Raw genomic sequence first — 55,085 nt, forward strand, 5'->3', positions numbered from 1 at the left:
TTGTTGCCATGCACCGCGTCAGCAGCGTAGCCCGCTTTCAGCAAAGAGCGCATCAGACGATCTGCACCGTGTTTGGTACGCACAAAAACAATGGCCGCTTCGTTGCGATGCTCATCCAAAAGCTCGATCAACAGGTTGGTTTTCTCAGCCTTGGCGATGAAATGGATCGACTGCGTGATCTTGTCAGCAGCCTTACCTGGAGGGTTCACCTGAATGCGAACAGGATTGGTCAGATAGGTCTGAGCGATCTCTGCCATCTGCTTTGGCATGGTCGCGGAGAAAAGCATCGTTTGGCGTTCTTCCGGAAGAACCGCAGATATCTGGCGCAGCGCATGGATAAAGCCCAAGTCCAGCATCTGGTCCGCTTCATCGAGTACAAGGAAGTCGGTGTCGTCAAACTCTAGCGCGTTGCGCTCCATCAGGTCGATCAGACGACCCGGGGTGGCAACAATGATATCCGTGCCACGTGCGACGCGCTTGATCTGAGGGTTGATGGCTACGCCACCAACAACAAGCCCAACTTTGAAATGGGTGCCGTCGGTGAGTTCTTTAAGAGATGTCGCAATCTGGTTGGCCAATTCACGGGTCGGTGCAAGGATCAATGCGCGCGCTGTTTTTGGTGCAGGTTTGGTGCCGTAGCTTTGCAGACGAGAGATCAGCGGCAGGCCAAAAGCAAGTGTCTTACCAGTCCCGGTTTGCGCCAGCCCCATCACGTCTTGACCATTCAAGGCATGTGGAATGGCGCGATTTTGGATTGGGGTCGCTTCTTTGAGCCCCATATCCTCCAGTCGTTTGACCAGAGTCTTGGGTAAACCCAACTCGCTAAATTCTGCCATGTCCTGTCCTTCTGGGGCTTTTTGGCCGCAGCACAGGCCAGTTGACTGTCAATCGCTGGCATGTGCGCCCTTTTCCGGGATTGGTCAAGCGTGAATTGGTCGTATTTAGACGGGGATAACTTTGCGAGAACGGTAGAATTTCTTCTACCTTATGATTACTAAAGTGGCCAAAGACGATTGAGGCCCGCATGTCCGACACCATTATTGCCCGTTGTGAAGCCAAAGGTCTGCGCATGACTGAACAGCGCCGGACCATTGCGGCCGTGCTGGAAGAAAGCAAAGATCACCCGGATGTCGAAGAGCTCTATGCCCGGGCCAGCGCGAGAGATTCAGCGATCTCATTGGCGACTGTGTATCGAACTGTGAAGCTCTTTGAAGAAGCCGGTATTCTCGACAAATTGGAATTTGGCGATGGCCGCGCGCGCTACGAAGATGCAGAGCGCGATCATCATGATCACCTGATCGACATCAACTCTGGCGAAGTGATTGAATTCATGGATCCAGAAATTGAAAAGTTGCAGGAGAAAATCGCGGAAAAGCTGGGATTTCGCTTAATGGGTCACAAACTCGAACTTTATGGCGTCCCTCTAAAGCGCGACAGGGGATGAGTTGGAAAATATCCGTGCCATGTGGCTGATGATCATTGCTATGGCCTGTTTTGCGACGGCTGACGGGATCATCAAGTTCATTGCACAGAGCATATCCAAAGGTCAGATCATGGCCTGTATGGGGGGCGTCGGGGCGATTATTTTTTATTTGCTTTGTCGTCGTGCCCGTACATCGGTTTGGTCTTCTCTGTTCTTCAAGCCGGTGCTGATCGCGAGAAACATTGCTGAAGTCATCGCAGCGCTCAGCATCTTTACTGCACTAACCCTAGCTCCGCTGTCGTCCGTGGCCGCCATCATTCAAGCGGTGCCTCTAGTGATCACCGTCGCTGCCGCAATATTGCTGAATGAGAAAGTCGGGCTAAGGCGTTGGGCTGCTGTTGCGATCGGCTTCATTGGTGTTCTGATCATCGTGCGACCCGATGCAGATGGGCTGGATTTCGCTTTGATCCTGGCGCTTCTGGGCATGTTGTCTCTCTCGATCCGGGATTTCGCCTCACGTCTTGCGCCGCCTGAGGCAACAACGCCCCTGCTCTCTTTCTATGCATTCCTCGGTTTGATCCCGGCGGGTCTGATACTGTCGATCACGAGCGAAGGCTTCCAACCCATTGGCGTTTCTACCGCCTTACATTTGCTGATTATGAATGTCTTTGCCTTGGGAGGCTATTTTTGCGTGACCAAAGCCATGAGGATTGGCGAGGTCTCTGCAGTATCCCCACTCAGGTACACGCGCCTGCCATTCGCTGCGCTTGTGGGATATGTTTTATTCGCTGAAATACCGGATATGGCGACCCTAACTGGTTCAGCACTGATTATTGGCGCGGGTCTATTTGTGATGCTGAGAGAATCTCAGATTAAGCGCAATGAGACGGCAATCTGACCCAGAAGGTTGCGCCGCCATCTTCGTTGTTGAAATACCCAATCTGACCACCCATGCCTTCAGTCATCTGCTTGCAGATCGAAAGACCAAGGCCTGTGGATTTGAACTTTCTCTTTTCACCAGACTTCGCTTGCGTGAACCGCTGGAACATACGACCCTGAAGCTCTTCCGGCACACCAGGGCCGTGATCGCGCACAGCAAACTGTAGCATGTCACCATCCTGCGTCAGCTCCAGTTCGATCTCAGATTCAGCTGGCGAGAATTTTGCCGCATTAGACAGAAGGTTCGCCAATATCTGTTGAAGTCGGTTCACATCCGCTTCGAGATGCAAAGGAGCTTCACCATCCGGTGCAGTAAGCTTGATCTTTTGACCGTCCTGCAAATAGCCTTCCATCGACATGGTCGCATCAGATGCCACTTCGCGCGCATCAAGCTCTGTCATCTCATAAGACAGCGTACCGCTTTCCAGAGATTTGAAATCCAAAAGCTCATTGACCAGATGCAGCAGGCGGTTGGAATTACGCTGAGCCAGTTGCAGAAGATTGCCAATCGGTCCGGGCAGCTCACCCAATGCACCGCTATTTGCCATTTTCAACGCACCGAGAACTGAGGTCAGAGGCGTGCGCAACTCGTGGCTGATCATAGCCACAAACTCATCTTTCGCGCGCTCTCGTTCCATCTCTTCTGAAACGTCAATGTGTACACCTGAAATTCTACGCGGCATGCCGCTGGCATCACGTTCGCTCACACCCGCATTGGATTGGATCCAAACGTAGTGGCCGTCTTCGTGCCGCATACGGAAAGTGGTTTTGCTGCGAGCCGTGGCACCTGTCAGCATCGCCTCATCAGCCGTTTGAACCTTCTTCAGATCATCTGGGTGAACACGATCAAGCCATTCGTCTTGAGCAAAAATAACAGCGTCAGGAGAGAAACCAAGCATCGACTTCCAGCCACTGGACACAGAAGAAAACCCGGTCTCCAGATCAAGTTCGAAGGCCCCAACATCAGCAGCTTCCAATACGGAAGCCATATCCAATTCTAAGTGGGCGGGTTCGGCCAGCTTATTCACCTGAGTCAAGCTGTCCTCCATTACTGCTCTTAACGTCATTGCTCGTTACAACCAATATTACAAAACCACGAAACAACGCCAGCAAAAGGCGCTTTTTAAGCCCTTTATCCGTGAATTCTGACAAAAATCGGCACCAAATGAGGTCTTTTAACAGCTCAGAAAAACCTAGGGTTGTAGCTAGTCTCACCTTGAGTTTTCAAAGAATCCCAACTGTTTGCCCTAACTGTGACGAAATATGCGTGTTAGCGCTAGCAGAACTGGTTTACTTTTCACATTGTATTGGTATTAAACGCGCAACCCGAACGCAGACTTAAGGACAGTCTCATGAGCACGATCATCGATATTCACGCACGCGAAATTCTCGACAGCCGGGGCAACCCAACGGTTGAGGTCGACGTGGTTCTGGAAGACGGCACAATGGGTCGCGCGGCCGTCCCGTCTGGCGCATCCACAGGTGCCTACGAAGCCGTTGAAAAACGCGATGGCGACAAAGGCCGTTACCTTGGCAAAGGTGTTCTGGAAGCCGTCGCAGCCGTAAACGGTGAAATCGCAGAAGCGCTTGTTGGCTTTGACGCGACAGAACAAGAAGCCATCGACGCGGCGATGATCGAACTCGACGGCACAGACAACAAAGGTCGTCTAGGTGCGAACGCAATTCTGGGTGTTTCTTTGGCCGTTGCAAAAGCAGCCGCTGATTTCACAGCGCAGCCGCTTTATCGCTACATCGGCGGCACACAGGCCCGCATCCTGCCAGTTCCAATGATGAACATCATCAATGGCGGTGAGCACGCGGACAACCCGATCGACATCCAAGAATTCATGATCATGCCGGTTTCCGCAGCGAACGTGAAAGAAGCGATCCGTATGGGTGCCGAAGTTTTCCACACCCTGAAAAAAGAACTGTCTGCCGCGGGCCACAACACAGGCATCGGTGACGAAGGCGGCTTCGCGCCAAACCTCGAAAGCACCCGCGTTGCGCTGGACTTCGTCATGGCCGCGATTGAAAAGGCTGGCTACAAGCCGGGCGAAGACATCTACCTGGCGCTCGATTGTGCGTCCACCGAGTACTACAAAGACGGCAAATACGAGATGAAGGGCGAAGGTATCTCCCTGACATCCGAAGAAAATGTCGCGTACCTGGCGAAACTGGTCGAAGACTACCCAATCATCTCCATCGAAGATGGCTGCGACGAAGACGACTGGGATGGCTGGAAGCTGCTGACAGAAACCATTGGCGGCAAAGTCCAGCTGGTTGGCGACGATCTCTTCGTAACCAACCCTGCCCGACTGGCGCAGGGCATCGAAAAGGGCTCTGCGAACTCCATGCTGGTGAAAGTGAACCAGATCGGTTCCCTGTCTGAGACATTGAAAGCTGTCGACATGGCGCACCGCGCAGGCTTCACCAACGTAATGTCTCACCGCTCCGGCGAAACCGAAGACAGCACCATTGCTGACCTCGCAGTTGCCACCAACTGTGGTCAGATCAAAACCGGTTCCCTGTCCCGCTCTGACCGTCTGGCGAAATACAACCAGCTGATCCGCATCGAAGAGATGCTGGGCGAGACTGCAGAATACGCGGGTCGTTCGATCCTGAAAAAATAAATCAGGTCAAAGATTTGAAAAGCCCTGCTTTCGGCGGGGCTTTTTTCGTTTTAGGAAGACTGCATGGACAGACCTTCAGATAAAAACGCCTATCAAGCCGAGCACGCAAAACTTCTGTTGCGCAGCTACCAAGAACGTATTGGTAAGCCGCTCATTGCTTCCACTGATCCCAGAGAGGTCTATGAAGCGCCATTTGCAATCCTTTCACATGATACGTCTGAAGACCCGATTCTGACCTATGGCAATCTCGCAGCTCAGCGGCTCTGGAATATCTCCTGGGAAGAGCTCACGCAGATGCCGTCGCGCCTGACCGCGGAGCCAGGGCATCGCAATCAACGTGCGGCGATGTTTGAAGAAATGCGCGAATCCGGTGCGATCAGGAACTATGAAGGCGTGCGCATCGCCAAATCCGGCCAAAGGTTTCGCATCCGTAACGCCACAATTTGGAACCTGACCGATCTGAATGGCGAAAAGGTCGGAGAAGCCGCCACTTTCAAAGAGTACACCCTACTATGAACGCTGAGCAACTGATTGAAAAACTCGGCCTCCTACCGCATCCCGAAGGCGGTCATTATCGTGAGACTTGGGTTGCAGACAACGATGGGCGGCCTGTTGGCACCGCCATATATTTTTTGCTGAAAGCAGGCGAACGCAGCCATTGGCACAAGGTCGACGCGGTAGAGATCTGGCACTACTACGCTGGTGCGCCTCTCATATTGTCGCTGTCGGAAACGGAAACAGGCCCCGCAAAAGACCACATTCTTGGTCCTGATATTTTCCAGGAACAAACCCCTCAGGTCATCGTACCAACTGACCACTGGCAAGCTGCCCGCACCACCGGAGATTTCACTCTTGTAGGGTGTACTGTCTCACCGGGTTTTCAATTCGACGGTTTCACACTCGCAGCACCAGGCTTTGATATCCCAAGGACCTAGCCTTCTTCTTTGCTAAAATACTCTGGGGGAATTTGCCAAAGGCAAAGGGGGGCAAAGCCCCACTCAGGCCGGAGAACTCAAAACCCCGCCCCCTACTAAAGCCTTTACCCCAGTGGTGCTTGGCCCTGAGGTCGGCAACCCGCGTGCAACCCGCGCGGCTAAAAACGCAAAAGCCTGTGCTTCAAGCATATCACCATCAAGTCCGACGGCCTCCACCGGCTGAACGTCGCAATCCAACGAGACCCGTAGCATCTCCATCATCACCGGATTCTTGCGCCCGCCTCCCGTGACCAGAAGCGTTGCCGGCAACGATGGGCAATGCTCAATGCCGTGCGCAACAGCGGCAGCAGCCATGCCGGTCAAAGTCGCGGCAGCATCTGCATCAGAAAGCTCCCGCACCAAATCAATCATCTCAGCAAAGTCGTTTCGATCAAGCGACTTAGGTGGCATCCTTGAGAAATAGGCCTCTGCCAAAAAGAGCTCTAAGGCCCCGGTTTCCACCGCGCCTTTCATGGCCAGCGCCCCGTCTTCATCAAATCCTTTGCCAAGTCGTTCGCGCATCAGATCATCAATAGGTGCATTTGCTGGCCCGGTATCAAAGGCCAGCAATGCCCCCGCGTCTTCGGGAGCAGATTTTCGGGGGTCAACCCAAGTCAGATTACCAACGCCTCCCAGATTGAGAAATGCAACCGGTGCATCCGCCTTAATCCATTTCGCACAGGCAAAGTGAAAGAATGGCGCCAGCGGAGCGCCTTCTCCGCCCATTTGCACATCAGCCGAGCGGAAATCCCAAGCGACAGGAACTTTAAGTTCCTGAGCAAGCCCCTGACCATCACCAACCTGCAATGTCCGCCCACCACGCGGGTCATGCGACAGGGTCTGCCCATGAAATCCAATCAGATCGAGGCCTTCAAAGCTTTTCAAGACCTGCTGATGCGCCACCTGAACCGTCACGGCAGCGCGATCCACATCCGGCCCGCTCCACTGCCCCATCGCGCGCGAAATCACCCGCTGTTCAGCCTCGCTATAAGCCCGATAGTCGGTCTCCCCAAAGCCGTAGATCCGTTCGCCGTCGGTTTCCAACACCGCCACATCGACTCCATCCATAGAGGTGCCTGACATGGTGCCTGCGATCCGCAGCGGTCCCTTGCTCAATTTGGCCTTCAACATGGCCTTTTCCTTTGCGCTCTGCCTGCTATACAGCTTTCAACATCATATGAGACGGATACCATGACCTACCACCCCAAATCTGACTTTATGCAGGTGATGATCGAGCGCGGCTTCCTGGCGGATTGCACCGATTATCAAGCGCTTGATGACGCTTTGATTGCAGGCGTGGTACCGGGCTATATCGGTTTCGACGCCACGGCGAAGTCATTGCACGTCGGCTCGCTGATCCAAATCATGATGCTGCGCTGGTTGCAAAAGACTGGCCACAAACCAATTACCCTGATGGGCGGCGGCACAACAAAGGTGGGTGACCCATCGTTCCGTGCAGACGAACGACCACTTCTGACCGAAGAGCAGATCAACGACAATATCAGCGGAATTAAACAGGTCTTTGCGAAGTACATTCAGTACGGTGACGGTGAAACCGACGCGCTGATGCTGAACAACGCGGAATGGCTCGATGATTTGAACTACCTTGAGTTTCTGCGAGACATTGGACGTCATTTCTCAGTGAACCGCATGCTGTCTTTTGAAAGCGTGAAATCCCGTCTGGATCGAGAGCAGTCTCTGAGCTTTCTAGAGTTCAACTATATGATTCTGCAGGCTTATGACTTCCTTGAGCTGAACCGTCGCTACGGCTGTCTGGTGCAGTTCGGCGGCTCTGACCAATGGGGCAATATCGTCAACGGCATCGATCTGACACGTCGCGTAATTGACCAGCAGATCTTTGGGATGACCTCTCCGTTGCTGACTACGTCAGATGGCAAGAAGATGGGTAAGTCAGCCGATGGCGCTGTTTGGCTGAACGCGGACATGCGCAGCCCGTATGAGTTCTGGCAGTTCTGGCGTAACACTACGGATGCGGACGTTGGTCGCTTCCTCAAGCTCTATACAGAGTTGCCATTGGAAGAATGCGAGCGTCTCGGCGCGCTTGCGGGTCAGGAGATCAACGACGCGAAGATCATTCTCGCCAACGAAGTCACCACGCTTTGTCACGGTGCGGACGCCGCAGCGACCGCGGAAGCGACCGCGCGTGAAGTCTTTGAAAAAGGTGGCGTAGGTGCTGACCTACCAACGCTTTCATTGACGAAAGAAGACATTGGCGACGGAATTTCCGTTGTGCAGCTGATCGTGAAATCTGGCCTTGCGAAGTCAGGCAAAGAAGCCAAACGCCTCATTGCTGAAAACGGCGCAAAACTGGATGATCAACCGCTGACTGAAGTGAAGATATTTGATGCGGCAGCGCTGGCCTCTCCGATCAAGTTGAGCGCGGGTAAGAAGCGCCACGCTTTGGTACAGCTGTCAGACTAAATTGATCTGAATATTCAGATGAAAGAGCGCCCAATTTGGGCGCTCTTTTCGTTTGGACGCGCCGTCATTGTGGACAGTGGGTATGCGCTTTCTCTATTTGAACACATGTTCATTAACTCGCCCTTTGCGCTCGGAGATAGCCCATGAAAATGTCTGAAACAGCTGCCGTCATCACCGGTGCCGCCTCTGGTCTTGGCGAGGCCACAGCCCGGCAATTCGCAAGCCAAGGGGCGAAGGTCACCATTCTGGATCGCGATGTTGAAAAAGGCCAAGTTATTGCAGCGGAAATCGGCGGTACCTTTGTTGAAACCGATGTAACCAGCGAAGAGTCGGTTAAGGCGGCGATTGAAGCAGCGAAATCCGCGATGGGTAAAATCACTGCCGCCGTGAACTGTGCAGGCATTGCGCCTGCTTCCAAAACTGTTGGCCGTGATGGCGCGCACCCTCTCGGCCTGTTTCAAAAGACCATTGATATCAACCTTGTAGGCTCTTTCAACGTTGCGCGTCTGGCGGCGGAAGCCATGTCAGAGAATGAGGCGGACGAAGATGGCGCGCGCGGTGTGATCATCAACACCGCGTCTATCGCAGCCATGGATGGTCAGAAGGGCCAGGTAGCTTATGCAGCCTCCAAAGGTGGCATTGTGGGGCTTTCTTTGCCAATGGCGCGTGATCTGGGGCGGTCTGGTATCCGCGTCATGGCCATCGCGCCGGGGATTTTCAAAACCCCGATGTTGATCGGCCTGGGTCAGGAGATCATGGACGGTCTCGCGAAAGACGTCACTTGTCCGCCGCGTTTGGGTGAGCCAAATGAATACGCGCGACTGGCGCAGTTCATTGTTGAATGCGGCTATCTGAACGGCGAAGTGATCCGCCTCGATGGCGCGTTGCGCATGCAATAAGGATCAGGCGGTTTCCGCCTTTTCCTCCAGCATTAACCATTCCTCTTCAGCCTCGGCGAGCGCATTCTGGCGCTCGACCAGAGCTTCCGTTGCCTTTTGGAATTTTACCGGTTCTTTGGTGAATAGCTCTGGGTCAGACATGAACTCTTCGAGCTTTGCAATCTCGGCCTGAAGTCGATCCATCACAGCAGGCAAGGCATCCAGGCGTTTTTGTTCCGCAAAGGACAGGCCCAAAGGAGCTGTTTTCTCAGCCTTCGGCTTTTCCTTCTTAGCCTTTGGCTTTGCGGCATTTTCCAGTTTTACATCAGGCTGACGCTGGGCGCGATAGTCGCTCCAGCCGCCCGCATAAACCACAGCCTCCCCATTGCCTTCCATGGCAATGGTCGTAGTCGCCACACGATCCAGAAAGTCGCGATCGTGGCTTACAAGCAGCACAGTGCCGTCGTAGTCATCGAGCAGCTCTTGCAGCAGATCAAGTGTTTCTACGTCCAAGTCGTTGGTCGGTTCGTCAAGCACCAGAAGGTTGCTTTCTTTAGCCATCAGTTTAGCCAGCAACAGGCGGGCTTTCTCGCCACCAGATAGGCTGCGCACCGGTGCGCGGGCTTGGCGTTCATCAAAGAGGAACTCTTTGAGGTACCCCACAACGTGTTTTGGGTTGCCGCGCACCATGACCTGATCAGCTTTGCCTGAGACCCGCATATCGGGATCACCTGTAAGACTGTCCCAAAGGGACATCTCTGGATCAAGCTGCGCGCGGGTTTGGTCAAAGATTGCGGGGATAAGATTGGTCCCAAGCGTGACAGAGCCACTATCAGGCGCCTCCTGCCCCATCAGCATTTTGATCAGCGTGGTTTTGCCAACCCCATTTGGTCCGACAAACGCGATGCGGTCGCCGCGTTGCACAAGGATATCCAGCTTGCGCACGATGGTCTTGTCACCAAAGGCTTTGGCAAGTTCTTTGGCTTCAATGACCTTCTTGCCTGACTTGGGACCGGCCTGAAAATCCATCGCGGCCGCGCCTTGGCGTTTGATTTGGCTCGCGCGTTCCTTGCGCAGCTCTCCAAGCGCGCGCACGCGACCTTGGTTGCGCTTACGACGGGCAGAGATGCCTTCGACGGCCCAACGCGCCTCAGCTTTGATCTTACGATCCAGCTTGTGTCTCGCGACGTCTTCTTCTTCCCAGACCTTGTCGCGCCAGGATTCAAAAGCCTCAAAGCCCTTTTCCTGCCGACGCACCATTCCCCTGTCAATCCAAAGGGTTGCGCGTGTTAATTCACGCAGAAAGGCCCTGTCGTGACTGATCAACACATAGCCAGCGCGGGTTTGTTTAAGTTCATTCTCAAGCCAAGCAATGGCTTCAATATCCAGGTGGTTGGTCGGCTCGTCCAAAAGCATCAGTTCTGGTGCTTCGGCCATAAGTTTCGCCAGAGCGGCGCGACGACGTTCCCCACCAGATGCGGTTTCTACAGTGCGCGCAGGATCGAACTTCAGACCCTCACCAGCGCGCTCCACTTTATACAGTTCACCCGCATCCAGTCCTGACGAAGCGAAATCCCCAAGCGTGGCATGGCCTGCCATATCCGGGTCCTGCTCCATGTATCCAACGGAAATACCCGGCGGCACAACGATGTCGCCTTTATCAGCCTCAACAAGCCCCGCCATGACCTTCATTAGCGTGGATTTGCCAGAACCATTACGCCCCACCAACGCCACCCGGTCGCCCGGTTGCACAACGAGATCAAGGTTATCAAAGACAGGATCGCCCCCGAAGGTCAGCGAGATGTCGTTCATCTGCAATAAAGGTACACGTGCCATGGGGTTGGGCTACTGCGCCCACCCCGGACCGTCAAGCAGGGAATGCGTCAGGAGGACATCGCCCGCAACAGACGTTTCCTTGCAGGAGGAATCGCCTTGATTTCCAGACCTGTAAAGACATGCAAAGTGTTCATGTCGTGATCAACCACAGCATGGTCAGAAACCCAGCCCCCCATCATCAAATAGGTGCGCAATAGAGGTGGCATTTTGGTTTGTGCCTGTTTCAGATCAGGTTTGCGCCGCAAACGAGCAGCGAATTGAAAAACCTTGGGCGCTTTCATACGCGGCACCCAGCGTTTTGGGGCAAGGTGCTTGTCGCGCAATACCGCAAAACTATCCAGATATGGATCGGTGCTCGTGCCCTTGAAGGATGAACAACCAAAGAGCATTTCAACATTGTTATCATCGACATAGCCGGTCATGGCCGCCCATGCGACGCGCAAAATATCTGGGTCATGCCAGTCAGGGTGAATACAGAAACGCCCCATTTCAACCATAGAGCCCTCAAAGGCTTCCAAAGCGCTGAGTTCATAGAATTGCGCAGAATAGCTGCGAGATATTTCATTGCCTGTTGCGAGCGGCAACATGCGGAAACAGCAGACCAGATCACCTGATTTCCGCTCTTCCACCAAAATATGGTTGCAGATGACATCGTATTCATCGGCGTCCAGGCCATCTAAGCCATGAAATGCCAGATGGCGCAGTGCTTGCGCCGCACGTATATCTGCATCAGATTTCGCCAAGCGGGCGACATAGCGCCCTTTTTTCAAGCCAACCATTGGTCACCTCGTCCTGCTGTTGCTGCACCCGATATAGTGCAGCATGCATGACATTTCAGTGACAGGTCTATTGCAAGATCGCGCTTGGATCGAAATTACCCAAGTTTCCAAGCAGTTGGCGAATGAAGGAAATGTTATTCAAACCGTTGTCAGTCACACGACGCGACAGTGTCACAACCTGACCATCCTCAAGACCAAAACGCTCAATATTGGCCACGGTGCCGTTGGCATTAAACGTTACAGCCAGAAGCTCTCGTGTGGTTTCCTGTGGGCGAAATGGTCCAACTGTTTTGAATTGGCTGCGCACATAGTAGAAACCGCCATCGGTCAACACACCGCCTGCAGTTGGTGTTCCCAGCGTCTCTGAAACGCTTTCACGCGTGTCGACCCCGACAATCACATTGGCGATGTCTTCTTCGGGTGGCATATAGCCATGATTGCGATATTGAGCAGTACAGGCGGCCGCCAAAAGGCACAGAGCCAGCGCACTTGCTTTGAGTGGTTTCAGTTTAAGTTCCATCCCTGCCCTCTTGCCTTCGCATCTTTTGGCTTTTAACGGCTTACAGAAGGAACGACCCATATTCAAGAATGGGTTCTGCTAAGGTCACGAGATTGGAGGGATTATCCCATTATGTCCGATAGAACATCTTCTAAACGTGTGTTTCGCGTGGCTGACTTATCGCAGAATCAGCAGACCAAGTTTCTGATCACCCCTGAATCGGAAGAACTCGCGGAGCTGGCGAAAGCCGTCAAAGTCACTTCACTGAAAAAGCTCCGGTTTGAGGGGCGGATATCTGGTCTTGCGAAACGTGATTGGGGATTGAAAGCAGATCTGGGTTTTACAGTGGTCCAGCCCTGCGTCGTGTCGCTGGAGCCTGTCACGACGCGTGTTGATATTTCTGTCGAACGGCAGTTTGTCGCCGGATATGAAGCGCCTGAAGAAGAAGAATTCGAGCTGACGGATGATGAAAACACCGAAGCATTGGGGTCTGAGATCAATGTCGAGGAAGTGATGCTCGAAGCTTTGGCATTGGCTTTGCCGCTTTATCCGCGCAAAGACAGTGCAGAATTGTCGGAAACCAACTTTACGGAACCCGGCAAAAAGGCCATGACAGACGAAGATACGCGACCTTTTGCTGGCTTGGAAAGCCTACGTGACAAACTGGCTGGAAAAGGTGAAAAATAGGGCTTGCGAAATAGGAATTTCTCACTATTTTCGCGCGCTCATCGGAATTTAGCGTTGGACTTGGCAGCGAGATACGCGTAAAGCCTCGGAACGCTCTGTAAATCGGGCCCCTAGCCCCCTAAAATATTGAAGGTTGCGACATGGCTGTCCAGCAGAACAAAGTATCCAAATCGCGCCGCAACAACCGCCGCGCACATGACGCACTGGTTGCGGGCAACCCAAACGAATGCCCAAACTGCGGTGAACTGAAGCGTCCACACCACGTATGCGCATCTTGCGGCCACTATGACGACCGTGAAGTCGTTGCGATGGCTGACGAAGTCGATCTGGACGAAGACGCAGCATAAGACGGTTCGGATCGCGCCCGAATGTCCGTAGTAAGCGATATCGCCAACACGGGTGCTGGGCGCACCATTATTTCCGTTGACGCCATGGGTGGCGATCGAGGGCCGGCAACCGTTGTTGCCGGCATTGCTCGTTCGGCCAAGAAGAATCCTGATATTGGATTTATCCTGCATGGCCCCCGCGAAGAATTAGAGCGTCTGGTCGCCCGCAAGAAACATCTCGCGGGACGTTGTGAGATTCGCAACGCCGAAAGTGTCGTCTCGATGGATGACAAACCTAGTCAGGTGATGCGCTCTGGCAAGTCGACCTCCATGTGGTCGGCTGTCGAATCCGTGCGTAATAAAGAAGCCGATGTCTGCGTATCTTGTGGCAACACCGGCGCATTGATGATGATGTCCGTGGTGCGCCTACGGAAACTTCCAGGCGTTAACCGACCTGCGATCGCAATTCTCTGGCCAAGCCGGAACCCGCAAGGGTTCAACATTATGTTGGACGTAGGCGCTGACATTCGCGCTGATGAGCATGACCTTCTGCAATATGCATTGATGGGTGCCTCCTATGCGCGCAACGGCATGGGAATCGAGCGCCCACGTATCGGTCTACTGAACGTTGGCACTGAAGAACACAAAGGCCGCGCTGAGCTAAAAGCCGCGCATGAGATGATGGCGAACAACGCGGACATCTCTAATTTTGAATTTGTGGGCTTTGTTGAAGGTGGCGATATACCCGGCGAAGTCGCCGACGTGATCGTCACTGATGGATTCACAGGCAACGTGGCTTTGAAGACAGGCGAAGGCACAGCCAGCCTGATCGGCGAGCTTTTGAGAGAAGCGTTTAAATTCACCCCACTGTCACGCCTGGCGGCCCTACTCGCGTACACATCCTTGCGCCGTCTGAGCAAACGCATCGATCCGCGCCGTGTGAACGGTGGCGTCTTCTTAGGCCTCAACGGAACTGTTGTGAAATCGCATGGGAGCTCTGACGCAACAGGCGTATCTGCGGCCGTGAAACTTGCCTTTACGCTCTCCCAATCAGGCTTCTCAGAAAAACTGGCCGCTCGGGTTGCATCCGCTGTGCAAGTGCAGCAGGATGCCGAGACCTCAGGCGACCAAAACGGACTATCCAAATGACTCTACGCGCCGTCGTCAAAGGCGTTGGGCACTATCTCCCAGACCGCATCGTTCCAAACGCGGAATTCGAAAAAACGCTGGATACCTCGGACGAATGGATTCGCACGCGTTCAGGCATTGAGCGCCGTCATTTCGCGGCAGAGGATCAAACCACTTCTGATTTGGCAGTCATTGCAGCAAAGCGCGCGCTTGAAAGCGCGGGACTTGAACCAGACGACATCGACGCCGTGATCGTCGCTACATCCACCCCAGATCTGACATTCCCATCTGTTGCCACCATGGTGCAGGACAAGTTGGGTATGACACGCGGGTTTGGATTTGACGTGCAGGCCGTTTGCGCTGGCTTCGTTTTTGCTTTGGCAAATGCGAACTCACAAATCCTGGGCGGCATGGCGAAACGTGTGCTGGTTATTGGCGCTGAGACTTTCAGCCGCATCATGGATTGGGAAGACCGCGCAACCTGCGTTCTTTTTGGAGACGGTGCAGGTGCTTTGATTCTTGAAGGCGAAGACGCTGGAGGCACCAATTCAGATCGTGGTGTTCTGTCTGCTGATTTAAACAGCGATGGTCGTTACCGTGACATGCTCTATGTCGATGGCGGCGTTTCCACCACAGGCACCAGCGGCAAACTGCGCATGCAGGGTAACGCTCTCTTCCGTCAAGCAGTTGGTAAACTGACATCCACTGCCGAAGCAGCCTTGGAAAAGGCGGGCCTTACTGACGATGATGTTGATTGGATTGTGCCTCATCAGGCCAATATTCGCATCATCCAAGGCACCGCGAAAAAGCTTGGCATCTCGATGGACAAGGTTGTTGTGACTCTTCAGGATCACGGCAATACCTCTGCTGCGTCCATCCCTCTGGCGCTTTCTGTTGGTGTTGAACGCGGACAAATCAAACCGGGTGATCTGCTTGTCACAGAGGCTATTGGTGGCGGTTTGGCTTGGGGTTCAGTGGTTTTACGCTGGTAACACCTGCGAAAAACGCCATCCTCACGGTATAAACCCTTGAAAACACGTCATTGATATTGACAGGTAAAATTGCTTACCCCTATGTTTGTTCAAACAATTTATAGGGGGATGTCATGGCCGGAAAAACTTTGACGAGAATGGATTTAAGCGAAGCCGTTTTTCGTGAGGTCGGCCTGTCCCGAAATGACTCAGCACAATTGGTCGAGAGCGTTCTCGATCACATGTCAGATTCCCTCGTGAGCGGGGAACAGGTTAAGATTTCTTCTTTTGGGACTTTCAGCGTGCGCGACAAGGCTGCTCGCGTTGGTCGCAACCCTAAGACTGGTCAAGAAGTTCCGATCAATCCGCGCCGTGTGCTGACATTCCGCCCTTCGCATCTGATGAAAGACCGCGTGGCGGCTGGCAACAAGAAGTAAGGCCACCCAATGCCCAAATCCAAAGACGCATTTCGCACCATCAGCGAAGTTGCTGAATGGCTGGACGTTCAGCCACATGTTCTGAGGTTTTGGGAAAGCAAATTCTCGCAAGTACGCCCGGTGAAACGCGCCGGAGGTCGGCGGTACTATCGCCCCAATGACATGTTGCTGATCGGCGGCATCAAGCAGCTTCTGCATGATGACGGCATGACGATCAAAGGCGTGCAAAAACTGTTGCGCGAAAAAGGCATTAAAGAAATCAGCGCCTTATCGCGCCCAATTGACGACGAAGATACGGTGACGATTGAAGAGATCGCTGATCCAGCACCAGTGACTGAAGCTGACCTGTTGGCAGAAGCAAATATTCCAGAAGAAGACGTCGCTGAAATTGAGGCCGTTCAGCCAACTCAGATTGAAGAGGAACCGTCTCCTATTCCAGAGGGCGCCGCGCCGGTTGCTGAGATCAAGACGCCTAGGAAACCACTGGCGGAAGAGTCCCCAGCTTGGGAAATCCGCCGTAAGATACTCGCGCGGCTGACAGAAATTCACACGATAGACGCCGATAAGAAGCCAGCGATTGCTGAGGCCATTGCTGCATTGGCCGAGGTTCAATCCAAACGTCAATGGCATGTAAATCCTTGAGCCGAATTCTGGATTTAAGGACTTGCCCTTGCTCCGCAATCCGTTATGAAGATTTTCACCGTCGGGCTATAGCGCAGCCTGGTAGCGCGTCCGTCTGGGGGACGGAAGGTCGCAGGTTCAAGTCCTGCTAGCCCGACCAACAAAAACGCCTGGGCCCGATCTGTGCTCGGGCGTTTTGTGCATCTGGGGGATGATATGACAGGCGTATTGCCAAGCCAAATCCTTGAAACCATGTTGAAAAATGGTGAAATCCTGTTGGATGAGCCTTTGGTCGAGGGCCAAGTTCAACCTGCAAGTCTTGACCTGCGTCTCGGCAAAACCGCCTATCGCGTACGGGCCTCTTTCCTTGCCGGCGAAGGCAATACGGTCACTGATCGTCTATCCGAATTTGAAATGCATCAGGTCGATCTGAGCGAGGGCGCGGTCTTGGAAAAGGGCTGCGTTTACGTGGTGCCATTGATGGAGGGTTTGAACCTTCCTGAGGGCGTCAACGCTGTGGCCAACGCCAAAAGCTCCACCGGTCGTCTAGATCTTCTGACCCGTACAATCACAGATGGCGGCGTTGAGTTTGATCGCATCCCATCTGGTTACTCTGGTCCGCTTTATGCGGAAATCTGCCCCCGCTCTTTCTCCGTGTTGGTGCGTCCGGGCATGCGGCTCAATCAAATTCGTTTTCGCGACGGTCAAAGTGTTTTGTCTGACGAGGAGCTTACGGCTGTTCATGCTGACACACCGCTTGTAGACGGTGAACCCCTGATTGATGACGGTCTGGGCTTTTCCGTAGATCTCAAGCCTGCCGATGGCACATTGGTTGGCTACCGCGCCAAACCTCATACCGGTGTCATCGATCTTGAACGCATTGGTGAATACGATCCGGCGGAATATTGGGAAGAAGTGCGCAGCGACAACGGCCAGATCATTCTGGATCCGGGTGCTTTCTATATCCTGGTGAGCCGCGAAGCCGTGACAATCCCGCCGCAATACGCTGCTGAGATGGCGCCATATCTCGCCATGGTCGGCGAATTCCGCGTTCACTACGCGGGCTTCTTTGACCCCGGTTTTGGCTTCGCAGATGCTGGCGGTGCAGGTTCACGCGGCGTGCTGGAAGTCCGCTGCCACGAAGCCCCCTTCGTGCTTGAGCATGGTCAGGTTGTCGGCCGACTGGTCTATGAAAAGATGTCAGAATTGCCCGAACAGCTTTATGGCGCGGGTATTGCATCCAATTATCAGGGCCAAGGCCTCAAGCTTTCCAAACACTTCAAAATGGGCTGATCACTTCACCGTATCGCCCTCTGTCAGTTCCTGGGTCACTTCGGCCTGAACACCACGCTCCATGTGCGTGTTAAGCACAACATAGGTGTGCGTCCCGCGCACGCCGGTTTTGTGATAGAGCCGCCATAGAAAGCCTTCCATCGCGCGGGCGTTTTCAACACGAACCTTGAGTATCAAAGAGCTGTCTCCGGTGATGGAGTGGATTTCCTCTACCTCAGGCAATTCACCAAGTTCAAAAACCTCTTTGGTTTTGCCCCAGCCTGATGATTCCACGTGAATGAAGGCTAGAAAATTCTTGCCCACAGCGGCCCCGTCGATCTGCGCCATGGTTCGCTTGATAGCCCCGCTAGCGCGCAACCGTTTAACGCGTTCATGTACCGCTGGTGCAGACAACCCCACGTCCTTGCCTAATTCCGCATAGCTCACGCTCGCATCTTTCGCCAACGCGCCTAATATTTTTCGATCCAAAGCGTCCAGTGGACGCTCGCGGACTGGGTTTTGCCGAAGATTATCTGTTTCTTTTGCCATCGCATTCTTTTCTATTGCCGAACATGGTTCACAGGATCAGTCTATACTCCTAATCCAGTTTTGACTTGAAGGAAATGTTATGACTTTTCTTCTGATGATCGCCGTCGGCTTGATCGGCGCGAACTCACTCATATTGTCTCCGATCGCGGCGGAAGTAGCGGCAGGACTAGGGATCAGCAACCCTGCAGACGTGATGACAGCAGCCGGTGCTTATGGCGCAGGTGTGGCGGTTTCCGCGATGTTTCTCGCCCCCCTCTCAGATCGTTTCGGCGCGGATACAACGCTAAAACACGCATTGATCCTGGTCACGGCTGCTTTGGGTATTACTGCCGCAGCTCCGAATATAGAGCTGCTGATCGCAGGCCAGACGCTTGCAGGCGTCGGGGTGGGTATGGCCTTACCGGCGATCTACACCATGGCGGCGGTCATCGCTGCACCCGGGCAAGAGGCTCAGACGGTTGGAAAAGTTTTGACCGGCTGGACTTTGGCCATGGTTGGCGGTGTTACGTTCAGCGCCTATGGCGCAGAGCTTTTTGGCTGGCGCGCGGTCTTTGCAATTCTAGCCATCGCAATCTTCTCTGTTCTGGTTCTGATGTACGCCATCCGATTGCCAGAGGCTCCACGGTCAGACCGTATCACTTCACCCGTCAGTGCAATGCGGGTTCCTGGCATCACAGGGGCACTCTTTAGCGTCGGTATGTTCAGCCTGGGCTTCTATGGTATCTATAACTACCTCGGCACCCATATCACAGAAAGCATGGGGCGTCCGATCACTGATGCAGGGCTTTACACCCTGCTCTATGGATTGGGATTTGGTTTCGCGATGTTTTTTGATCGCTACTTTGAAAATATCGGTCCACGTCGCGCTTTGGCCGCGATATTTGGGGCCGTTTTCCTGCTGATGACGGGATTTTATCATGTTGTGGATTGGTACTTAGGCTTTGCAGCGCTGATGTTTGCATGGGGTCTAATCAACCACTTTGGCCTCAACATGACCGTCAATCGCCTTACCCGCCTTGATCCGAGCCAGCGTGGTGCGATCATGGGGCTGAATTCATCTGTGATGTACTTCTGCGTCTTCGGCGCGACGCTTGGCTATCGACCGCTGTTTGATAACTGGGGACTTGTTGCATGCATCGTCGCATCCGCGATCATCGCAATCATCGGTCTCGGTGAAACACTTTATGCACGACGCACTGCAAAGACAGCGGGCGTAACAGCTTAAGCCCTAAAATTTAGAAACGCGGCGCACCATCCGCATGGATTGTTTGGCGCGTTTCATGTCCTGTTTGGGAGCATTCTTAGCATTGCCGCCCTTCTTGGTCGCAACTGCATTGATGCCCGCATCCACACCGCGATTTACCAATTGCCGCATAATCCGGCGCAGCACCATATTGACGATTTGGTTCATTTAACTGCCCTTTTCCTGCATTTCGCAGTCTTTTAGCTGTAAAATGCGGCAATTTAACGGCAAGTTAAAACTGAGTTAATCCTCAAAGAGCTCGGATTGTCCTTCATCGGTTTCTTCCGCAAGATCTTCATCTTCCGGTGTTGTTGGCAGCGTTCCCGGTGGCAGACGATTGTCGAGAAGTCCTGCTGCGCGTAGTTCTTTGAGTCCCGGCAAATCACGTGCACTTTCGAGGCCGAATTGGTCCAGGAACTGCTGTGTCACAACAAATGTCACGGGGCGGCCAGGGGTCATTTTACGACGACCAAAGCGGATCCACTCCATATCCAAAAGCTGATCGACCGTGCCGCGACTGACCGAAACGCCGCGAATTTCTTCTATCTCAGCCCGTGTCACTGGCTGGTGGTAGGCAATGATCGCCAGCGTTTCTATCGCAGCACGCGAAAGCTTACGCGTCTCAACCTGTTCTTTCTGCATGAGAAAACCCAGATCAGGCGCTGTCCGGATCGCATAAGCATCCCCGACTTTCACGACCCGCACGCCACGCCCTTCATAACGTTTTCTAAGATGCACCAAAGCCTCTGCCGCATCAGCCCCATGAGGCATACGCCCGTTAAGTTCTTTCACGGTCACAGGCTCAGCACTGGCGAAAAGTATGGCTTCGACCATTCGCTCCTGCTCCCCCATGGGCGGTGCTTCAAAAAGGCTTTCTTCCTGCGGTTCCTGTGTCTGATCGCTCTGGTCAGCCATGGTCATTCTCTTTTTGTCGTAATTCGATTTTGCCGAATGTGCCGTCTTGGCGAAGGTGAACCTTGCCTTCCTTGGCAAGCTGCAAGGAGGCCGCAAAGGTGGCTGCTGTCGCAGAGCGGCGGCGTTTGGGGTCTGTTTCCCAGCCCTCAGGCAGGTAGCTGAGAATATCCGTCCAGGTGCCAGCGTAACCGATCAGCCCACGCATGCGATCAAGTGCTTCTTCCAAGGTGAAAACAGAATCCCGATCCATAACAAAGGGGCGGAATTCATCCTTTGTTTTCAATCGGGCATAACCCTGCATCAAATCCAAAAGGGTCGCCGTATAGGTCACAATCTTGGTTTTGGTGACATCTTCTGGAATGCCGCGCGCAAAGAAGTCGCGTCCTAATCGATCCCGCGCCATCAGTTGTGCCGCAGCATTGCGCATGGCCTGAAGCCGCTCCAATTGGAACGCTAGGTGCGCCGCAAGCTCTTCGCCACTTGGCCCTTCTTCTTCCGGGTCTGGTGGCAGTAGTAGTCGAGATTTGAGGAAGGCGAGCCAGGCCGCCATAACAAGGTAATCAGCCGCTAGTTCAATCCGCAGCTGCTTGGCCTTTTCCACAAAGGCCAAATACTGACGCGCAAGCTGGAGGATAGATATTTTACGAAGATCGACTTTTTGCGTGCGTGAAAGCGTCAGCAACAGATCTAGCGGGCCTTCAAAGCCATCAACATCAACGATCAGGGCCTCAGCCGCCAGACGGTCTGCAACCGCCTCTCGCTTTGCCTGTTCGATGAAATCGTCTGTCATACCCTACCCGCTCAAGTAGCTTTCAAGCTCCGTTGTCAGCGCATCAATGTCAACAGATTTGGGGGCTTTTCGCGCGTCTAACGCTGCCACAGCGCGCTTTTGCGCAGCCTCGGTCATCATTCCGCTGGCGGCAACAACATCCTGCATCTCAGCCATATCGCCGTTACAGTGCAAAACCACATCGCAGCCCGCCTCGATGGAGGCAGCACTGCGCTCTGTCATGGTGCCATCTAGGGCTTCCATCGAGATGTCATCGGTCATGATCAGCCCGTCAAAACCGATCTTTTCCCGGATTATCCCCATCAGAACAGGAGAAATTGTTGCTGGAACGGAATCCAAAGCGTCATAGACCAAATGCGCAGTCATCCCAAGCGGCAGGTCATTCAGCGATTTGAAGGGCGCGAAATCAACTTCCAATTCTTCCGCGCTGGCTGAGACACGTGGCAGATCGAGATGGCTATCCACAACGGAGCGCCCATGACCGGGAATGTGCTTTAAAACCGGCAGTACACCACCATCCAAATGTCCGTCACTCACGGCACGGCCAATCTCGGAAATCGATTTTGGATCAAAGCCATAGCACCGGTTCTTCAAGAATGGATGTGTGCTTTCAGTTGCGACATCCACCAGCGGAGCACAGTTACAATCGATGCCAAGCGCGCGCAGTTCATGCGCCTGAATGCGAGATCGCAGATACATCGAGCGCGCGGCATTCTTTCCTGCCCTTTCGATCTGATCCAAGGGTGGCAGCCATTCGCGTGCCAGGGGCTCTCGCAAACGCTGAACACGGCCACCTTCCTGATCAATTAGGATTGGAGCGTCATAGCCAACCGCTTCGCGAAGCTGGTCGCAAAGCGCGCGGATTTGATCTGCATTGTCAATGTTTCGGCTGAACAGGATGAAAGCAAAGGGCTTTGCCTCAGCAAAGAAGGTGCGTTCAGATGAGGTCAGAGCCAAGCCTTCACAGCCAAGGATCGTCGCACCAAAGCGGCTTGCCTGCTGGGTCAACGGGTAACCACCGGAATACAGTCAGCGTTTTCAGCTTTTAGCGCGGAACAGAGACGACGCGCATCGCTTAGATCGGCAAAGCCCATCGCGCGCAGGCGATAGAATGTCCGCCCGCCACTGGTGGCCTTTTGCACGACTCGTTTCTTGTCGCCGAGATAGTCGCCAAATTTGGTTTGCAGCTTGTCCCATTCAGCGCGAGCGATATCTGGGCTTGCATAGGCGCCCAGTTGGACAAGACGTGTGCCGGCTGGCAGAGTTTCTGGTGCAACATCAACGGAAACAGAGGCCACAACCTCTACCGGTGCAGGCGCACTGAATTGAGATGGGCGCAGCTTAGGCCGCAAAGATGTGCCTAAACCTTCTTTTACAACGGCGACTGCTGCTTCGGGCTTTGGTTCAGCAACTGGCTCTAGCTCGGTCAAAGGCGTTGCGTCAGCTACGATCTGGTTCACCAGCGCATCTACATCACCCGGTTGTATCGGAGGAGGCGCAGAAATCGCTTCTGGCGCCGCTGCAACGGTTGTCTCTTCAGAAACTGGCGGCGCGGTAACCGCCACATCTGTACCAGCCGCTGGCTCGTCAGTGTCATTCAGTTGAATCGGAGGTGGCGCAAGCACCAAGCGGTCTGCAGGCGCGGCAGCTGTGCCTTCTGCGGCCACGCTATTGACTGCAAGACCCTGATGAGCTGCCTGCTGTCCGCCGGGATCAACTGGTTGCTCGCGCATTGGACCTTCAATGGCGCGCACGACAGGAACACCGGTTACGTCACGTACAAGAAGCTTGTAGCCCCAAACACCGGCTCCAAGGATCAATCCAAGGGAAACAACCGCACCAGCCCAATTGGCCAGACTACCCACAATCTGAGGGGACCCTGCCTGCGGAGCGGAACCGTTCATCGGGATTTGTGCCATGCTCGCCTCGTTTTCGATTTCAGGACTGACTTCCACAGGAACTCAGAACCAAAACCCGGATCCGACGCGTAAAATCGTCGGGGTTTGTTGCCATTGCCTCAACCCCGACGTCTTGTGCTTTAGCGCATCTCTTGTGCCGGAGTTACCCCCAAGATACCAAGTCCTGCGGAAATAACAATGGCGACGGCGCGCGCTAGGGCGATTTTCGCCTGTGTGGCTTGAGCATTATCTTCCTGAACAAAGCGCAGCTCAGGCTTGTCTTTACCTGTGTGGTAAAGGCTGTGCAGTTCGCTTGCGAGTTCATAGAGGTAGAAGGCCACGCGATGCGGTTCGTTGGTCCGGCCTGCGATCTCAACCAGACGTGGCCATTCAGCCACTTTCTTTGCAACCGCGATCTCTGCCGGATCAGCCAATTTGGACAGATCAGCCGCCGCGATCGTTGCATCAGCAACATCGATACCCGCTTCCGCGGCTTTCTTGACCGCTGAACACACCCGCGCATGGGCGTATTGCACGTAGAACACCGGGTTGTCCTTGGATTGCTCCAGAACCTTATCGAAATCAAAATCCAGCGGCGCGTCGTTTTTGCGGGTCAGCATCACAAAGCGTGTAACGTCAGAGCCAACCTGATCCACCACATCACGCAGGGTCACGAAGGTGCCTGCCCGTTTGGACATCTTGAACGGCTCACCGTTTTTAAAGAGCTTCACCAGCTGGGTCAGCTTGATATCAATTGGCGTCTTGCCATCAGATAGCGCAGACACAGCCGCTTTCATCCGCTTGACGTAACCCCCGTGGTCTGCCCCGAAGATGTCGATCAGCAGGTCAAAGTCGCGAGACACCTTGTCATAGTGATAGGCAATGTCAGGCGCGAAATAGGTCCAGGAGCCATCGGATTTCTTCACAGGACGGTCAACGTCATCACCATGATCGGTAGAGCGGAACAGGGTTTGCTCCCGTGGTTCCCAATCCTCAGGCTTTTTGCCTTTTGGTGGCTCCAGCACACCTTCATAGATTAGACCTTTGTCTTCCAATGACTTCAGCGCCGCTTCAATACGGCCTGTGCCGTAAAGTGACTTCTCCGAATAGAAGACATCCATCTCGATGTTTAGTTGTTTCAGATCAGCCCGGATCAGATCCATCATCTGCTCGGTCGCGTACTCCCGCACTTCTGCAAGCCACACGCTTTCGTCCTGGCCTACGTAGGCATCGCCGACTTTATTCTTCAGGGCTTCGCCGACCGGGATCAGATAATCACCCGGATAGGTACCATCCTCAAACGCAACCTCCTGGCCGTGCGCTTCGAGATACCGCAGGTAAACAGAACGCGCGAGCACATCGACCTGCGCGCCACCATCGTTGATGTAATATTCACGGGTGACGTCATAGCCTGCGAAATCCAGCAGAGACGCCAATGCGTCCCCAAAGACTGCGCCACGGGTGTGACCGACGTGCAAAGGACCGGTTGGGTTCGCAGAGACATATTCCACGTTCACCTTCTTGCCCTGCCCCATCTGAGACCGGCCAAAGCCATTGCCTGCTTCCAGAACCGCTTTCACCAGATCACGCCACAGAACTGGCGCGAGACGCAGGTTCAAAAAGCCCGGACCTGCCACTTCGGCCGTCTCCACACGTGCATCCGCCGCCAGTTTCGCCGCCAGCGCCTCTGCAATGTCGCGCGGTTTCATCTTGGCAGGCTTCGCCAGCACCATCGCAGCATTCGTGGCCATGTCACCATGGGCAGCGTCACGTGGTGGCTCCACGGCAACATTGGTGAAATCCAAACCTTCCGGCAGCGCGCCCTCGCCCTGCAAAGCGGTCAATTGCTCGATCACCAGACCACGGATTTCAGAAAACAGGTTCATCGATTACGTCCTTATGCTTTGCAGGCGGTTTACCACCGCCAGCGCGCCCGTCAATGCGCCGCAGAAGCAATTGGGATGTGTACGCCTGTAAAATTGTCCCAACCTGCCTGAACGGCAACACTTACAGCCTTCGCCATAGAAGAGGCCGAGGCCCCCTGTTCTGGCCGCAGTACATTATAGGTGACCCGCCAGCGCGCCCATTTATCACCCAGAGTCTCGGCAAGCTTCAATTGCCCAGATTCTGCAACCTGGGTCGCGACGTCATCCTTAGGGTGGCTCTTGGGGATAATCGAAATGACACCCCCATCTGCGGACATCAAGGCAGGCTCAAAGGCCGCCAGCATTGCTTTGCAGGTTTCAAGGCGTTGCAGCGGCTTTCCGGCATCTGACAGAGCGATAAGGTCAAGAAAAACATCGATCGGTTCTTCACCCCAGATATCGCCAACAAAGGTGCAGGTTTTCGCATCCAGATGACCAACGGGAAGAGGTTCAATCAAAGATGGACCCTTTTGCGCCATTGCCATGAGCTCATCAGCGTCCACATCCATCAGAATGACCCGCGCTTCGGCACGCTCCAGAACTGGCATCAAACGCCAGGTCAAATCGGTCGCAGCCCCTGCGATGAACACCGTCTTGTCCGCGAAAATCTCCATCTCTGCGGCTTACCTGAAGCCAGACCAAAGGAACAGTGATAATTCGGTGTAAGCCTTTTATATAGGGGCTAGAGCGGAAGCTTCTCTCCGAGCAGGCGCTCATATTCCATCAATGCAAACCGATCGGTCATTCCAGCAATGTAATCAGAGACTTTGCGAGCGATCGCCGTTTCGTCTGGAAGCTGCTTAACATCATCCTGCCACGTGAGAGGCAGTAAATCCGTGCGCTCCATAAAGAGCGGGAAAAGCGCCTCGACGACTTTCGTGACCTGCGCGCGCTTCTCCATCACCGAAGGCGCACGGTACATTTGGCTAAATAAGAACTTACGGATGACATTCAGCTGTTCGATGAAACCGTCTGAGAAAGCAATGACGGGTGCGCCGAAACCGCGGATGTCCTCAACCGACGTTGCTCCGCTGTCTTTCAGTAGCCCGCGCGACGTGTCGATCACATCCGCCACCATCACGCCAAAGACACGCCGCAACGCCTCATGCTTACGCCGGTTCTGACTGAGGCCGGGATAACGACTGTCAACTTCTGCAAAGGCTTCGCCAATCACCGGCAGTTTTTGAATATCAGCTTCCGTAAACAAACCCGCTCGCAGCCCATCCTGCAGATCGTGATTGTTGTAAGCGATGTCATCAGCCAATGCCGCAACCTGCGCCTCGGCACTCGCGTGGGTGTGCAACTCCAGATCGTGCAGCTCAACATATTCAGCAAGCGCATATGGGATCACCCCCAAAACCGGACCATTGTGTTTTGCGATACCCTCAAGGCATTCCCATGTCAGATTCAGCCCATCAAACTCCGCGTAATGTCGTTCTAGCGAGGTCACAATCTTCACAGCCTGCGCATTGTGATCAAATCCGCCATAGGGTGCCATCAGCTCATGCAGCGCATCTTCACCCGTGTGACCAAAGGGCGTGTGACCCAAATCATGCGCCAAGGCCACGGCCTCGGTCAGTTCCTGGTTCAACCCAAGTGAGCCGGCAATTGTCCGAGCAACCTGAGCAACCTCTATTGAATGAGTGAGGCGTGTGCGAAAATAGTCGCCCTCATGTTCCACAAATACTTGGGTTTTGTGTTTCAAGCGGCGAAAAGCGCTGGAATGGATGATCCGGTCTCGATCACGTTGAAAGCAGGACCGAAAAGCGCTCTCTTCTTCCGCAACACGCCGACCACGTGCACGCTCCGGGTCTGAGGCAAAATCTGCAATCATCACGCTTGTCCTTGTGGCCTGCTTATTGGCAACTTATATTGCACACTGCGTCGAACAACCCTTGGGTGCAACCGCCCAAATGCCTGTCAGGAGTGACAAAATGCAATTGCCGCCGAAAGTAACGGACCGCGCCTTTGAACGTCTTGCCGAAATTGGAGCAAGCGATCAAGGGCAGGCTTTGCGCATTGCTGTTGAGGGTGGCGGCTGTTCCGGCTTTCAATATGAAATCAAACTGGACGCCCCTGCCGAGGATGATCTGGTGCTGGAAGGCCAAGGCGAAAAAGTCGTTGTCGACAGCATTTCTCTGCCGTTCCTGGCAGATGCCGTCATTGATTTCAGCGAAGAGCTGATTGGTGCGCGGTTTGTCATCGAAAACCCAAATGCGAGCAGCTCTTGTGGCTGCGGCACCAGTTTCTCGATGTAAGCCTTATCGCGCTGCGTAATCTGCGAAAGATTTCATCAAAGCCTGCGTCTGCATCTTGAAAGATGCCGGGCGCAACATCGCTAGCAACCCGTAAAGGCCCTTGAGTTTCATTTCGAGTTCAACACGCCAGAGGGTGCCGCCATCCTCGGTTTCTTCAAAACTGTTGCGAGAAATACTCGCCGACTGATCAGAGACGTAAGATACCATATAAGAATAGGGAATATCCTTCGCGAGGATCGTTTCGATCATCTCAAAGGGGCGATCTCCGACTTTAAAATTCAGCAAGCTTGTTGCGCCGACAGTGCCGGGTTCCCCATCCAAAGGCTCCATGCTCTGAAACCCCGGCTGCCAGTGACGCCGATACCGGTGATCGGTCAAAAGTTCCACAACCCGATCACGGTGCAGGTCAATTTTCTGTTCGGCAAAGTATTTCATCATGGCACCTGAATTCGGGTTGAGCGCGCCCCTTGATAGCGCCATAGTCACCGCATGAAAATCGCGACTTTCAATATCAACGGCATCAAAGCCCGGATCAACGCCCTGCCCGATTACCTGGATGAAGCCCAGCCTGATGTGGTTTTATTGCAGGAAATCAAGTCAGTAGACGAAGCTTTCCCACGCGAGATCTTTGAAGATCGCGGCTACCGCGTCGAAACGCACGGGCAAAAAAGTTTTAACGGTGTGGCGATCCTGTCGAAATTGCCTTTGGAAGACGTGACCCGTGGTCTACCGGGAGATGAGAGCGACGAACAGGCGCGTTGGATTGAGGCCACTGTGATGGGCGAAACGCCTATTCGGGTTTGTGGACTTTATCTGCCAAACGGAAATCCGACACCGGGGCCAAAGTATGACTACAAACTTGCCTGGATGGAGCGCATGCAGGCTCATGCGGAGAATCTTCTGGAAAGCGAAGAACCGTTTTTGATGGCTGGGGATTATAACATCATCCCGCAAGACGAAGACGCGCGTCGCCCAGAGGCCTGGCAAGAGGACGCTCTTGCCCGCCCAGAAAGCCGCGCCGCCTATCGACGTCTGTTGAATTTGGGCTTCACGGAAGCCTTCCGCGCCCGCACCTTTGGGCCAGAGCATTATTCGTTCTGGGATTATCAGGCGGGAGCGTGGAACCGCGATGATGGCATTCGCATCGACCACTTCCTGCTGTCCCCGCAATGCGCGGACCTGCTGGTAGATTGTCAGATCGACAAGGAAGTCCGTGGTCGGGAAAAACCGTCAGATCACGTGCCGGTTTGGGTTGAGTTGGCGGCCTAATTTCTAATTGTTCCTTAGAAACTGCGTTAAGGCGATAAAATCATGGTTTTGTATTTCTTCGTCTTTATTTGGCCGCTCTCAATGCTTGCGCTGAGTGTCTATTGTTTTTTCTTCTTAAGGAACCGGTTGCTTGCAGCGTTCATGCCGCTGAGCCTACTTGGAATCGTGACTATTCTAATGTCACGCAGGTGGTCAGTAGAACGGCTAGAAAAAGCTGAATGTGTCAAAGGCGAAGCTTTGGCCTTTGATTGCAGCAAGAGTTCAACATACGGCATTGATACTTCGATTGCTGAAACCCTATTGACCCTGAATACAGCCGCTTTGATCTATCTCTATTTGGTCTTTCCATTTCTGGTGGTTCTGCTGTTTTACATCCAGTATCGCAAAAACCAGGACAACTAGTCTGCGCCAGTCACATCAAACCGATAAATCCAATCAAACTGACCCATCATCTTCTTAGGTGCGAGCGCTCCGAGAAGTCTCATGCCAGTATGAGCCGCCATTCTCATAGGCAAGCCCGATAGGTGGTATTTCCATGCATTACCAGAGGCTTGTACCACGATCCTCGAGCATCTTTCGTGACGTTTTGACTGATAAAGAGCCAAACCAGACGTAACAGCCTCGGTGCCTGCAAGGCTTTCTGCCAGCACCCAAGCATCTTCCATCGCCATCACCGCGCCTTGCGCCATAAATGGCAGCGTTGGATGTGCCGCATCCCCCAGTATGGCGGTGTTTTCTCCCCACCATTTCTGCGCAACTGGGTGGCGAAAGAGACCCCATAGACCAACATCTGTCACCTCGCGCAAAAGCGCGGGCACGTCGCCGCCAAAATCTGCAAAGGCCGCACGCAGGTTGTCTGGGTCGTCGCGATGGCTCCAGCCTTCCTCAACCCAATCCATACGCTCTTGCACAGCAACAAGATTAACCAACTCACCGCCACGCAGTGGGTAGCTGACCAAATGCCTTTTTGGCCCCATGTGAACCTGCGCGACATTGGGATGCCCCATGCTGTTGGGCACAGTAGCGCGCCAGGCAGTTTGTCGGGTGAAAAATGGGGCTGATGTACCGTTTAAGGCCTGTCGCGTGATCGAATGCAGCCCGTCAGCGCCGATGATCAGATCAGCCGTGAATGTATCCCCATTAGCCATACTCGCGCGCGGCTTTTCTCCGGGAGTGACAGATGCCACTTTCTGCAAAAGCCGAATTTCAACACCAGATTCACGGCATGCCTTGGAAAGAATATCAATTAAATCAGCACGATGGACAAAGAAATACTCTTGATCATCGTCCAAAAGACCCAAGTCCAGACGGGTGACCAAGCGTCCGGCCTTATAGTCATTCAGCTCAACCGCCTCAGCCTTGAGACAGGTCTTGCGAATTTCCTCTGCTAGACCCAGAGCCTTCAGAACGCAGAATCCATTTGGGCTGACCTGAATACCTGCGCCAACCTCGCTGATTGCATCCGCCTGCTCTAGCACCGTCACCTGCGCACCGCGTTGCGCCAGTGCCAAGGCTGCAGTGAGACCGCCGATGCCTCCTCCGAGAACGCCAATATTCATGCCCAAAAGACTCATCTTCACCCCTCTCAAAGCAAAACCGCCAGCGCAAAAGGCCGGCGGTCTTGGTCATTCAGTAAAGTCACAGCAATCAATCGTCGCGGTGCACTTTTTCCCGGCGCTCGTGGCGTTCCTGTGCTTCCAGCGTCATGGTTGCAATCGGACGTGCATCAAGACGTTTCAGCGAAATCGGGTCGCCAGTCTTTTCACAGTAGCCGTACTCACCTTCATCGATCCGGCGCAGAGCAGAATCAATCTTGGCAACCAGCTTGCGCTGACGATCGCGAGTGCGCAGTTCCAGAGCCCGGTCGGTCTCTTCGCTGGCGCGGTCGGCAATGTCAGGAATATTGCGTGTGTTGTCTTGCAGGCCTTCGATTGTATCCCGGCTACCCGCCAGAAGTTCTTCTTTCCAATCAATCAGCTTACGTCGAAAATATTCAATTTGACGGTCGTTCATAAACGGTTCGTCATCTGCAGGACGGTAATCTTCCGGCAGGAAAACTTCAGCTTTCATTTCCGCTCCCTCATCGCGGTACAAGCCTGAGGTCTTAAACTCAACAGACCTGAACCCCCTAAACTGCGCAGGATGTATCGCAGTGATAGCGAATTGTCACTACCTGAAGTGACGGCATTGAAGTGAAAAGACCTTCGGGCTAGGTTGCCCCCTGCCAGAGATCGGCTAATACCATGATGAGGCGCGATAAAATGAAATTTGAAGGCACGCAGGATTATGTGGCCACAGCAGACCTGACGGTTGCTGTAAACGCATCTGTGACACTAGAGCGCCCATTGCTGGTCAAAGGCGAGCCGGGGACCGGGAAAACCGAGCTTGCGAAACAGGTCGCCTCGGCTCTTGGGCTGCGCATGATTGAGTGGAACATCAAATCTACCACGAAGGCACAACAAGGTCTTTATGAATACGATGCCGTCAGCCGGTTGCGCGATAGCCAGTTGGGTGAAGAGCGTGTGCATGATGTGGCGAACTACATCCGCAAAGGCAAACTCTGGGAAGCCTTTGAAGCGGAAGAGAAAGTAGTGCTTTTGATCGATGAAATCGACAAGGCCGACATCGAGTTTCCGAACGATCTGTTGCAGGAACTCGATAAGATGGAGTTTCACGTCTATGAGACCGGTGAGACCATCAAGGCCAAGCAACGCCCGATCATCATCATTACCTCAAACAATGAAAAAGAACTGCCAGATGCCTTCCTGCGGCGCTGTTTCTTTCACTACATCAACTTCCCGGATGCAGAGACGATGAAGGCCATCGTGAAAGTGCATCATCCGGGCATTAAAGATCTGCTTTTGACAGCGGCCTTGACGCAATTTTACGAAATCCGCGAAACCCGCGGCTTAAAGAAGAAACCGTCCACTTCTGAGGTGATTGACTGGTTAAAGCTGCTTTTGGCGGAAGACCTCGCTCCCGAAGATTTGAAACGCGATGGCGCAAATGCGCTGCCAAAATTGCATGGTGCGCTGCTGAAAAACGAACAAGACGTGCATCTCTTTGAACGTCTGGCCTTTATGGCGCGGTCTGGCCGGTGATTCTCAAGGTCAGAATACTCTGTGGCCTCGGGGCGCTTGCGCTTCTGATGGCCTGTGGGGTTCAAACAACGAATACCGCGCACCCGACGCGCGCAACGCTGGCTGAAACAACTCTGCCACCGGTGAAGGCATTTCAGGCGCAGCCTGCTGCGCTGCCATCACGCTCCAACGCAGATATCGCGCGCGATTTCCTAGATCTCAGCTTTGCATTGGAATCTGGGCGTCCCTTGCAATTTCTCACGAAATTTGAAGGCCCTATCACGGTCAGACTGGAAGGCCGAACGAGCGCACTCTTAAGGTCAGATCTGTCGCAGTTGTTGGCGCGGTTACGCGCTGAGGCGGGCATTGATATCCGTCAGGTGCGTCAGGGGTCGGCCAATATCACGATCCAAGCCGTGGCCAAAAGCGAGATAAAACGCGCCCTGCCCCATGCGGCATGTTTTGTCGTGCCCAACGTCACATCGATCGGAGAATATCGCCGTGCGCGCGGTGCCGCCCGCACGGATTGGGCTGGTCTTCAAAATCGCGAGCGTCTTGCAATCTTCCTGCCTTATGACACCAGCCCTCAGGACATGCGGGATTGTCTGCACGAAGAGCTTGCGCAAGCGCTTGGGCCGCTAAATGATCTCTATCGGCTAGATGACAGCGTCTTTAACGACGACAACTTCCACGCGGTTCTCACGGGTTTTGATATGCTGATCCTCAGGGCATATTACGATCCGAGCATCCGCAACGGTATGACCCAACTTGAAGTCGCGGAGCGATTGCCTGCGGTTCTGGATCGCCTTAACCCACAAGGTCAACATAACCGCATTGCACCACGAAGCCGAACCGATCGGGCCTGGATCAATGCTGTGCAACGCGCGCTTGGCCCAACGGGCACATCAGGCAGACGTCTCGCCGCGGCACGAGATACGCTGGCGATCGCTCAAAACAAAGGATGGACGGACCATCGTCGCGCCTTCAGCCACTATATCTTTGCGCGCGTTCAGCAGCTCAGGGACCCGGACCTTTCCAACAGACACTACCAGTTGGCCGATCAATATTTTCGTGGCAGTGCGCCTGACGGCCCGCATCGCGCGGCTGTTGCTGCGCCTCTCGCGGCCTTTGCTTTGGCAAGCGGAGACCCACAGACCGCTCTGCGTATCGTGGATCTGCGCATTCCAGATGCGCGCAAGTACCAGAACGCCATTCACCTCTCCACGCTATTGATGATCAAAGCCGAAGCGCATGCTGCCTTGGGACAAACCGCAGCAGCCCAGGCCGCGCATCTGGACAGTCTTGGATGGGCGCGATACGGCTTCGGCCCGGAATGGATTGTGCGAGCAAAGCAGCGTGAAATTGCCTTGCTCAACGCGAACAACAGGACAAACTGACGATGTATCTGATCACTGGCCTTATTGGCATTCTCATTGGCGCAATCACAGCCAAACGCCGAAACGGCAAAACCGCAGACATCCTGCACTATGCTGCGGGCTACGGGATCGCCTTTGCTGTCGCTGGCTTTATCCTGACGCTGATCATCGAAAAAAACTTCCTCTGATCCGATGTTTCAGCCGCTCTTTGAAAACCTTAGATCCGCTGGCGTGCCTGTCTCGCTGCGTGAGTATCTGAGTTTTCTGGCAGCGCTGAAAACCGGCATCGCGACATACGATACAGAGGTCTTTTACTACCTGGCGCGTACCGCCATGGTGAAAGACGAACGTAACCTCGACAAGTTTGACCGCGCGTTTGCGGCAACTTTTGAGGGGCTGGAAAGCCTTTCTGCGGATGATGTGCTGAACGCCGTGGACATCCCCGAGGACTGGCTGCGTAAGATGGCTGAGAAACACCTCAGCCCAGAGGAGATGGCCGAGATTGAATCTCTCGGTGGCTTTGACAAGCTGATGGAAACCCTGAAGGAACGTCTGAAAGAACAGGAAGGGCGTCACCAAGGGGGCAACAAGTGGATCGGAACCGCAGGTACCAGCCCCTTTGGCGCTTATGGATATAATCCCGAAGGTGTGCGCATAGGCCAGAAAGAAAGCCGCCATAAGCGCGCGGTGAAGGTCTGGGACAAACGCGAGTTTCGCAATCTGGATGACAGTGTTGAGCTTGGCACCCGCAATATCAAAGTCGCTCTGAAACGTCTGCGCAGTTGGGCGCGTGATGGGGCCGCTGATGAGCTTGATCTGGATGGCACCATCCGCTCAACTGCTGAGCATGGCTATCTGGATGTTAAAACCCGCCCGGAACGGCGCAATGCTGTAAAAGTGCTTTTATTCCTCGACGTTGGCGGTTCAATGGATCCGCATATCAAGGTGGTGGAAGAGCTCTTTTCCGCCGCCCGCGCAGAGTTCAAACACCTTGAATATTTCTACTTCCACAATTGCCTTTACGAAGGCGTTTGGCGTGACAATGCGCGACGCTGGAATGACCAGACGTCCACCTGGGACGTGCTGCGCACCTATGGGTCTGACTACAAATGTATTTTTGTGGGAGACGCATCCATGTCGCCATATGAGATCGCCTATGCAGGTGGTGCCAATGAACATTGGAACCAAGAGCCGGGTCAGACATGGCTTGAACGTGCGCGAGAACAGTGGCCTGACAATCTCTGGATTAATCCGGTACCAGACGGCCATTGGGATTATACCCATTCCATTGGCATGATCCGCGAGATTTTTGAGGATCGCATGGTCCCGATGACTTTATCTGGTTTGGACGACGGAATGCGGCTACTTCTGCGTTAAAGGCTTAATGGCTTTGCAGGGAAACTTATGCTCGCGCTTTTTAAACGACATCCAATTGCTGGTACCGGATTTGTCCTAGCAACAGTTGCTACGCTTTTCTTTGCGTTTCAACTGATCGCCGGGGCCATCTATTGGGCTGATCCAGAACATCGTAACCAACCACCTGCCGGTTGGATGACGCCCGCATATATCTCCCATTCGTGGGATATAGATAACCGTGCGCTCAGGGATCACCTGGGTATCACGCGCGATGATGTCAAAGGTCGCCCGACATTGAAGCGCATCGCCGAAGCGAAAGGTGTTTCGGTCGCCGAAGTCATTGAAGAGGTGAATGCGTTTTTGGATCAGGCAAAATGACCGAAACGCTGATCATATACCTCGCCGACTATGGCCCTGCTCTATTGTTTTTTGTGACCTTCTTCAGTTGCTTGGCCGTTCCTATACCTTCGTCACTACTGATGCTCACCAGCGGGGCATTTGTGGCCACAGGCGATATGCAGGCCGTTTCTGTAATTGGAGCTGCTCTATTGGGGGCGGTCGCAGGCGACGCGACCGGATACCTCATTGGAGGCAAAGCGCGTACACGGATTTACCACTTCATGCATGGTCACCCCAAACGCAGCAAATTGCTTTCCAAAGCCGAAGGCATTCTGGAGCACCGCGGCGCGATTGGTGTCTACCTGAGCCGCTGGCTGTTTTCACCGCTCGGCCCATATGTGAATTTCACAGCTGGGGCAACAGCGATGCACTGGATGCCATTTGTCATTGCTGGCGCGCTTGGAGAAGCAACCTGGGTCAGCATCTATGTGGGTCTCGGCTATGGATTTGCAGATAATCTAACAATGGCTGCGGATTTGGCGGGCAGTGCGCTGGGTGTTTTGGCTGGCGGCATGACGATGCTTGGCACCGGTGCTTGGCTTTATCACAACCGTCGCAAACAGATCGCCCAAACCAGCGGTTGACCCGCTGCGGTCTCAGCCCCATATCCTAAAGCATGCTGAAGTTCACACCGATCCTGCTGGCGATCCTTTATGCCCTTGTGATGTATCGCTTTTCTGCTTGGCGCACAGCGCGTACCTTGGATGAGCAATCCACGGAACTCGCTGATCCGGGGCTGAAAAAGCTGATTGACCGTATGGCTGCGGCTTTAGAGCTGCCACGCATCCGTGTGCATATCTATGAGATTGATCCAGTGAACGGGCTGGCGGCACCTGATGGCCGGATTTTCATCACCCGTGGGTTTTATCGCAAATACGCAAATGGTGAGGTCAGCAAGGAAGAACTGGCCAGTGTCATTGCCCATGAACTAGGTCATGTCGCCCTGGGTCACTCCCGCCGTCGGATGATCGATTTCTCAGGCCAGAATGCCCTGCGCACGGCGCTAGCGATGGTTCTGACGCGATTTATTCCCTTTGTTGGGGTTTGGATCGCAAATGCGCTGACGACCCTGCTGGCGGCGCGCCTGTCGCGTGGGGACGAGTATGAAGCGGATGAATATGCAGCGGCACTACTGACTAAATCTGGTATTGGGACAGAGCCGCAGAAAAGTCTCTTCCTCAAACTCGAAGCGTTGACTGCGAACCGCGCGGGCTCCATTCCGGCTTGGTTGATGAGCCACCCAAAAACGGATGAGCGCATCAAGGCGATTGAAAATCTTGAGCAGAAATGGGGTACGGCGTAACGAAATCGTAGGCCGGACTTCAAACCGGCCTACGATTTGTAACTCAAAGCCTTCGCCAATTTTGGCAATCGCGCCTTTTTCAACAGCCCACGCGTTTCCCAATCTTTCCCAGACAGGCGACACGCTTCTTGACGGATGCGCTCAGCAACCTCTGCCACCATCTCCGGTTCTCGCTCCCAAACCCCGCGCAGCAGCTCGTCTGGCCCTAAACGTTCCAAACCTTCTTCTGCGAGAATATGTTTGGGAAAATCCTTCGTATTAACCGTCACAATCGCATCGGCATGACCATCAATCGCGGCGGCAAGAACATGGATATCCGCTTCATCCGGCAAATAGAGCCGCGCTTCGGTGCTTGGTCGATAATTGATGCTTGCCTTAGGCCAAGCGGCTCTTACCAACGCAATTTCACCCCGCGCCTGTGCTTCGCCGGTCGGGCCGATTTTACGCGCCGCACGCGCCCATTCTTCCAAGATACGTTCAGACCAGAGCGGCTCAAACGCCCCAGCCTTGGCAACACCCAGCAACACCTCCCGCATCACGGTTGGGTAAATCACACAGGTGTCGAGCAAGAGCTTCATAGGCGGAAGAACAAAGCCTTAAGGTAGCCGCTTTCGGCCAGCTGCGGCATCAGGGGATGATCAGGTCCGGCAAAGCCAGTGTGGATCAATTGACCTCGACGACCTGCTCGCCCAATGCCACGCGCAGAAGCATTGCGGAAAAGCGAGAGTTCAGCGGCGTGAGAACACGAACAGAGGCCTAGATAGCCGCCCTCTTCCACCAAAGGAGCCGCCATACGCGCCACACGCTCATAGGCGCGCAAGCCCTTCTCAAGCGCTGGTTTATTTGGCGCAAAGGCCGGTGGGTCGCAGATGACAACATCATACTTTTGACCTTCTTCAGCGAGGGCTTCCAGAACCGCAAAAGCATCTCCTTTGCGGGTTGAGAAACGATCCGCAACGCCAGCTGCTACCGCTCCTTGTTCGGCCAATGACAAGGCAGCAGCCGAGCCATCAACCGCCATCGCAGAGGATGCTCCGCCAGCGAGAGCCGCCAAGGAAAAGCCGCCTACATGGGAGAAGACATCCAGCACGCGTGCGCCATTGCTGAGACGCGCTGCAAAACCATGGTTGGCGCGTTGATCAAAGAAGAGACCTGTCTTCTGACCACCTGTCAGGTCCGCCATATAGGTCGCGCCGTTCATGATGACGGGAAGAGGCTCGCTTGGCGCTGAACCAAGAAGCACCGCGTTTTCTTCGTCTAATCCTTCCAAGGTGCGCGCCCGGCCAGAGGCGTTTTTCAGGATATTACGAACGCCGGTTATCGCTGCGAGAGCTGCGGTCAGCGGTTCAATCAAAGCATCCGCCCAAGCGGCGTTGGGTTGTACAACGCATGTGTCGCCAAATCGGTCAATCACCACGCCCGGAAGCCCGTCAGCCTCAGCATGGACCAAACGATAAAATGGAGCTTCATAAAGGCGCTCTCGCATCGCAAGCGCTTTCGCAAACCGCGCTTCAAACCAAGCCTGATTGATCACCGCTTCCGGATTTCGATCGAGCATCCGGCAAATGATCTTGCTGTTTGAATTGACCGCCACCAGCCCCATTGGACGACGCTCTGCATCCTCCAGAACTGCGAGATTTCCCGCGTCCAGTTTTTTGGTGCGGCGGTCAGTCACCAACTCGTTTTCATAGACCCATGGAAATCCATGGCGTATGGCACGAGCATTGGCTTTGGGTTTTAGGCGAACAATGGGCAGATCAGTCATGTGGCCCTCCTACAGGCAAGCTGATCCGGTGAAAAGCGATTAACGCCGACGACGTCCGGTTCTGCGTGCTCCGTCAGATGCACCCATCTTGTTTGAAGTTCCTTCACGCAGCACTTCGGTCATAGGATGATCCGGGTGATCTGGTTCATACTTCGCCAGCAACGCTTCGATCTGCGCTTTTGCTTGGGTCGGGTCATCGGTACCAAGAGCCCAATCCATGAAGATAGATCGACACTGGGACGCATCGATGCCTTCGATATTGTAGCTCTCTCGGATCAGACCCTTCGGGTCATTGATGTCTTGGTTCATAGAATTATCCGCTAAAGGGTCGCGCCAACATATGGTCGATTGCTTTGCTGGCACGGGTTGCGGATTCGGTCAATTGGTCTTGTAAGGAAGCGAAGGATTCCGCACCTGTTTCGCGCAGTATAAAGGCCACACCGCCTGCCCCGATGGCTTCAGGATCAAGCGCCTTTTCTCCTAAAAGCCGCGTTGCGACCTGTAGTGTTCGGTGCAGATTATAACTCTCTGACAAATCGTCATATTCCTGTTCAGAACACCATTTGGAAGCCAAGCCGTGGCGTAGGCTTTCAGCCACATCGCGAGAGGCATTTCCAGTTAGCAACGCCGCTGCTTGCGAAGTCAGTTCGATATCTTGAAGCCGCCCCGTGCCGATTTTGGCATCCCACACCCCTTCAGGTGATTTGGCCGCCGCAATACGTTCGCGCATTTCCAAAACATCTGTTCGAATCTTTGATTCATCTGATGGCTGGGCAATCAATTCCTGCCGGAAAACCTCGATTTCCTGCATCAACTCTTCTGTGCCTGCCACCGGACGCGCCCGCGTCAATGCAAGATGTTCCCAAGTCCAGGCTTGGTTTCGCTGGTAATCGGTGAAAGACACTATGGAGGTTGCAACCGGTCCCTGCGTTCCGCTTGGGCGCAGGCGCATGTCGACTTCATAAAGGCGCCCCTCAGACATCTGAGCAGTCACAGCTGTCACCAGAGCTTGAGTAAGCCGCGCATAATAGGCACGCGATGCCAATGGCCGTCGCCCGTCGGAGAAATCCACGCCATCGGCGTCATAGATGACGATCAAGTCCAAATCAGATGAGGCATTCAAGCGTTGCGCCCCCAATGATCCCATGCCCAGCACCATGGCACCGCGGCCTGGCATTGGGCCGTGCTTGGCCGAGAACTGCTCTAGCACCGAGGGCCACAATCCGCTCAGAACCGCCTCTGCAAGGTCAGAATACTGCTGACCGGCCTGAATACCGTTGATCAAGCCGCGCAGGTGATGCACGCCAATGCGAAAGTGCGTCTCTTTCATCCAGCGCCGAGAAGCGTCCAGACGGCGCTCATAGTCGCTCTCAGCGCTCAGGAGTTTTGTTAGATCAGCCGTTAATTCATCTACGCTTGGCCAATCAGAGAAGAACGATCCACCTAATACGCCGTCCAGCACAGAGGCGTTACGAGAAAGATAGCGCGCCAGTGCGGGCGATGTACCAAAGATATCAACAAGCAAATCAACAAGTTGCGGGTTGGCCTCAAAGAGAGAGAAGACCTGAACACCTGCAGGTAGCCCCGCCAGAAACCCATCAAGCGCAATCAACGCTTCATCTGGCTTCGCAGCCTCAGACAACCGGCGCAGCAACTCTGGTCGCAGTCGATTGAAAATTTCAACAGCACGCGATGATCTAAGTGCCGGATAGGTATTCCAGCGGGCGATCACCTCTTCATCAAATGAATACCCCTGTTCGACCTCCTTTGGCGCCATCATATCCGGCGCAAAGAAATCCTCGGTCAGCCGGTGTACCTCTTCAATGCGATCACGCCATTCGGCTTTCAGTTCCGCTAGATTGCGGCCCATCAAACAGGCAATGCGTTCCAGTCCTTCTTCGGTCTTTGGAAGGTCATGAGTCTGGGCATCGTTGATCATTTGAATGCGATGTTCGACCTCACGATGCGCACGATAGTGTTCGGATAGCTGATCGGCCACCTCGGGCTTTACCCAGCCTTTGTCCGCGAGTTTTTTCAGTGAGGAAACGGTTTCCCGACCTCGCAATTCTGGGTCTCGACCACCGGCAATCAGCTGACGGGTTTGGGTGAAAAACTCGATCTCTCGAATGCCCCCGCGCCCTAGTTTCATATTGTGGCCTGCAAGTTCAACTTTGCCGCCTAAGCCTTTGTGTTCACGTATTCTTAGCCGCATATCATGGGCTTCGTGAATGGTCGCGAAATCCAGATGCTTACGCCAAACGAAAGGTCTCAACGTTTTTAGAAACTTCGCGCCCGCCTCTTTGTGACCCGCGGCAGGGCGCGCTTTGATATATGCTGCCCGTTCCCAGGTGCGACCAAGGCTTTCGTAGTAGCGTTCCGCCGCTTCCATCGCGAGACAGACAGGTGTGACGGCCGGATCAGGTCTGAGGCGCAGGTCCGTGCGGAACACATAGCCCTCACCAGTGATGTCACTGAGCAAGGCCATCGCACGCCGGGTTGCCCTCACCAATGAGGCGCGCGCATCGTGAAAGTCGTCACGGTCATAGCGCGTCTCATCAAACAGACAGATCAGGTCGATGTCACTGGAATAGTTAAGCTCATGAGCACCCATCTTGCCCATCGCCAGTGCCACCATGCCCCCGGCCTCAGCGATATCGTCTTCGGTTGCGCCAGGAAGCTTTCCGCGCGCGATTTCTTTCGCCACCATGGCTTCCAGCGCGATTTGACAGGAAAGATCAGCGAAATCTGTGAGTGTGCTTGTGACCTTCTCTAACGTCCAAACACCAGCGATATCCGCCAGAGCTGTGATCAATGCGATCCGTCGTTTTCCCTGTCGCAATGCATGGCTTAACGCATCTGGGGCAACCTCTTTCAGCTCCGCATATAAATCAGTTACAGCCTGATCAGGATCATCCAGAGCAGGTTCCAGCCAGGTTTGCTCCTTAAGAAGTAATCCACGCAGATAGGGACTGCTGGCACCCACTCCGATCAGAAGAGGTTTTATCTCTCCGTCGACAATGGTCAGTTGATCAGACAGATCATCCGCGATTTCCTGATCGAACGGCCGCGGTAAACGGCTCATGTTATTGGCAAAACTCATGCTTCGAAGATGCGTTGCCTCTCTTCTCTGGTCAATGTGGCATCACGGTTTTTGCGGTGAACGGGCAACATAAATCCATGCACTGAACGCCTGGGCCTCTGTGTCCTTGACTTTAAGGGGCCAAAATCCGAGGCCAGCATCAGGAATACTTAACGAGTTCATTTAATTGTGGGGGACACAATGAAAACTATTGTTGCAATTCTGGCGATTGTCGCCGCGACATCACCTGCCATCGCAGGAGGCATGGCTGATCCAGTGATCGAAGCACCCGTTATCGAAGCAGATGCTTCTTCTAGCGGCAATGAGGCCGCAACTGTGATGGCGATCATGACCATTGCGATGCTTTGGGCCGCTTTAGACAACTGATCAATCAAATCACATGACATGAAAAAAGGCGCTCTGTTCAGAGCGCCTTTCTTTTGTGTGTCCAGGATAACTTAGTGCGCGACAGCACCTGGTTTGTCAGCTGCTTTCAAAGCGGCAGCTGCGGCCTCTTCTGCCGCCTCATCCCATTCGATAGGCTCAGGCTTAGCAACCAATGCACGCTCAAGAACTTCAGAAACGTGGGTCACAGGGATAATTTCCAGCCCTTCTTTCACGTTATCCGGGATCTCAGCCAGATCCTTTTCATTCTCTTCCGGGATCAGCACGGTTTTGATCCCGCCACGCAATGCTGCGAGCAGTTTTTCTTTCAAACCACCGATCGGCATCGCGTTGCCCCGCAATGAGACCTCACCAGTCATGGCAATGTCTTTACGGATCGGAATGCCTGTCAGCACGGAGACAATCGACGTCACCATCGCAAGACCTGCAGATGGGCCATCTTTTGGTGTCGCGCCATCCGGTACGTGCACGTGGATGTCGATCTTATCGAACTTCGGAGGTTTCACCCCGATCTCCGGCGCAATCGAGCGCACATAAGAGCTTGCCGCATCGATGGATTCCTTCATCACATCGCCAAGCTTACCGGTGGTCTTCATGCGACCTTTACCCGGCAGTTTCAGCGCTTCGATGTGTAGAAGATCACCGCCCACGCTGGTGTAAGCCAGCCCTGTCACAACGCCGATCTGATCTTTGCTTTCAGCCAAACCATAGCGGAACTTCTTCACCCCAAGGAATTCGTCGAGGTTATCCGCAGTAACAGTCACGCTTTCAGCCTGCTTGCGCACGATCTTGGTGATCGCCTTACGCGCTATCTTACCAATTTCACGTTCAAGGTTTCGAACGCCCGCTTCGCGCGTGTAAGTGCGTACGATTTCCTGCAGCGCTTCTGGTTCCAGAGCAAACTCTTTCGCCTTCAAACCGTGGTTCTTCACCTGCTTCGGAATAAGGTGACGATGCGCGATCTCAGCCTTTTCCTCTTCGGTGTAACCCGCCAGTGGAATGATCTCCATCCGGTCCAAAAGCGGACCTGGCATGTTGTAGCTGTTGGAGGTGGTTAGGAACATGACGTTTGAGAGATCATATTCCACCTCAAGGTAGTGATCCACAAAGGTGCTGTTCTGTTCTGGGTCCAATACCTCCAGCATCGCAGAGGCCGGATCGCCACGGAAGTCCTGACCCATCTTGTCGATTTCATCAAGCAAGATCAGTGGGTTAGTCGTCTTTGCCTTCTTCAGTGCCTGAATGATCTTACCTGGCATAGAGCCAATATAAGTCCGGCGGTGACCACGGATTTCGCTCTCATCGCGCACACCACCAAGGGAGATGCGGATGAACTCACGACCAGTCGCTTTCGCCACGGATTTACCCAGAGAGGTCTTACCAACACCCGGAGGGCCAACAAGGCACATGATCGGGCCTTTCAGCTTCTTGGAGCGTTGCTGAACCGCAAGGTATTCGACGATGCGTTCTTTGACTTTCTCAAGCCCGTAGTGATCGTGATCCAGCGTCTCTTGCGCTTTGTTCAGGTCTTTTTTGACGCGGGATTTGGTGCCCCACGGAATAGAAAGCATCCAATCCAGATAGTTGCGCACAACTGTGGCTTCCGCGGACATCGGCGACATGTTCTTAAGCTTCTTCAGCTCAGCGTCGGCCTTTTCCTTAGCTTCCTTAGACAGCTTGGTCGCGGCAATCTTTTCTTCCAGCTCCTGGATTTCACCAGAACCGTCTTCGCCATCGCCCAGTTCCTTCTGAATGGCCTTCATCTGCTCATTCAGATAGTACTCGCGCTGGGTCTTCTCCATCTGCGATTTCACGCGGGTTTTGATCTTTTTCTCAACCTGCAGCACGGACATTTCGCCCTGCATCAGGCCAAAGACCTTCTCCAGACGCTCAGACACTGACAGCGTTTCCAGAAGTTCCTGCTTCTGATCAACTTCCACACCCAGATGGCCAGACACAAGATCAGCCAATCGCGCAGGCTCTTCGGTTTCAGAAACCGCGCTCAGCGCTTCTTCAGGTATGTTTTTCTTGATCTTGGCGTAGCGTTCAAACTCATCACCAACGGAACGCAGCAGCGCTTCGATGGTCGTCGCATCGCCTGGAATTTCATTCAGATATTCAGCAGTCGCTTCAAAGAAAACATCGTTTTCCAGGAAGTCATTGATCTGCACACGCGCCTGACCTTCGACGAGCACTTTTACTGTGCCGTCTGGCAGCTTCAAAAGCTGCAGAACGTTCGCCAAAACGCCGGTGCGGTAGATGCCTTCTGCTTCTGGATCGTCCTCTGCCGGATCGATCTGGCTCGCCAGAAGGATTTGTTTGTCGTCCTGCATCACTTCTTCAAGCGCGCGGACGGATTTTTCACGGCCCACAAACAGCGGCACAATCATATGTGGGAAGACCACAATGTCGCGCAGTGGTAGGACGGGATAGGATGAATTGAGTGGCTCTTGCATACTCGGTCCTTATTCTTGGCAAGACAGCCCGGCCCCGCTTTGCGGCAACACTTGCTGTCTCCTCTTTCGAGTTTTCTATCTGGTACGGCTCGGCATGGGTTTCAACCCGCGCACCTCTTTGTTGTCCTCAGCATGCCCTTTGGTGACGAGGACCACAAGAGTGGATTTGTTGGAATTCACCCGGAATTAAGGAATGTTATAGGGCCTTAACCAGAGCTATCCGTTGAAGCATTAAAAGGGTTCAATATCACCCTGCGCCCGCCCCGCGTGGAAATCCTTTTCCCAGGCCTCAAAGGTCCCTGCAGCAATCGCGTCCCGCATGCCCTGCATGATATCTTGGAAGTAATGCAGGTTATGCCATGTCAGCAGCATGCCCGAGATCATCTCATTAGAGCGGAACACATGGTGTAGGTAGGCACGTGAATAGTTCCGGCACGCTGGGCAGCCGCATTTTTCATCCAATGGTCGAGGATCGTCAGCGTGGCGTGCGTTCTTAATGTTCAAAACACCGTTGCGAGTGAAAACCTGCCCCGTGCGACCTGAACGCGACGGCAAAACACAGTCCATCATGTCGATGCCGCGTTTCACTGCGCCTACGATGTCATCAGGCTTGCCAACGCCCATCAGATACCGAGGTTTATCGACTGGCAGCTGATCCGGCGCGAATTCCAGAGTGGAGAACATGGCTTCCTGCCCTTCCCCAACAGCCAGACCACCAACAGCATATCCATCAAAGCCGATCTCTTTTAACGCCTCAGCGCTTTCTTCGCGGAAATCTTCCTCAAGACCACCTTGCTGAATGCCAAACAAAGCATGGCCGGGACGATCCCCAAAGGCATCCCGACTGCGCTGGGCCCACCGCATCGACAGGCGCATCGATTCAGCAATCTGGTCCCGATCTGCGGGCAATGCAGGGCATTCGTCAAAACACATGACGATGTCAGAACCGAGTAGCTTTTGGATTTCCATCGAGCGTTCCGGTGTCAGCTCGTGTTTGGAGCCGTCGATGTGGCTTTGGAAGGTTACGCCCTTTTCTGTCAGTTTGCGCAGGCCAGCCAGCGACATCACCTGAAAGCCGCCAGAGTCCGTCAGAATGGGACGCTCCCAGTTCATGAACTTGTGCAGACCACCCAGGCGATCAATGCGCTCCGCCGTTGGGCGCAGCATCAGGTGATAGGTGTTGCCCAGAAGAATATCGGCGCCTGTTGCGCGGACACTTTCTGGCATCATGGCCTTCACAGTTGCCGCTGTCCCTACAGGCATGAAAGCCGGTGTACGGATCTCGCCGCGCGGTGTCGAAATCACCCCGGTCCGGGCCTTGCCATCGGTGGCTTTCAATTCGAAGGAAAAACGGCTGGTCATTAGTCACCTTTTTAGCTTTGCGCTCTCCTTACGCTGACTTAGTAAGGTTGTAAAACAGCTCATCGGCAACCACGTTATAAGCGGGTTATAGATTTTTAGGGGGACATTTATGATCGAAGAAATTCTATCGGAAAACATCGTTCTGCTCGCAGCAGCGGTATTTGTAATTATTGTTATTCTCAAAGGTGTTCGGATCGTTTCACAATCTGAGAAACATGTTGTGGAGCGTTTTGGGAGACTGCATTCCGTGCTTGGGCCGGGTATCAACTTTGTCGTGCCCTTCCTGGATGTGGTGCGTCACAAGATTTCCATTCTGGAACGTCAGCTGCCAACAGCCAGCCAAGACGCGATCACCAAGGACAACGTTTTGGTGCAGGTAGACACCTCGGTGTTCTATCGCATCACTGAACCAGAAAAGACCGTCTACCGGATCCGCGACGTTGATGACGCGATCTCAACCACAGTAGCCGGCATTGTGCGGGCCCAGATTGGCCGGATGGATTTGGATGAGGTCCAGGCCAATCGTGCGCATCTGATCGATACAATCAAATTGTCAGTCGAAGACGCGGTGGATGACTGGGGTATCGAAGTAACCCGGGCGGAAATTCTGGATGTGAACCTAGATCAGCAAACCCGCCAAGCGATGTTGCAGCAGCTGAATGCGGAACGTGCCCGCCGCGCTCAGGTAACAGAAGCCGAAGGTCAGAAACGCGCGGTGGAACTGCACGCCGATGCCGAACTCTATGAGGCAGAACAAAAAGCCAAAGCGCGCAGGATTTCAGCTGAAGCCGAAGCCTATGCAACTGAAGTTGTGGCGCAAGCCATTAAAAATAACGGTATCGAAGCCGCTCAGTATCAAGTTGCTTTGAAACAGGTTGAGGCTCTGAATGCGCTGGGCAATGGTGATGGTAAACAGACCATTGTGGTGCCAGCCGCGGCACTTGAGGCCTTTGGCGACGCCTTTAAACTGCTTAAGGGAGGTTCATAATGGACGCACTTCTAACCACCTGGTGGGTTTGGCTAGCAGCGGCTTTGGTCTTAGGCATTCTCGAAATGCTCATCCCCGGCTTTATTTTCCTGGGTTTCGCAATCGGCGCGGCCGTGGTTGGCATCGCGCTGCTGGGACCTCTTGGTCTGCTATCTGTTCCAGCCATCCTTCTCATTTTCGCGGTGATATCTCTCGCGGCTTGGCTGGGCTTGAAAAAGCACTTCGCACTGCCAAAAGGTCAGGTCAAAACCTTTGATCACGACATCAACGACTAATTGAGGGCGCATGTGCGCCCTTCTCTTTTGCTTTTTTCCAAATACTCTCGTCGCATGCGCCTTCGGTTACCCGGTCCGTCAATCCAATTGCATGCCCCCTCTGGACGCCCCCTGCCTTATTCCCTATATCAACGCTCAGGAATAAACAGGTAATCAAATGACTCAGGAAAACGATCCCGTAGAGGGCACACCTCTGATCACGCCATCAAGCATCGAACACCCGCTGTTTGATGCCTCTGTTGAAGCTGTGCGCAGCGTCTATGACCCTGAGATTCCAGTGAATATCTATGATCTCGGCCTCATCTACACCATCGACATCAACGATGAAAACGAGGTGAATGTGATCATGACCCTCACTGCACCGGGCTGCCCTGTTGCTGGTGAAATGCCAGGCTGGGTACAAGAAGCCATCTCTGGTGTAGCCGGTGTGAAGACCGTGGATGTTGCCCTTGTGTGGGAACCCCCATGGGGCATGGAAATGATGAGCGACGAAGCCCGTTTGGAATTGGGCTTCATGTAAACCACGGCCCTTCGGGGCCGTTTTTCGTTTGCGCTCAAAGTCGCACGCATTAACCTCGCACCCAATTTAGGGTGCGTTTGGCATTATGCAGCCTATTTTGGGCGCTATTGCAAATATGCAACCAAAATAGGCTGCATTATCCATATAGCAACCAAAATAGGTTGCGTTTAATCATTCGCAACCTATTTTGGGTGCATGACAAACGACAAAATTCAGCTGGTAGCAGTGTTTACCGGGGATCTGGTTGGATCAACCAATCTGACGAAAGCGCAGATTGATGCTGCATTCAGCCTGCTCGAAAACTGCGCAAAACGGGCTGAAGAGTGGCATGGAACTTCACACAGTTTCTCCCGTCACCGAGGGGATGGATGGCAAGTCATTCTTGAGCATCCTAAGTACGTCCTTCGATTGGCGATCATATTCCGAGCAGCGCTGAAATCACTAGGCCCAGAATTTGACACCTATATCGGCATTGCTGACGGCAAAGTGGATGTTTCAGACCAAACCGATCTAAACAAAAGAAATGATAGGGTTTTCATAGATTCTGGCCGCGCTTTAGAAGCTGTGAAATCCGGTCCAAAACTCGATATCCACATGGCATACGACAGTAACTCAGCTGAAGCCGCGGCAATTACCCTAGCCGATAAAATTGTCTCCGACTGGACCCCAGCACAAGCTGAAGCAATCACGCAAATGCTAATCAACACGAGTCCACCAAATTACACTAAATTAGCAAAAATTTTAGGAAAATCACGACAGACTGTTACCAAGACACTCACGGCTGCGGGTCTTCATAGTATTTCAATTGCAATAAATCTCATGGAACAAACCGATGATTGAAACCATAGTCGCCCTCTTCGCGGCTCATGTTTTGGCCGATTATGTGTTTCAAACCAACAAGATGGTCACGCGCAAGAATGAACTGCCCTTTCTCGCTTACCATGGCGTCATCGTCCTTGGCACCGCCATTTTAGCGACCGGAAGCATTGCAATTCCGATCTTCATTCTTACTGGCCTGCACATACTGACGGATTGGATCAAAACCCAATTCAATGACGGGATTGAAGCACATCTCTCCGACCAAATCGTACATCTGGCAACGCTGACTGCCGTTGCCGCCTTCGCGCCTGATATTTGGAGCGAAGGCGTTTGGGCCCCGGCCCCAGAATTTACGCCCCATGCCATGCTTCTTATAGCTGGCGCGATCTACGCGACGCGTGCCGGAGGTTTTGCTGTTGGTATTCTGATGACCCCTTACGGCCCCTCCTTTTCCAAAGACAGCCTGCCCGGAGGCGGCAAGATGATCGGCCTACTCGAAAGAGGACTGATCTATGTACTCGTGTTGGCGGGACTGCCGATCGGGATTGGTTTTCTTGTTGCTGCAAAATCCGTGTTAAGATTTGAGACAGCGAAGGAAGGCGATGCGGCCGAAAACAGAAAACGGTCTGAATACATCATCATAGGCACGCTGGCTTCTTTCGGCTGGGCCATTTTGGTCAGCCTCGCAATTTTGTTTCTTCTGGCACAGCTGCCAGACCTTGGCATTGCAATGCCCAAGCCCTAAATAGGCATCAAAGGAGCATCTTATGTTCGGCATTCCAGGCAAACAGGCGGTCACTCTGACCCCGGCGGCAGCAAAGCAAATCGTGAAACTGATGGAACGTGATGGCCATCAGGGCTTGCGTATTGGCGTCAAGAAGGGCGGCTGCGCGGGCATGGAATACACCATGGAATATGTCGATGAGGTCAATCCGATGGATGAGACTGTCGAACAGGATGGTGCACGCGTCATGATCGCGCCGATGGCACAGATGTTTCTCTTTGGTACAGAGATCGATTATGAGGTCTCTCTGCTTGAAGCGAGCTTCAAGTTCAAAAACCCAAATGTGACCGAGGCCTGTGGCTGCGGGGAATCCATTAAATTCGCTGATATGTGATAGGCAGAACGGCAGGCCCGTTCTGCCTTGTCTTCAAAGCACTGATTTAAGCCGCTGCTACCAGTGTGCCGAAACAGATTTTGTTCTGATCCAGATCCCGCACATAAGCCGAGAAATAAGGCCCACGCAGGTTTGGCGCGCCTTCACAGGTTCCACCTAAATCGATGGCTTTCTGATGCAGGCGCTCCACCTCATCATTGGAGCCAGCGTCAAAGCCCACCATCATCCCATTGCCCTTTGTCGCAGGTTCTTCATCAAACGGGGTTGCAACAGCAAACGCCGCACCCTCAGACATCCAATATGTCATCCGATCGGTCGCCATGGCTTGCGCAAACCCTGTTCCTTCAAACAGTGCATCATAAAATTTAGCTGCTGCGTCTCTGTCGTTTGTACCAACAACAAAATAGTTCATCTTCATAGAGTTAGGTCTCACTGAATTTTAGGATCAAGTGACCACGCGATGGGCGTCGTCATGCGCTTTACTTACACACCCTTCATGTCAATTTCTGTCGGCTGGAAATTCATCAGACAGGAAATATAAAAGTGCTCCCTCTGCTGTCTTGTGCTTTGCCGCGACAATAATGTTAGCGCCATCACCTTGACCCTACTGAGCTGAACACGCAAAACACTCTCAGCTTATAGACACCTGCAGGAAGGAAGTTCCGATGCGCCGCAAACTTGCCGCTGGAAACTGGAAAATGAATGGTACAGCTGCCCAATTGGCCGAGCTGACCGCAATGACAGAAGTTGCCAACACAGAGCAAACGGATGTTCTGATTTGCACCCCAGCGACTTTGGTGAACCGTGCTGCGGATACAGCATCTGGCTCAGCTGTCGCCATCGGCGGACAGGATTGCCATGCCAATGCATCCGGCGCGCACACAGGTGATATCTCTGCGGCCATGCTCGCAGACGCAGGCGCAAGCCACGTAATCACTGGTCACTCTGAGCGCCGCGTGGATCATGCTGAGACCGATGCTGTGATCGCTGCAAAGTCCGAAGCGGCTTATGCCAACGACCTTATTGCCGTGATCTGCATCGGTGAAAGCTTGCAAGAGCGCGAAAGCGGTCAGACACTAGACGTTGTAGGCACCCAACTTCAGGGCTCGACACCAGATGCGGCCACTGGTGCAAACACTGTGATTGCTTATGAACCTGTATGGGCGATTGGCACCGGTAAAGTTCCAACGCTGGATCAAATCGCCGAAGTGCATGACTTCATCCGTGCAAAACTGGTAGAACGTTTCGGTGCCGAAGGTGAAGCAATCCGTGTGCTCTATGGCGGTTCCGTGAAACCATCCAATGCATCAGAGATTTTTGCTGTCTCTAACGTGGATGGCGCCTTGGTGGGTGGCGCGAGCCTGAAAGCCAGCGACTTCAACGCGATTATCTCAGCGCTCGACGAAGCCTGATCTGGTCGTCTTCGTTTCGGCAAGAACTTCCGATGATCTTAGAAATCAGACATTACACGATTAAGCCCGGTTTCCGGGAAAGCTTCATAGAATTCTTTGAACGAGAAAATCGTCAGGCTTTGCGTGACGCTGGCATGCTGGTGTTTGGTCCTCTCCGAGATTTGGAAAACCCAGACAAGGTTCATTGGGTCAGAGCATTTTCGACATTGGAAGACCGAGAGCGGATCAAAAACGAATTCTACCATGGCCCCGTATGGCACAAAGACATTGAACCAAAGGCCATGTCGATGATCGCCCATTACGAGTGTGAAGTAACAGAAACGACAGGTGGTTTTGAAAACTTCTCTGGAGAAGCGACACTCTGAACTTCAAGTCATTATCAAATCAAAAAAGGCGCGTCTCGAAAGACGCGCCTTTTTATTTCAGTTGCCTGACGGATCAGAACACGATGTTCATCATCACCATTGAAACGATCAGGAACAGGATCGTCATGATGCCGCCGGACTTCACAAAGTCGATCACCTTGTAACCAGCTGGGCCCATGATCAACGCGTTCACCTGGTGGGTCGGGATCAAGAAACTGTTGGAGGTTGAGATCGCAACCGTCAAAGCAAAGATCGCCGGATCGCCACCTGCGGCGACTGCGATGGACACCGCGAGCGGCACCAGAAGAACTGTTGCACCTACGTTGGACATCACCAGAGTGAAGATGGTTGCGAGGACAGCCACGCCAACCTGTAGAGACCAAATGGGCCAGCCTTCCAAGAGCGAAAGAATCTGATGTGCAATCCATTCAGCCGTCCCGGTACTTTGTACTGCCATACCCAATGGTATGAGGCTGGCTAAGAGGAAAACGGTTGTCCAGCTGACGGCCTCGTAAGCTTCGTCAATATCAAGAACACCCGTCAGGATCATGCCCACGGCTCCTGTGAGCAGACAGAGTGACAGGCGAATGTCGGTGAAAAGGATCATGCTCAGCGCAATTGCGAAGAAGAGCACCGCAAAACCGAGTTTACGCGGGCGCAGCTCCTCACGTGGGAAATCCTGTGTCACAACCACAAAGTCACGGTCGCGGGTCAAACGGGTCAGAGACTCCCAAGTGGAGTGGATGACCAGAGTGTCCCCTGCATGGAAAGGCTCTTCACCCACCGCTGTCGGTTCGTGATCTTCTGTCTGCATATAGCTGAGTGTTTCTTCATCTCGGTGGATCGCGAGAAGAGACGCGCCGTATGTCTTACGGAACATCAGGTCATGCGCACATTTGCCGATGATGCCAGAACCAGGTGGGATAACGACCTCGGCCACGCCGGATTTGGTGGCCGCATAGTCTTCCGCGAATACATCCAATTCTGTGTGCAGCGTGAAGCCTTCATCCAGAACCATAGAGCGCACTTCTTTGCGCGCGCCGAGGATGGCCAAACGACATGGGGTTTCAACTGGCGTTGAAATCATCGGGGCGAACCATCGCTTACCATGCAGCGCCGAACCGATGATATAGACGTGATACTGCTGCATCAGCTCATCAAAGGTTTTACCTTCACAAGGGTGACCCGCTGGAATGGAAATCTCGTGAATATCTGTGCGCAAGCCATAGATATTCTTGAGGAATTCTTTCAGAGATTGGGCGCTTGTACCGTCCCCTGTCTTGGCACCGGCTGGTAGAACCCAGCGGCCAAAGACCACAAAATAGATAATGCCTGTAATCACGAGGCAGACCCCAATTGGCGTCACTGCGAAAAGATCGAAGATCTCCATCTTCTGCCCCTCAGGCAGGCTCGCATTGGATGTTAGGATCAGGTCATTCAGCAGGATCAAAGGAGAGGAACCAACCATTGTCATGGTGCCGCCGAGGATGGCGCAGAAACCCATCGGCATCAGCAGACGCGACATCGGAATTTCTGTCCGTACTGAAATCCGGCTGACAACTGGCAGGAAGAGCGCCGCAGCACCCACGTTTTGCATAAAGGAGGAAATAACACCCACTGTGCCCGAAATGATCGGAATAATACGGCCTTCAGTTTTACCGCCGCGCTTCAGGATAACCGCGGCCACCTTACTCATGATGCCCGTTTTATCGAGCCCGGCCCCGATGATCATCACGGCTATGATGGAAATCACCGCGTTCGAGGCAAAACCATTGAACAGCTGAGTGACGTCCGCAACGCTCGAAGTTGCAGGAATCTGAGAGATCAGCCCCAATAGAACCATCACAAGGATAGCGGCTAAGTCGATCCGAACAATCTCTGAGACAAATAGAAAAACGGTAAATGCCAGCAATCCTAAGACCACCATCATTTCCAAAGTAAGGGTAATAGATTCCAAAACGCGCTTCCTCCTGGAAATTTTATTACAAGGACAGTCAACGATGGGCAACGGCAGCTGGCGCGCTAATTGACGCGGAGATGTAAATAATTCGGTTGCAATTGTGCCTGCGATTGTAAATCTGACGCTATGCTCAAGTTGCACCAACCACCGACAGACTCAGGTTTCGTTCAGAACCCCTATCCTTTTTACGAACAGGCTCGTGAAAACGGCCCAATTCACTATTGGGACGACTACGGCATGCCTGCAGCGTTCAGCTATGCGACTGTGTCGATGTTGCTTAAGGACCGGCGTTTAGGACGTGAGGTGCCCCCTGATCTGGCGACCGAGCCCGCACCTCATACAAAGCCGTTTTACGCAATCGAAGCGCACTCCATGCTGGAGCTGGAACCTCCTCGACACACCCGTCTCAGGGGCCTTGTAATGCGCGCTTTCACCAGCCGTCGCATTCAAAGTTTGGGTCCGGAGATCGAAGTCTTATGCAAAGAGCTTTGCGAGACCTTTCCAAGTGAACCCTTTGATCTTCTTGAACATTACGCAACGAAAGTCCCTGTTATTATCATTGCGCGCATGTTGGGTGTACCGGAGACAATGTGCGATCAGCTTTTGAAATGGTCCAACGCAATGGTCGCCATGTATCAGGCGTCGCGCAGCCATCAGACAGAGCTTGATGCAGCGACTGCCTCGCAGGATTTTTATAACTTCATGCGGGACTATATCGAAGAGCGTCGAGAGACACCGGGAGATGACCTGTTAACGGAACTGATCGCAGCGGAGGAGGACGGAGATCGGCTGACAACGGATGAGATGATCTCGACCTGCATTCTGCTTCTCAACGCAGGGCATGAAGCAACAGTACACACGATCGGCAATTCCGTAAAAACGCTTTTGGAAACCAAGACGGATCTTGGATGCCTAACCGAAGACCGCATTCAATCGGCCGTGGAAGAACTGATCCGCTTTGATCCACCCCTGCACATGTTTACACGCTACGCCTATGAAGAGGTTGAGGTTGGCAATCACACTCTGAAACCCGGAGATCAGATTGCTCTATTACTGGGGGCGGCGAACCGCGATCCAAACATGTGGGAAGACCCGAATACCTTCAATCCGAACCGTGTGATCAAAACCAATATGGCTTTTGGAGCAGGCAGGCATTTCTGCATCGGCGCGCCGCTCGCGCGCCTAGAGATGCAGATCGCCCTGCCCGCGCTCTTTGAACGCCATCCTGGGCTCTCACTCGTTGAGCCGCCTGAATACGCGAATGTCTATCACTTCCATTGCCTCAAGAAGCTGATGGTGAAAACCTAAACTCCGTCAGAGCGGTAGATGTGTGGTCGATTTGATCTCTTCCATCGACAGGAGCGCCGTTACATTGTGCACGCGCACTTCTGAGATCAGCGCCTGATAAAACGTGTCATAGGCCCGCGCATTGGCGACTCGGACTTTCAGGATGTAATCTATGTCGCCTGCCAAACGGTGCGCTTCCTGAACTTCAGGACGATCTTTCAACGCTTTTAGGAACTTCGCCTGCCAATCTGCCTCATGGGCGCTTGTGCGGATCAGAACAAAGAAGCAGGCCTCAAAACCAAGCGCCTCTGCATCGAGCAAAGCCGTTTGTTGCTTGATGATTCCACCCTCGCGCAGCTTGCGAATACGGTTCCAAACCGGGGTCTTGGAAGACCCCACGCGCTTGGCAATTTCGTCCAATGAGAGCGCTGCATCCTGCTGCAGCTCGTTGAGGATTTTCCGATCCATATCGTCTATTCGCAACGCCATTCCAATTTCCTCGCTTATCAGGAATATTCTGCCCAACTGCGCCAACACATAGAACAAACGTTTCTATTTTTCCAGACATCTAGCGCCACATAGGAACATTTTCCTGTATTGCGCTCGAAATCGCAAGAAATTGAGACGCCAAAATGAAACACTATCCCGTCTACTTGTCTGTTAAAGGACAGCGCATCGCCCTCTCTGGCGGTGATGAGGCGGCTGTGGCGAAGTTGCGTCTCCTGATGAAGACCGAAGCTGACATCGTGGTTTACGCTAGTGATCCGGTTGCAGACATACAAAATTGGGCAGCGCGGGGCAAAATCTCCCTGATTCCACGCGCTCTTGAGGCGGGTGACCTATCTGATGAAGTTCTCTTCTATGCAGCAGATGAGGATGAGGAAGAGGACGCCCGCACCTCAAACATCGCCCGCGACGCCGGCGTATTGGTGAACATCGTCGACAACCTTGAAGACAGCCAGTTCATCACCCCAGCGATTGTGGATCGTGATCCGGTCACAGTGGCCATCGGCACGGAAGGCGCAGCACCTGTGTTGGCGCGCGCCATTAAGGCCGACCTTGAAGAGCGTC

General features: G+C 53.6%; 63 protein-coding genes and 1 tRNA gene (2 of these 64 running past the window's edge). 37 read left to right on the forward strand and 27 right to left on the reverse strand.

The window, feature by feature from the left end; translation table 11 throughout:
- On the reverse strand, positions 1-836 hold the 5' portion of the coding sequence (locus M0D42_RS06210) for a DEAD/DEAH box helicase (protein ID WP_265020724.1). The gene continues 493 nt to the left of window position 1, outside the view; the window shows 836 of its 1,329 coding nt (coding positions 1-836); the start codon lies at positions 834-836; its stop codon lies beyond the left edge, outside the window.
- A 188-nt stretch (positions 837-1,024) separates the two neighbouring features.
- On the opposite strand from M0D42_RS06210, the gene M0D42_RS06215 reads away from it, so the two are divergent.
- Positions 1,025-1,444, forward strand: coding sequence for a Fur family transcriptional regulator (locus M0D42_RS06215; RefSeq protein WP_265020725.1), 420 nt, complete (start codon positions 1,025-1,027; stop codon positions 1,442-1,444).
- 1 nt (position 1,445) lies between these two features.
- Complete coding sequence (locus M0D42_RS06220) at positions 1,446-2,321, forward strand: DMT family transporter (protein WP_265020726.1); 876 nt, start codon at positions 1,446-1,448, stop codon at positions 2,319-2,321.
- On the opposite strand, the gene M0D42_RS06225 is transcribed toward M0D42_RS06220, so the two are convergent.
- Positions 2,296-3,411 carry a PAS domain-containing sensor histidine kinase gene (locus tag M0D42_RS06225; protein WP_265020727.1) on the reverse strand — a complete coding sequence of 372 codons (1,116 nt, stop codon included), beginning with the start codon at positions 3,409-3,411 and terminating at the stop codon, positions 2,296-2,298. The two genes, M0D42_RS06220 and M0D42_RS06225, sit on opposite strands and share 26 nt — an antisense overlap.
- 303 nt (positions 3,412-3,714) lie before the next feature.
- Between M0D42_RS06225 and eno the strand changes: the two genes are divergently transcribed.
- From eno to M0D42_RS06240, 3 genes are all read left to right on the forward strand, one after another.
- On the forward strand, positions 3,715-4,992 hold the full coding sequence (eno, locus tag M0D42_RS06230) for a phosphopyruvate hydratase (RefSeq protein WP_265020728.1): 1,278 nt from the start codon (positions 3,715-3,717) through the stop codon (positions 4,990-4,992).
- Positions 4,993-5,055: 63 nt separating this feature from the next.
- Positions 5,056-5,508 carry an MEKHLA domain-containing protein gene (locus M0D42_RS06235; protein WP_265020729.1) on the forward strand — a complete coding sequence of 151 codons (453 nt, stop codon included), beginning with the start codon at positions 5,056-5,058 and terminating at the stop codon, positions 5,506-5,508.
- A complete protein-coding gene (locus M0D42_RS06240) occupies positions 5,505-5,927 on the forward strand; it encodes a cupin domain-containing protein (RefSeq protein ID WP_265020730.1) in 423 nt (140 codons plus the stop codon). The genes M0D42_RS06235 and M0D42_RS06240 overlap by 4 nt, the downstream gene beginning before the upstream one ends.
- 63 nt (positions 5,928-5,990) lie before the next feature.
- Here the strand turns inward: M0D42_RS06240 and M0D42_RS06245 are convergent, their stop codons facing one another.
- Positions 5,991-7,097, reverse strand: a complete 1,107-nt coding sequence (locus tag M0D42_RS06245) for an anhydro-N-acetylmuramic acid kinase (RefSeq protein ID WP_265020731.1) — start codon at positions 7,095-7,097, stop codon at positions 5,991-5,993.
- 60 nt (positions 7,098-7,157) lie between these two features.
- Here M0D42_RS06245 and tyrS point away from each other — a divergent pair, with 60 nt between their 5' ends.
- Complete coding sequence (gene tyrS / locus M0D42_RS06250; protein WP_265020732.1) at positions 7,158-8,408, forward strand: tyrosine--tRNA ligase; 1,251 nt, start codon at positions 7,158-7,160, stop codon at positions 8,406-8,408.
- A gap of 143 nt (positions 8,409-8,551) precedes the next feature.
- Positions 8,552-9,307, forward strand: a complete 756-nt coding sequence (locus tag M0D42_RS06255; RefSeq protein ID WP_265020733.1) for an SDR family NAD(P)-dependent oxidoreductase — start codon at positions 8,552-8,554, stop codon at positions 9,305-9,307.
- A 3-nt stretch (positions 9,308-9,310) separates the two neighbouring features.
- On the opposite strand, the gene M0D42_RS06260 is transcribed toward M0D42_RS06255, so the two are convergent.
- From M0D42_RS06260 to M0D42_RS06270, 3 genes are all read right to left on the reverse strand, one after another.
- Positions 9,311-11,122, reverse strand: coding sequence for an ABC-F family ATP-binding cassette domain-containing protein (locus M0D42_RS06260; protein ID WP_265020734.1), 1,812 nt, complete (start codon positions 11,120-11,122; stop codon positions 9,311-9,313).
- Positions 11,123-11,169: 47 nt separating this feature from the next.
- Positions 11,170-11,901, reverse strand: a complete 732-nt coding sequence (locus M0D42_RS06265) for a GNAT family N-acetyltransferase (protein WP_265020735.1) — start codon at positions 11,899-11,901, stop codon at positions 11,170-11,172.
- A gap of 67 nt (positions 11,902-11,968) precedes the next feature.
- Positions 11,969-12,421, reverse strand: coding sequence for an outer membrane protein assembly factor BamE (locus tag M0D42_RS06270; protein WP_265020736.1), 453 nt, complete (start codon positions 12,419-12,421; stop codon positions 11,969-11,971).
- Positions 12,422-12,532: 111 nt separating this feature from the next.
- Here M0D42_RS06270 and M0D42_RS06275 point away from each other — a divergent pair, with 111 nt between their 5' ends.
- From M0D42_RS06275 to M0D42_RS06310, 8 genes are all read left to right on the forward strand, one after another.
- Positions 12,533-13,087, forward strand: coding sequence for a DUF177 domain-containing protein (locus M0D42_RS06275; RefSeq protein WP_265020737.1), 555 nt, complete (start codon positions 12,533-12,535; stop codon positions 13,085-13,087).
- 140 nt (positions 13,088-13,227) lie between these two features.
- Positions 13,228-13,434: a 50S ribosomal protein L32 gene (rpmF, locus tag M0D42_RS06280; RefSeq protein ID WP_265020738.1), complete on the forward strand. Its 207-nt coding sequence runs from the start codon at positions 13,228-13,230 to the stop codon at positions 13,432-13,434.
- 21 nt (positions 13,435-13,455) lie between these two features.
- Positions 13,456-14,562, forward strand: a complete 1,107-nt coding sequence (gene plsX, locus M0D42_RS06285; RefSeq protein WP_265020739.1) for a phosphate acyltransferase PlsX — start codon at positions 13,456-13,458, stop codon at positions 14,560-14,562.
- Complete coding sequence (locus M0D42_RS06290) at positions 14,559-15,533, forward strand: beta-ketoacyl-ACP synthase III (RefSeq protein WP_265020740.1); 975 nt, start codon at positions 14,559-14,561, stop codon at positions 15,531-15,533. The genes plsX and M0D42_RS06290 overlap by 4 nt, the downstream gene beginning before the upstream one ends.
- Positions 15,534-15,646: 113 nt before the next feature.
- Positions 15,647-15,949, forward strand: coding sequence for an integration host factor subunit alpha (gene ihfA / locus M0D42_RS06295; protein WP_265020741.1), 303 nt, complete (start codon positions 15,647-15,649; stop codon positions 15,947-15,949).
- 9 nt (positions 15,950-15,958) lie between these two features.
- On the forward strand, positions 15,959-16,591 hold the full coding sequence (locus M0D42_RS06300) for a MerR family transcriptional regulator (protein WP_265020742.1): 633 nt from the start codon (positions 15,959-15,961) through the stop codon (positions 16,589-16,591).
- A gap of 62 nt (positions 16,592-16,653) precedes the next feature.
- Positions 16,654-16,730, forward strand: a tRNA-Pro gene (locus M0D42_RS06305).
- 56 nt (positions 16,731-16,786) lie between these two features.
- On the forward strand, positions 16,787-17,863 hold the full coding sequence (locus tag M0D42_RS06310; protein ID WP_265020743.1) for a 2'-deoxycytidine 5'-triphosphate deaminase: 1,077 nt from the start codon (positions 16,787-16,789) through the stop codon (positions 17,861-17,863).
- Here the strand turns inward: M0D42_RS06310 and M0D42_RS06315 are convergent, their stop codons facing one another.
- On the reverse strand, positions 17,864-18,391 hold the full coding sequence (locus M0D42_RS06315) for an Lrp/AsnC family transcriptional regulator (RefSeq protein ID WP_265020744.1): 528 nt from the start codon (positions 18,389-18,391) through the stop codon (positions 17,864-17,866).
- Between the two features lie 79 nt (positions 18,392-18,470).
- On the opposite strand from M0D42_RS06315, the gene M0D42_RS06320 reads away from it, so the two are divergent.
- Positions 18,471-19,616 carry an MFS transporter gene (locus tag M0D42_RS06320; protein WP_265020745.1) on the forward strand — a complete coding sequence of 382 codons (1,146 nt, stop codon included), beginning with the start codon at positions 18,471-18,473 and terminating at the stop codon, positions 19,614-19,616.
- A gap of 3 nt (positions 19,617-19,619) precedes the next feature.
- On the opposite strand, the gene M0D42_RS06325 is transcribed toward M0D42_RS06320, so the two are convergent.
- The 8 genes from M0D42_RS06325 to M0D42_RS06360 all read right to left on the reverse strand — a co-directional run bounded on the left by M0D42_RS06325 (position 19,620) and on the right by M0D42_RS06360 (position 26,996).
- Positions 19,620-19,802 (reverse strand): hypothetical protein, encoded by a 183-nt coding sequence (locus M0D42_RS06325; RefSeq protein ID WP_265020746.1) that lies wholly within the window; start codon positions 19,800-19,802, stop codon positions 19,620-19,622.
- Between the two features lie 75 nt (positions 19,803-19,877).
- A complete protein-coding gene (gene scpB / locus M0D42_RS06330; protein ID WP_265020747.1) occupies positions 19,878-20,549 on the reverse strand; it encodes an SMC-Scp complex subunit ScpB in 672 nt (223 codons plus the stop codon).
- Positions 20,542-21,339, reverse strand: coding sequence for a segregation and condensation protein A (locus M0D42_RS06335; protein WP_265020748.1), 798 nt, complete (start codon positions 21,337-21,339; stop codon positions 20,542-20,544). Before M0D42_RS06335 ends, scpB begins: the two co-directional genes overlap by 8 nt.
- A gap of 3 nt (positions 21,340-21,342) precedes the next feature.
- A complete protein-coding gene (nagZ, locus tag M0D42_RS06340) occupies positions 21,343-22,347 on the reverse strand; it encodes a beta-N-acetylhexosaminidase (RefSeq protein ID WP_265020749.1) in 1,005 nt (334 codons plus the stop codon).
- Positions 22,344-23,258 (reverse strand): SPOR domain-containing protein, encoded by a 915-nt coding sequence (locus M0D42_RS06345; RefSeq protein ID WP_265020750.1) that lies wholly within the window; start codon positions 23,256-23,258, stop codon positions 22,344-22,346. The genes nagZ and M0D42_RS06345 overlap by 4 nt, the downstream gene beginning before the upstream one ends.
- Before the next feature lie 119 nt (positions 23,259-23,377).
- Entirely contained in the window at positions 23,378-25,123 is a 1,746-nt protein-coding gene (gene argS / locus M0D42_RS06350) for an arginine--tRNA ligase (RefSeq protein WP_265020751.1), read from the reverse strand.
- 50 nt (positions 25,124-25,173) lie between these two features.
- Entirely contained in the window at positions 25,174-25,776 is a 603-nt protein-coding gene (locus M0D42_RS06355) for a hypothetical protein (protein ID WP_265020752.1), read from the reverse strand.
- Positions 25,777-25,844: 68 nt separating this feature from the next.
- Positions 25,845-26,996, reverse strand: coding sequence for a deoxyguanosinetriphosphate triphosphohydrolase (locus M0D42_RS06360; RefSeq protein ID WP_265020753.1), 1,152 nt, complete (start codon positions 26,994-26,996; stop codon positions 25,845-25,847).
- A gap of 100 nt (positions 26,997-27,096) precedes the next feature.
- Between M0D42_RS06360 and M0D42_RS06365 the strand changes: the two genes are divergently transcribed.
- Positions 27,097-27,420, forward strand: coding sequence for a HesB/IscA family protein (locus M0D42_RS06365; protein ID WP_265020754.1), 324 nt, complete (start codon positions 27,097-27,099; stop codon positions 27,418-27,420).
- A 3-nt stretch (positions 27,421-27,423) separates the two neighbouring features.
- Here M0D42_RS06365 and M0D42_RS06370 read toward each other — a convergent pair whose 3' ends face one another.
- Positions 27,424-27,900 (reverse strand): SRPBCC family protein, encoded by a 477-nt coding sequence (locus M0D42_RS06370; protein ID WP_265020755.1) that lies wholly within the window; start codon positions 27,898-27,900, stop codon positions 27,424-27,426.
- Between the two features lie 9 nt (positions 27,901-27,909).
- Here M0D42_RS06370 and xth point away from each other — a divergent pair, with 9 nt between their 5' ends.
- Together xth and M0D42_RS06380 are read left to right on the forward strand one after the other, a co-directional pair.
- Positions 27,910-28,689, forward strand: coding sequence for an exodeoxyribonuclease III (gene xth, locus M0D42_RS06375; RefSeq protein WP_265020756.1), 780 nt, complete (start codon positions 27,910-27,912; stop codon positions 28,687-28,689).
- Between the two features lie 42 nt (positions 28,690-28,731).
- Entirely contained in the window at positions 28,732-29,091 is a 360-nt protein-coding gene (locus tag M0D42_RS06380) for a hypothetical protein (RefSeq protein WP_265020757.1), read from the forward strand.
- Here the strand turns inward: M0D42_RS06380 and M0D42_RS06385 are convergent.
- Positions 29,088-30,263 (reverse strand): FAD-dependent monooxygenase, encoded by a 1,176-nt coding sequence (locus M0D42_RS06385; protein ID WP_265020758.1) that lies wholly within the window; start codon positions 30,261-30,263, stop codon positions 29,088-29,090. The two genes, M0D42_RS06380 and M0D42_RS06385, sit on opposite strands and share 4 nt — an antisense overlap.
- Positions 30,264-30,336: 73 nt before the next feature.
- Complete coding sequence (gene dksA, locus M0D42_RS06390) at positions 30,337-30,759, reverse strand: RNA polymerase-binding protein DksA (protein WP_265020759.1); 423 nt, start codon at positions 30,757-30,759, stop codon at positions 30,337-30,339.
- Between the two features lie 191 nt (positions 30,760-30,950).
- Here dksA and M0D42_RS06395 point away from each other — a divergent pair, with 191 nt between their 5' ends.
- From M0D42_RS06395 to M0D42_RS06425, 7 genes are read left to right on the forward strand one after another with little or no spacing between them, the layout of a single operon-like run.
- A complete protein-coding gene (locus M0D42_RS06395; RefSeq protein WP_265020760.1) occupies positions 30,951-31,790 on the forward strand; it encodes an AAA family ATPase in 840 nt (279 codons plus the stop codon).
- Entirely contained in the window at positions 31,787-33,166 is a 1,380-nt protein-coding gene (locus M0D42_RS06400) for a DUF2927 domain-containing protein (RefSeq protein ID WP_265020761.1), read from the forward strand. The genes M0D42_RS06395 and M0D42_RS06400 overlap by 4 nt, the downstream gene beginning before the upstream one ends.
- A 2-nt stretch (positions 33,167-33,168) precedes the next feature.
- Entirely contained in the window at positions 33,169-33,333 is a 165-nt protein-coding gene (locus M0D42_RS06405; RefSeq protein WP_265020762.1) for an apolipoprotein acyltransferase, read from the forward strand.
- Positions 33,334-33,337: 4 nt separating this feature from the next.
- Positions 33,338-34,522, forward strand: a complete 1,185-nt coding sequence (locus M0D42_RS06410; protein WP_265020763.1) for a vWA domain-containing protein — start codon at positions 33,338-33,340, stop codon at positions 34,520-34,522.
- Positions 34,523-34,549: 27 nt separating this feature from the next.
- The gene (locus tag M0D42_RS06415; RefSeq protein WP_265020764.1) at positions 34,550-34,879 is read left to right on the forward strand and encodes a hypothetical protein; all 330 of its coding nucleotides are present in this window, start codon (positions 34,550-34,552) and stop codon (positions 34,877-34,879) included.
- Entirely contained in the window at positions 34,876-35,484 is a 609-nt protein-coding gene (locus M0D42_RS06420; RefSeq protein WP_265020765.1) for a DedA family protein, read from the forward strand. The genes M0D42_RS06415 and M0D42_RS06420 overlap by 4 nt, the downstream gene beginning before the upstream one ends.
- Positions 35,485-35,516: 32 nt before the next feature.
- Positions 35,517-36,203: a M48 family metallopeptidase gene (locus M0D42_RS06425; RefSeq protein WP_265020766.1), complete on the forward strand. Its 687-nt coding sequence runs from the start codon at positions 35,517-35,519 to the stop codon at positions 36,201-36,203.
- Between the two features lie 29 nt (positions 36,204-36,232).
- Here M0D42_RS06425 and M0D42_RS06430 read toward each other — a convergent pair whose 3' ends face one another.
- The 4 genes from M0D42_RS06430 to M0D42_RS06445 are packed head-to-tail and all read right to left on the reverse strand — an operon-like array spanning position 36,233 to position 41,068.
- Positions 36,233-36,781, reverse strand: a complete 549-nt coding sequence (locus M0D42_RS06430) for an RSP_2648 family PIN domain-containing protein (RefSeq protein WP_265020767.1) — start codon at positions 36,779-36,781, stop codon at positions 36,233-36,235.
- Complete coding sequence (locus M0D42_RS06435; protein WP_265020768.1) at positions 36,778-37,968, reverse strand: RSP_2647 family RNA methyltransferase; 1,191 nt, start codon at positions 37,966-37,968, stop codon at positions 36,778-36,780. The genes M0D42_RS06430 and M0D42_RS06435 overlap by 4 nt, the downstream gene beginning before the upstream one ends.
- Before the next feature lie 39 nt (positions 37,969-38,007).
- Positions 38,008-38,277 carry a hypothetical protein gene (locus M0D42_RS06440; protein WP_265020769.1) on the reverse strand — a complete coding sequence of 90 codons (270 nt, stop codon included), beginning with the start codon at positions 38,275-38,277 and terminating at the stop codon, positions 38,008-38,010.
- A 4-nt stretch (positions 38,278-38,281) separates the two neighbouring features.
- A complete protein-coding gene (locus tag M0D42_RS06445) occupies positions 38,282-41,068 on the reverse strand; it encodes a glutamine-synthetase adenylyltransferase (RefSeq protein ID WP_265020770.1) in 2,787 nt (928 codons plus the stop codon).
- A gap of 180 nt (positions 41,069-41,248) precedes the next feature.
- Here M0D42_RS06445 and M0D42_RS06450 point away from each other — a divergent pair, with 180 nt between their 5' ends.
- Positions 41,249-41,434, forward strand: a complete 186-nt coding sequence (locus M0D42_RS06450) for a hypothetical protein (RefSeq protein WP_265020771.1) — start codon at positions 41,249-41,251, stop codon at positions 41,432-41,434.
- 71 nt (positions 41,435-41,505) lie between these two features.
- Here the strand turns inward: M0D42_RS06450 and lon are convergent, their stop codons facing one another.
- Positions 41,506-43,908: an endopeptidase La gene (gene lon, locus M0D42_RS06455; protein ID WP_265020772.1), complete on the reverse strand. Its 2,403-nt coding sequence runs from the start codon at positions 43,906-43,908 to the stop codon at positions 41,506-41,508.
- A gap of 231 nt (positions 43,909-44,139) precedes the next feature.
- On the reverse strand, positions 44,140-45,270 hold the full coding sequence (gene tgt / locus M0D42_RS06460; protein ID WP_265020773.1) for a tRNA guanosine(34) transglycosylase Tgt: 1,131 nt from the start codon (positions 45,268-45,270) through the stop codon (positions 44,140-44,142).
- A 109-nt stretch (positions 45,271-45,379) separates the two neighbouring features.
- Here tgt and M0D42_RS06465 point away from each other — a divergent pair, with 109 nt between their 5' ends.
- From M0D42_RS06465 to M0D42_RS06490, 6 genes are all read left to right on the forward strand, one after another.
- Complete coding sequence (locus M0D42_RS06465) at positions 45,380-46,258, forward strand: SPFH domain-containing protein (RefSeq protein ID WP_265020774.1); 879 nt, start codon at positions 45,380-45,382, stop codon at positions 46,256-46,258.
- Positions 46,258-46,533 (forward strand): NfeD family protein, encoded by a 276-nt coding sequence (locus M0D42_RS06470; protein WP_265020775.1) that lies wholly within the window; start codon positions 46,258-46,260, stop codon positions 46,531-46,533. The genes M0D42_RS06465 and M0D42_RS06470 overlap by 1 nt, the downstream gene beginning before the upstream one ends.
- 157 nt (positions 46,534-46,690) lie before the next feature.
- Positions 46,691-47,053 carry an SUF system Fe-S cluster assembly protein gene (locus M0D42_RS06475; protein ID WP_265020776.1) on the forward strand — a complete coding sequence of 121 codons (363 nt, stop codon included), beginning with the start codon at positions 46,691-46,693 and terminating at the stop codon, positions 47,051-47,053.
- 195 nt (positions 47,054-47,248) lie between these two features.
- Positions 47,249-47,893 carry a hypothetical protein gene (locus M0D42_RS06480; RefSeq protein ID WP_265020777.1) on the forward strand — a complete coding sequence of 215 codons (645 nt, stop codon included), beginning with the start codon at positions 47,249-47,251 and terminating at the stop codon, positions 47,891-47,893.
- On the forward strand, positions 47,886-48,617 hold the full coding sequence (locus tag M0D42_RS06485) for a DUF3307 domain-containing protein (RefSeq protein ID WP_265020778.1): 732 nt from the start codon (positions 47,886-47,888) through the stop codon (positions 48,615-48,617). Before M0D42_RS06480 ends, M0D42_RS06485 begins: the two co-directional genes overlap by 8 nt.
- A 22-nt stretch (positions 48,618-48,639) precedes the next feature.
- The gene (locus tag M0D42_RS06490) at positions 48,640-48,990 is read left to right on the forward strand and encodes a HesB/IscA family protein (RefSeq protein WP_265020779.1); all 351 of its coding nucleotides are present in this window, start codon (positions 48,640-48,642) and stop codon (positions 48,988-48,990) included.
- Positions 48,991-49,036: 46 nt separating this feature from the next.
- Here M0D42_RS06490 and M0D42_RS06495 read toward each other — a convergent pair whose 3' ends face one another.
- Positions 49,037-49,408, reverse strand: a complete 372-nt coding sequence (locus M0D42_RS06495) for a VOC family protein (RefSeq protein ID WP_265020780.1) — start codon at positions 49,406-49,408, stop codon at positions 49,037-49,039.
- 247 nt (positions 49,409-49,655) lie between these two features.
- On the opposite strand from M0D42_RS06495, the gene tpiA reads away from it, so the two are divergent.
- Both tpiA and M0D42_RS06505 read left to right on the forward strand, forming a co-directional pair.
- Positions 49,656-50,402 carry a triose-phosphate isomerase gene (gene tpiA / locus M0D42_RS06500; RefSeq protein ID WP_265020781.1) on the forward strand — a complete coding sequence of 249 codons (747 nt, stop codon included), beginning with the start codon at positions 49,656-49,658 and terminating at the stop codon, positions 50,400-50,402.
- 32 nt (positions 50,403-50,434) lie between these two features.
- Positions 50,435-50,767, forward strand: coding sequence for a putative quinol monooxygenase (locus tag M0D42_RS06505; RefSeq protein WP_265020782.1), 333 nt, complete (start codon positions 50,435-50,437; stop codon positions 50,765-50,767).
- Positions 50,768-50,840: 73 nt separating this feature from the next.
- On the opposite strand, the gene M0D42_RS06510 is transcribed toward M0D42_RS06505, so the two are convergent.
- Positions 50,841-52,724, reverse strand: coding sequence for an SLC13 family permease (locus M0D42_RS06510; RefSeq protein ID WP_265020783.1), 1,884 nt, complete (start codon positions 52,722-52,724; stop codon positions 50,841-50,843).
- Between the two features lie 129 nt (positions 52,725-52,853).
- Between M0D42_RS06510 and M0D42_RS06515 the strand changes: the two genes are divergently transcribed.
- A complete protein-coding gene (locus M0D42_RS06515; protein WP_265020784.1) occupies positions 52,854-54,035 on the forward strand; it encodes a cytochrome P450 in 1,182 nt (393 codons plus the stop codon).
- A 6-nt stretch (positions 54,036-54,041) separates the two neighbouring features.
- Here M0D42_RS06515 and M0D42_RS06520 read toward each other — a convergent pair whose 3' ends face one another.
- On the reverse strand, positions 54,042-54,503 hold the full coding sequence (locus M0D42_RS06520) for an Lrp/AsnC family transcriptional regulator (RefSeq protein WP_265020785.1): 462 nt from the start codon (positions 54,501-54,503) through the stop codon (positions 54,042-54,044).
- A 143-nt stretch (positions 54,504-54,646) separates the two neighbouring features.
- Here M0D42_RS06520 and cysG point away from each other — a divergent pair, with 143 nt between their 5' ends.
- Positions 54,647-55,085, forward strand: partial view of a siroheme synthase CysG gene (gene cysG / locus M0D42_RS06525; protein ID WP_265020786.1) — the start only. 956 nt of this gene lie beyond the right edge of the window; the window shows 439 of its 1,395 coding nt (coding positions 1-439); the start codon lies at positions 54,647-54,649; the stop codon falls past the right edge of the window.

Source organism: Cognatishimia activa, from assembly GCF_026016445.1.
Classification (GTDB): Bacteria; Pseudomonadota; Alphaproteobacteria; order Rhodobacterales; family Rhodobacteraceae; genus Cognatishimia; species Cognatishimia activa_B.

Bases quoted from the DNA above. Each gene is read 5' to 3' on its own strand.
- M0D42_RS06215 (WP_265020725.1), top strand. From the start codon at position 1,025: ATGTCCGACACCATTATTGCCCGTTGTGAAGCCAAAGGTCTGCGCATG.
- M0D42_RS06225 (WP_265020727.1), bottom strand. From the start codon at position 3,411: ATGGAGGACAGCTTGACTCAGGTGAATAAGCTGGCCGAACCCGCCCAC.
- eno (WP_265020728.1), top strand. From the start codon at position 3,715: ATGAGCACGATCATCGATATTCACGCACGCGAAATTCTCGACAGCCGG.
- M0D42_RS06235 (WP_265020729.1), top strand. From the start codon at position 5,056: ATGGACAGACCTTCAGATAAAAACGCCTATCAAGCCGAGCACGCAAAA.
- M0D42_RS06240 (WP_265020730.1), top strand. From the start codon at position 5,505: ATGAACGCTGAGCAACTGATTGAAAAACTCGGCCTCCTACCGCATCCC.
- M0D42_RS06245 (WP_265020731.1), bottom strand. From the start codon at position 7,097: ATGTTGAAGGCCAAATTGAGCAAGGGACCGCTGCGGATCGCAGGCACC.
- tyrS (WP_265020732.1), top strand. From the start codon at position 7,158: ATGACCTACCACCCCAAATCTGACTTTATGCAGGTGATGATCGAGCGC.
- M0D42_RS06255 (WP_265020733.1), top strand. From the start codon at position 8,552: ATGAAAATGTCTGAAACAGCTGCCGTCATCACCGGTGCCGCCTCTGGT.
- M0D42_RS06260 (WP_265020734.1), bottom strand. From the start codon at position 11,122: ATGGCACGTGTACCTTTATTGCAGATGAACGACATCTCGCTGACCTTC.
- M0D42_RS06265 (WP_265020735.1), bottom strand. From the start codon at position 11,901: ATGGTTGGCTTGAAAAAAGGGCGCTATGTCGCCCGCTTGGCGAAATCT.
- M0D42_RS06270 (WP_265020736.1), bottom strand. From the start codon at position 12,421: ATGGAACTTAAACTGAAACCACTCAAAGCAAGTGCGCTGGCTCTGTGC.
- M0D42_RS06275 (WP_265020737.1), top strand. From the start codon at position 12,533: ATGTCCGATAGAACATCTTCTAAACGTGTGTTTCGCGTGGCTGACTTA.
- rpmF (WP_265020738.1), top strand. From the start codon at position 13,228: ATGGCTGTCCAGCAGAACAAAGTATCCAAATCGCGCCGCAACAACCGC.
- plsX (WP_265020739.1), top strand. From the start codon at position 13,456: ATGTCCGTAGTAAGCGATATCGCCAACACGGGTGCTGGGCGCACCATT.
- M0D42_RS06290 (WP_265020740.1), top strand. From the start codon at position 14,559: ATGACTCTACGCGCCGTCGTCAAAGGCGTTGGGCACTATCTCCCAGAC.
- ihfA (WP_265020741.1), top strand. From the start codon at position 15,647: ATGGCCGGAAAAACTTTGACGAGAATGGATTTAAGCGAAGCCGTTTTT.
- M0D42_RS06300 (WP_265020742.1), top strand. From the start codon at position 15,959: ATGCCCAAATCCAAAGACGCATTTCGCACCATCAGCGAAGTTGCTGAA.
- M0D42_RS06310 (WP_265020743.1), top strand. From the start codon at position 16,787: ATGACAGGCGTATTGCCAAGCCAAATCCTTGAAACCATGTTGAAAAAT.
- M0D42_RS06315 (WP_265020744.1), bottom strand. From the start codon at position 18,391: ATGGCAAAAGAAACAGATAATCTTCGGCAAAACCCAGTCCGCGAGCGT.
- M0D42_RS06320 (WP_265020745.1), top strand. From the start codon at position 18,471: ATGACTTTTCTTCTGATGATCGCCGTCGGCTTGATCGGCGCGAACTCA.
- M0D42_RS06325 (WP_265020746.1), bottom strand. From the start codon at position 19,802: ATGAACCAAATCGTCAATATGGTGCTGCGCCGGATTATGCGGCAATTG.
- scpB (WP_265020747.1), bottom strand. From the start codon at position 20,549: ATGGCTGACCAGAGCGATCAGACACAGGAACCGCAGGAAGAAAGCCTT.
- M0D42_RS06335 (WP_265020748.1), bottom strand. From the start codon at position 21,339: ATGACAGACGATTTCATCGAACAGGCAAAGCGAGAGGCGGTTGCAGAC.
- M0D42_RS06345 (WP_265020750.1), bottom strand. From the start codon at position 23,258: ATGGCACAAATCCCGATGAACGGTTCCGCTCCGCAGGCAGGGTCCCCT.
- argS (WP_265020751.1), bottom strand. From the start codon at position 25,123: ATGAACCTGTTTTCTGAAATCCGTGGTCTGGTGATCGAGCAATTGACC.
- M0D42_RS06355 (WP_265020752.1), bottom strand. From the start codon at position 25,776: ATGGAGATTTTCGCGGACAAGACGGTGTTCATCGCAGGGGCTGCGACC.
- M0D42_RS06360 (WP_265020753.1), bottom strand. From the start codon at position 26,996: ATGATTGCAGATTTTGCCTCAGACCCGGAGCGTGCACGTGGTCGGCGT.
- M0D42_RS06365 (WP_265020754.1), top strand. From the start codon at position 27,097: ATGCAATTGCCGCCGAAAGTAACGGACCGCGCCTTTGAACGTCTTGCC.
- M0D42_RS06370 (WP_265020755.1), bottom strand. From the start codon at position 27,900: ATGGCGCTATCAAGGGGCGCGCTCAACCCGAATTCAGGTGCCATGATG.
- xth (WP_265020756.1), top strand. From the start codon at position 27,910: ATGAAAATCGCGACTTTCAATATCAACGGCATCAAAGCCCGGATCAAC.
- M0D42_RS06380 (WP_265020757.1), top strand. From the start codon at position 28,732: ATGGTTTTGTATTTCTTCGTCTTTATTTGGCCGCTCTCAATGCTTGCG.
- M0D42_RS06385 (WP_265020758.1), bottom strand. From the start codon at position 30,263: ATGAGTCTTTTGGGCATGAATATTGGCGTTCTCGGAGGAGGCATCGGC.
- dksA (WP_265020759.1), bottom strand. From the start codon at position 30,759: ATGAAAGCTGAAGTTTTCCTGCCGGAAGATTACCGTCCTGCAGATGAC.
- M0D42_RS06395 (WP_265020760.1), top strand. From the start codon at position 30,951: ATGAAATTTGAAGGCACGCAGGATTATGTGGCCACAGCAGACCTGACG.
- M0D42_RS06405 (WP_265020762.1), top strand. From the start codon at position 33,169: ATGTATCTGATCACTGGCCTTATTGGCATTCTCATTGGCGCAATCACA.
- M0D42_RS06410 (WP_265020763.1), top strand. From the start codon at position 33,338: ATGTTTCAGCCGCTCTTTGAAAACCTTAGATCCGCTGGCGTGCCTGTC.
- M0D42_RS06415 (WP_265020764.1), top strand. From the start codon at position 34,550: ATGCTCGCGCTTTTTAAACGACATCCAATTGCTGGTACCGGATTTGTC.
- M0D42_RS06420 (WP_265020765.1), top strand. From the start codon at position 34,876: ATGACCGAAACGCTGATCATATACCTCGCCGACTATGGCCCTGCTCTA.
- M0D42_RS06425 (WP_265020766.1), top strand. From the start codon at position 35,517: ATGCTGAAGTTCACACCGATCCTGCTGGCGATCCTTTATGCCCTTGTG.
- M0D42_RS06430 (WP_265020767.1), bottom strand. From the start codon at position 36,781: ATGAAGCTCTTGCTCGACACCTGTGTGATTTACCCAACCGTGATGCGG.
- M0D42_RS06435 (WP_265020768.1), bottom strand. From the start codon at position 37,968: ATGACTGATCTGCCCATTGTTCGCCTAAAACCCAAAGCCAATGCTCGT.
- M0D42_RS06440 (WP_265020769.1), bottom strand. From the start codon at position 38,277: ATGAACCAAGACATCAATGACCCGAAGGGTCTGATCCGAGAGAGCTAC.
- M0D42_RS06445 (WP_265020770.1), bottom strand. From the start codon at position 41,068: ATGAGTTTTGCCAATAACATGAGCCGTTTACCGCGGCCGTTCGATCAG.
- M0D42_RS06450 (WP_265020771.1), top strand. From the start codon at position 41,249: ATGAAAACTATTGTTGCAATTCTGGCGATTGTCGCCGCGACATCACCT.
- lon (WP_265020772.1), bottom strand. From the start codon at position 43,908: ATGCAAGAGCCACTCAATTCATCCTATCCCGTCCTACCACTGCGCGAC.
- tgt (WP_265020773.1), bottom strand. From the start codon at position 45,270: ATGACCAGCCGTTTTTCCTTCGAATTGAAAGCCACCGATGGCAAGGCC.
- M0D42_RS06465 (WP_265020774.1), top strand. From the start codon at position 45,380: ATGATCGAAGAAATTCTATCGGAAAACATCGTTCTGCTCGCAGCAGCG.
- M0D42_RS06470 (WP_265020775.1), top strand. From the start codon at position 46,258: ATGGACGCACTTCTAACCACCTGGTGGGTTTGGCTAGCAGCGGCTTTG.
- M0D42_RS06475 (WP_265020776.1), top strand. From the start codon at position 46,691: ATGACTCAGGAAAACGATCCCGTAGAGGGCACACCTCTGATCACGCCA.
- M0D42_RS06480 (WP_265020777.1), top strand. From the start codon at position 47,249: ATGACAAACGACAAAATTCAGCTGGTAGCAGTGTTTACCGGGGATCTG.
- M0D42_RS06485 (WP_265020778.1), top strand. From the start codon at position 47,886: ATGATTGAAACCATAGTCGCCCTCTTCGCGGCTCATGTTTTGGCCGAT.
- M0D42_RS06490 (WP_265020779.1), top strand. From the start codon at position 48,640: ATGTTCGGCATTCCAGGCAAACAGGCGGTCACTCTGACCCCGGCGGCA.
- M0D42_RS06495 (WP_265020780.1), bottom strand. From the start codon at position 49,408: ATGAAGATGAACTATTTTGTTGTTGGTACAAACGACAGAGACGCAGCA.
- tpiA (WP_265020781.1), top strand. From the start codon at position 49,656: ATGCGCCGCAAACTTGCCGCTGGAAACTGGAAAATGAATGGTACAGCT.
- M0D42_RS06505 (WP_265020782.1), top strand. From the start codon at position 50,435: ATGATCTTAGAAATCAGACATTACACGATTAAGCCCGGTTTCCGGGAA.
- M0D42_RS06515 (WP_265020784.1), top strand. From the start codon at position 52,854: ATGCTCAAGTTGCACCAACCACCGACAGACTCAGGTTTCGTTCAGAAC.
- M0D42_RS06520 (WP_265020785.1), bottom strand. From the start codon at position 54,503: ATGGCGTTGCGAATAGACGATATGGATCGGAAAATCCTCAACGAGCTG.